Origin of the sequence: Vibrio sp. 10N.222.49.C9 (assembly GCF_041474985.1) — a bacterium.
Classification (GTDB): Bacteria; Pseudomonadota; Gammaproteobacteria; order Enterobacterales; family Vibrionaceae; genus Vibrio; species Vibrio crassostreae_C.
Genome location: NZ_JBFRVD010000011.1, coordinates 117,298 through 174,968, shown reverse-complemented (window position 1 = coordinate 174,968; position 57,671 = coordinate 117,298). Strand labels below are relative to the sequence as shown.

Sequence of the window (57,671 nt, the reverse complement as noted above, 5' to 3'; positions counted from 1 at the left end):
GGGATGGTAACCAAGTTTGGCTTATCACTGCGGGTGGTGCATTGTTTGCTGCATGGCCACTGGTTTACGCGACGTCTTTCTCTGGTTTTTACTTCGCAATGTACGTAACGCTAGCTGCACTTTGGTTACGTCCACTTGCTCTTGACTACCGTTCAAAGATCGAAGATCCAAAATGGCGCAAAACTTGGGACTACGCACTTTGCTTTAGTGGCGCAGTACCACCAATCATTTTCGGTGTGGCATTTGGTAACCTACTACAAGGTGTTCCATTTGAACTGAACGAATTTATGATGTCTAAGTACCATGGTACGTTCTTCGCTCTGCTTAACCCATTTGCATTGCTTTGTGGTGTGTTGGCTCTGATGTTGTTCGTGATGCAAGGTGCAACATGGCTTCAAATGAAGACAACAGAAGCGCTGCACGCTCGTGCTCGTAACGTTGCTCAGATCACTGGCCTAATTGCTATTGCTCTATTCGTTATTGGTGGTTTCTGGGTTCAATCTATCGAAGGCTATGTAATTACGAGCACTATCGATACGTTTGCTGACTCAAACCCACTAAACAAAGAAGTATCACTTCAAGTGGGTGCTTGGATGACAAACTTCGAAACTTATCCAGCAATGTGGGCTGCGCCGATCCTTGGTGTAGCAATGCCACTGCTTGCTGTGATTGCATCTCGCTTTGAGCGTGGTGGTTTCGCATTCTTGTTCTCAAGCCTATCGAACGCTGGTGTTATTCTAACGGCTGGTTTTGCAATGTTCCCATTCGTAATGCCATCAAGCCTGAACCCTAACCAAAGCTTGACTATGTGGGATTCAACAGCGAGTGAGCTAACGCTTGCTCTTATGACTGTCGTTGCGGCGGTAATGGTTCCTGTGATTCTTGGCTACACAACTTGGACATACTACAAAATGTTCGGTCGTCTAGATAAGAAACACATCGAAGATAACGACGTTTCAGCTTACTAAGCTAGAAGTTAAATAACTTAGGAGAAATTTTATGTGGTATTTCGCATGGATTTTGGGTGTACTTCTAGCATGTGCATTCGGCATCATCAATGCTCTATGGCTAGAGCATTCAGAAATGATGGACAAAGACAGTGAGTAATCTCGCAGAGCAAATCGCTAAGCTGCATCAACCAATGGATAAGACTCTGCTTAGAGCCTTAGCCCTAGTATTGGGTTTCATGCATGTGGGTTTAGTGATGTGGGATCCTGAAGCGTATGCGACAAGCATCGGTGGCTTTAACGCGATCATCGGACCAATGTTTATTTGGGCAGTATGCTCAAGCATGGTTTACGGTATCGGATTTAAGCCAAGAGCTTGGATGTGGCAGCTACTGTTTAGCCCATATGTTTCACTCACAATTTTGCTCTACCTAACGGTGCTGCGCCTTCTATAAAAGGCAAAGGATTTAGGTTCATAACAACGTGAGCCTTTATACTTGTTGGGTTTTTAGCCAAAAAGAGGTCATCTTATACAGATGGCCTTTTTTTTCGTCTCTCAAATCAAAAAATTCACAGCGATATACTATTAATGATAAGGAGTTAGGTTATAGTGAGATCTTTATCGTTTTGGATTGTGGTAGCAAATTGCAGGGATTATCTAAGCTATTTACGTGGCCAGTGACTGTGTATTACGAAGACACCGATGCGGGTGGCGTTGTATACCATTCAAACTATCTTAAGTTTTTCGAACGCGCTCGAACTGAGATGTTGCGCTCAATTGGCGTTTCTCAGCAAGTATTGTTAGAACAAAACATCGGTTTTGTAGTCCGACATATGGACATTGATTTTATTCAAGGCGCGCGTCTTGATGATTCTTTACAAGTCATTACAAATATTTACGAGTTGAAGCGAGCTACCTTGGTCTTCTGTCAAGAGATCGTAAATCCTGATGGCAAGGCATTGTGTAAAGCAATGGTTAAGGTAGCATGTATCGATAATCAAAAAATGAAACCCAAAGCAATGCCAACATTTATTCTCACGGAGCTAACGAATAGTGACTGCTGAAATCTCAATCTTAGGCCTAATTTTAGAAGCTAGTTTACTAGTTAAGATGGTCATGCTGACTCTTATGGGCATGTCTGTTGTTTCTTGGGCGATGATCATAAAAAGAAGTAAAGTGTTATCTCAAGCTTCTAAACAAACAGAAGTGTTTGAAGACAAATTTTGGTCAGGCGTTGATCTTGCAAAACTGTACCAAGAGAGCAACAAACGCAAAGACGAGCTTTCTGGTACTGAAGAAATTTTCTACGCAGGCTTTACTGAGTTCGCTCGCCTTCGTAAATCGAATGCAACATCACCTGACTTCATTATGGAAGGCACTGGCCGTGCGATGCGCGTTGCCGTTGCTCGTGAGGTTGATGAACTAGAAACTAACTTACCTTTCTTGGCGACCGTTGGCTCTATCAGCCCATACATCGGCCTATTTGGTACGGTTTGGGGCATCATGCACTCATTCATCGCATTAGGTGAAGTGAAGCAAGCGACGCTCGCAATGGTTGCTCCTGGTATTGCAGAAGCACTGATCGCAACAGCAATGGGTCTATTCGCTGCGATTCCAGCGGTAATGGCGTACAACCGCTTCAGCAGCCGAGTAGGCAAGCTAGAACACAACTACGCGACTTTCTCTGAAGAGTTTCACAGTATTCTTCACCGTCAAGCGATGGCTGGCAGGGAATAATAGATGGCTGGATACCAACCTAAAAAACGCAAAATGACAGCAGAGATTAACGTTGTACCTTACATCGACGTTATGCTTGTTTTGCTGATCATTTTTATGGTGACTTCGCCGTTTGTTACTCAAGGTGTCGACGTTGAATTGCCTCAGGCTTCAACGGCTAAATCGGCACAAGACCTACTGGGTGACGACAACGCGAGCTTTATCATCGTTGAAGTGAACAAAGACGGTGAACTTGGCTTGAGCGTTAATGACGAAGAAGTACAGCGTGGCTTATCAATGGAAGATATTATCGTCCGTGTGAAAGCCGAGTTGTCTCTGAAGCCAAACTCTCCAGTGGCGGTTGGTGGTGATGCCGCAACGCCATACGCTGAAGTGGTTTTATTACTTGATGAATTAAGCCGTGCAGGTGTGCCAAAGGTTGGCCTTTTAACGGATATAAGGGAATAGCTCCGTAGCATTCATGAAAGCGAATAATAAAAAATCCAATAATTTCAGATCACCGCTTCTTATTTCTCTTGGGCTGCACGTCATTTTATTCGTTGCGCTCATTTGGGGGGCGGATTTCACGATGTCAGAGCCAAAGCCTACAGGGCAGATGGTTCAAGCAGTGGTGATTGATCCTCAGTTGGTTCGCCAGCAAGCTCAACAGATTCGTCAACAAAGAGAAGCGGCAAGCAAGAAAGAGCAAGAGCGTCTTGACAAACTAAGACGTGAAAGCGAACGACTTGAAAAGAATCGTAAAGCTGAAGAAGAAAATATTCGCAAGCTAAAAGAACAACAAGCGAAGGATGCAAAAGCCGCTCGAGAGGCTGAAAAGCGACGTGTCGAGAACGAGAAGAAACGCAAAGCTGAAGAAGCGCGTTTACAGCAAGAGCAAAAGAAAGCCGCTAAAGCCGAAGCTGACCGTAAGCTAAAAGAAGCTGCGTTAGTGAAAGCCGAGAACGAGCGTAAAGCCAAAGAAGCGGCAATCGCAAAAGCTGAACAAGAACGCGTGGCAAAAGAAAAAGCAGCGAAAGAGGCAGCAGACAAAGCTCGTAAAGAGAAAGAAGCCGCTGAACTCGCGGAAAAGCAACGCATAGCGAAAGAGAAAGAAGCGGCAGCCGCAGCAGAGAAAGCCCGTAAGGCAAAAGAAGCTGCAGCAAAAGCAGAAAAAGAGCGTAAACAACAAGAAGCCGCATTGAACGATATCTTTGCTGGGCTTGAAACGGAAGCGACTCAAAACTCTTCAGCAAGACAACAATTTATCACTGATGAAGCGCAACGTTACGGGGCTATCTATACCCAACTTATTCAACAGAACCTGTTGTTAGAAGACAGCTATCGAGGACGCTCATGTCGAGTGAACCTTAAGCTGATTCCAACGGGCTCTAACGCGATATTGGGTAGTTTGAGTATCTTAGATGGCGATAGCCGTTTATGTGCAGCAACCAAGCGTGCGGTGGCACAAGTACAATCTTACCCGTTGCCTAAAGACCCAGACATTGTGAACTCACTGAAAGACATTAACTTAACTGTATCACCAGAGTAAAAGGACGAACTTGTGTTAAAGAAACTATTACTGAGTTTTGTTTTCTTAATAGCTACAAGCAGCCAGTTTGCACATGCAGCGCTGGAGCTGGTTATTACAGACGGTATTAACTCTGCAAGACCTATCGCTATTGTACCTTTCCGTTGGGAAGGCTCAGAGCCATTGCCACACGATGTATCAGCGGTTATCGCTTCTGACTTACAGCGCAGTGGTAAATTCAGCCCAGTTGCGACAAGCAAAATGCCTCAAACGCCTTACAGCGAAACTGAGGTTAACTTTGATGCTTGGACTAACCTAGGTGTTGACTCATTGCTTACCGGTAGTATCACTAAAAATGCCGAAGGGCAGTATGTGGTGAATTACCAATTGATCGACATTGTTCGTGGTCAACTGACCAAAGGACAAAGTCGTGCGCTGAGTGATGAAGGCCAATTAGTGCTTTCTAAAGATCACGTTCTATTCAATAAGAAGGCTACGGTTCCTGGTAATCGCTTGAGAGAGTACGCACACCGTATCTCAGACCTAGTGTATGAAGAGCTAACTGGTGAGAAAGGCGCGTTCTTAACTCGTATCTCTTACGTGGTAGTGAACGATAAAGACAAGTACCCGTATCAACTTCGTGTTGCTGACTACGATGGCTTTAACGAGCGTTTAGTACTTCGTTCTAAGCAGCCTCTCATGTCTCCAGCATGGTCACCAGACGGCAAAAAGCTAGCTTATGTGAGCTTCCAGAATGGCCAAGCTGAAATATTCATCATGAATATTTACACGGGTGAACGTGAGAAAGTGACGTCATACCCTCGTCACAATGGTGCGCCAAGATTCTCGCCAGATGGTAAAACATTGGCATTGGTATTGTCGAAAACGGGCAGCCTTCAGGTGTACACACTTGACCTTGCTAGCCGTAAGCTGACTCAAATTACCCGCGGCCGTTCGAATAATACTGAACCATTCTGGCACCCAGATGGCAAGTCTCTTATTTTCACATCGGATCGTGGTGGTAAACCACAGATTTATAATGTAAATTTGTCCAATAATTCGACTTCTCGTATTACTTGGCAAGGTAGCCAAAACTTAGGTGGCCAGATCACTCCTGATGGTCGATTCATGATCATGGTGAATCGCAGCAACTCAGGTTTTAACTTGGCTAAGCAAGATTTGGAAACCGGTGCGGTTCAGGTACTAACAAAAACATTGTTAGATGAGTCTCCAAGTATTGCACCGAATGGAGGTATGGTTATCTATAGCTCTATTTACAACAAAACAAATGTACTATCGATGGTTTCTATCGATGGACGTTTTAAAGCTAGATTACCGGCAACTAACGGACGCGTAAGAGCGCCTGCATGGTCACCGTTCCTCTAGGGAAAATTACATATTCTTTTAGCTATTGATAGTGTTAACTATTGTGGCATTTAACTATCTATAGCACTCTTAGTCGCTGTAGAAACTAAGTTTGATAACGTAAGGAAAAAAAGATGCAACTTAACAAAGTTCTTAAAGGCTTGATGATTGCACTACCAGTGATGGCAGTAACGGCATGTAGCTCAACTGATGAAGCAACATCTGCAACATCTGGTACTGAAAGCAACCAAACAACTTCAGGTTCAGAAGGCAATGTAGACACAACTGTTGTAACGCCAATTGACGCTAACGGTCAACTGTCTGAGCAAGAGCTTAAAGAGCAAGCGCTACGTGAAACTCAAACAATCTACTTCGCATTCGATAACTCTACTATCGCTGGCGATTACGAAGAAATGCTAGCAGCTCACGCAGCATACCTAGTTAAGAACGTTGACATGAACGTTACTATCGAAGGTCACGCTGATGAGCGCGGTACTCCTGAGTACAACATCGCACTTGGCGAGCGTCGTGCACAAGCTGTAGCGAAATACCTACAAGCTCTAGGTGTTCAAGCTGACCAAATCTCTATCGTAAGCTACGGTGAAGAGAAGCCACTTCTTCTAGGTCAATCTGAAGATGTGTACGCTAAAAACCGTCGCGCAGTACTAGTTTACTAATTTTAGTAGACTATATAATTGAGGAATTGCCTCATGTTCAGTAACACAAAGCGAGTCATTTTGCTTTCGTTACTGGCAAGTGCAGCGAACACCGCGTTCGCTGCACCAGCTCCAGTATCCGATCTCAATAGCACCGCAACCAATTCATCATCTTCCTCTCGATCAGCATCTAACGAATCAGATATTGAGCGTTTAGAGCGCCTGCTTCAAAATCGCAATCTCGTTCAGCTTCAAATGCAACAGCAAATCGACGACATGGCACTGGAGATCAGTGAACTTCGTGGTGAGCTGGAACGAAACAGCTACGATATGAAGCAAATGCTAGAGCGTCAGCGTGAACTGTTCATTGAACTGGATCGCGTAAGAGGCGAGGTGAAAGCAGCAGGAACAGCAACGGTAGCAGTGGCGGCGAGCGAAGGCTCTAAAGACGCTTCTGGTACGTTCAGTACTGATGTGGATGAGCAAACTGCTTATCAAAATGCTGTAGATATGATTCTAAAGCAACGAGACTACACGGGTGCTATCGCTGCATTCCAAAAGTTTCAAAAAGACTTCCCAGATTCTACCTTCACACCTAACTCACATTACTGGTTAGGTCAGCTTTATTTCGCTAAGAAGCAAGATAAAGAAGCCGTGAAGAGCTTCGCTGCTGTTGTGTCGTACAAAGACTCAAACAAGCGAGCAGATGCACTGGTTAAGCTTGGTGACATAGCAGCGCGCAACAACAACGCGACGCAAGCTAAGAAATATTACCAACAAGTCGTAACCGAGCACCCAAACAGTGCTTCGGCTAAAGTGGCCAAAACCCACTTATAACCAAAATAGGGGTGCTTAGGCGCCTCTTTTTTATACCTGTTCACTTCCGTTTAGTGTTTACTTCTCTTGCTAGTGATGACAACACATCGCCTTGTTTATGCGTTTTAAGCATTAGCTAGTCACCGCTTGCAACCAATCCTTTTTGATCCCAATCGCTGTCCTGTGTAGAATACTCGGATTCTCGGAAGAAGTTGCGTAGAGCAAGAGCAATGAGTCATATACTAGATAAAATCGATACAGTTTACCCGTTTCCGCCTAAGCCAGTTCCATTGAGCGACGCTCAGAAACAGGCCCACATCGCAAACATCAAAAAACTACTTCAAGAAAAAGATGCAGTTCTAATTGCACACTACTACACCGATCCTGAAATTCAGGCTCTGGCAGAAGAAACTGGTGGTTTCGTTGGCGATTCATTAGAGATGGCTAAGTTCGGTAACCGTCACTCAGCAAGCACTTTGATCATCGCTGGTGTTCGTTTCATGGGTGAGTCTGCAAAGATTCTTACTCCTGAAAAACGCATTTTAATGCCAACACTTGAAGCTGAATGTTCGCTTGATCTTGGCTGCCCAGCTGACAAATTTACAGAATTTTGTGATGCTCACCCTGACCACACTGTGGTTGTATACGCGAACACCTCTGCAGCTGTTAAAGCTCGTGCAGACTGGGTAGTTACGTCGAGCATCGCTTTAGAAATCGTTGAAAGCCTAGACGCTGAAGGCAAACCCATTATTTGGGGGCCAGACCGTCACCTAGGTTCTTACATCGCAAATCAAACTGGCGCTGACATGTTGCTTTGGCAAGGTGAGTGTATCGTTCATGATGAGTTCTCAGCTGATGCTTTGAAGAAAATGAAATCGGTATACCCAGAAGCGGCTATCTTGGTTCACCCAGAATCACCAGCAAGCGTGGTTGAACTGGCTGATGCTGTAGGCTCAACAAGCCAACTGATCAAGAAAGCAAAAGAGCTGCCTCATCCACAGATGATTGTTGCGACAGACAAAGGCATCTTCTTCAAGATGCAGCAATTGGTTCCTGAAAAAGAGCTGATTGAAGCGCCGACAGCGGGTGCTGGTGCAACGTGTCGTAGCTGCGCACACTGTCCTTGGATGGCAATGAACGGCCTTGAAGCGATTGAAAACGCGCTTGAGAATGGTGGTGAGCAACACGAAATCTTCGTTTCTGACGAATTACGCGTGAAGTCTCTTATTCCATTGAACCGCATGCTAGATTTTGCAGAGCAGTTAAATGTGCAGGTAAAAGGTAACGCGTAAGTCGTTCTTTTATCTAACCAATAAAAAACCAGCCAATAGTGCTGGTTTTTTTGTATCTGCGTATAGGCCGCCAATATCAATCTTGTGGTCATGTATCTTTTTCTGATGATACATCTTGTTGATATTGCGTATTTTTTCTAGCATGTAAGTAAGAGGAAAAGATTAGAGGCTCGAATGATAATCTGGTTACAACTCAAACGCTGGATCAAAGCAAACATCTTTGTTTTGAATGGCAAAAACTTACTGTTCACTTTTCTTGGCTACATCGCTTTATCGTGGTCGATGCTGTATTTGGCGGGTGAAACAGATTTAACCAGTTCGGTTACCGTATTCGCTTACTACTTGGTGGTGACGGCTTCTACGGTTGGTTATGGTGATTTATCACCGACCACGGTAGCGGGGCAGTGGATCGTTATTCTATTTGTGATTCCAGGCGGGTTGAGCCTTTTTGCCGCGTTGCTCGGTAAAGTGGCGACAGAAGGTGTTGAATATTGGCGAGCGGGCTTGCTAGGAAAAAGGAGAGTTAGAGTGGACAACCACATTTTGATGTTGGGGTGGAATGAGCAAAGAACCATTCATCTCATCCGCATGCTACAACACGAAGAAACGGGTAAACGACCAATCGTGCTATGTACGCGTTCAGATATCGAGAACCCGTTACCCGGTGAAATCAATTTCGTCAAAGTAAACAGCTACACCGATGGCAAAGAGATGGAGAAAACGGGCATTGAGTCTGCAAGTTGCATCCTGATTGATAACCCAGAAGACGACATTACGTTATCTGCGGCGCTTTACTGTGCCAACCGAAACCCTAAAGCGCACCTTCTTGTTTACTTTAAAGATGAAGCGCTGAGCGATTTGTTACACAAGCATTGCCCTAACTCAGAATGTATTCCAGCGGTGGGTGCTGAGATGCTAGCAAAGGCTGCGGTAGACCCAGGTTCCAGTGCGCTTCACCAAGAATTATTGAGCTCAACAAGAGGCATGACACAGTATTCAACGTATTTCCCTGAAGACGCTGAGTCTGTCACCGTCGCGCCTATTTTCTCAGTGTTTAAAGAGAAGTATCAAGCAACTCTGATCGCCATTGATACGGGGAGCGGTATTGAACTCAACCCAGAGTTAGATCAAGTGGTCAGCAGTGGCACTAAGCTGTTTTATATTGCTGATGAGCGAATTGATGACTTCGATTGGAAAGGCTTCTAAAGCGACTATTTTATTTCGTCTGAAAACTAAAAAAGGCCTCATAATGAGGCCTTTTGGCTTGTATAAAGCTAACTGTTATTGAGCTTCAGCCAGTGCAATGCCACGCTGCGTTAGTCCGCAAAGCATCACAGGAACAGCGTTAAAGATCTCTTCGAACTGCTCTAGGCCTTCAATGCCTTGCTCTGCAAGCGTAGCAATTGACGTTTCTGGATCGTAAAGCATGCTCAGTGACAGCAGGACACCGCCAACGAGTGCGTTATCTTCGCTCTCTTCAGGCATTAGTGTTTCCCAATCGTCGCGAGCAATCTGCCAGCCTTGAAGCAAGCCTTCACAAAAATCACGAGCGGCAGTGTTCACCACTTCTTCGTCGTCTAATTGACAAGCTTCAGGCCAAACCCAAGTCCCTTCAATCAGTTCTGGGCGGGTTTTATTCCAAAGCTCGATGATAACTTCAATGTAGCTTTCTAGCTGTTCACCATCCGTAAAAGGTGCGACTTCTTCGCCACCCCATAAGAACGGTAGCCACTCATGCGGGGTTAACACATTCGGTGCCGCTGCCATTGCAGTGACAAAGCCCATTGTTTTGTGTTCTGTGATTAGCTTTCCTTCCAACTCTGGAAGCGCAAGAATATCTTGTAAAGTCAAAGTGAGGTACCGTAAAAGGGAACATATTTGCGCTTATAGTACCAATGAACTTGTGCCAATCAAGCTTCAATCTAAAAAGGCTTGATGTCATGGATGATAAACACTAGGTTTAACAGAAAAGAAAACAATAAAAGAATTATGCAGATACGGTCGTCTTTAAAGAAAAAAAGCATGGTAGCGCTTGGATTATACCTTGCGATGTTTATTGCCATTGTCGGTAGTGTGACGTATTACGTCGTAGAATCCCCTGTGCGCGCCAAATTACAACAAAACCTCGACTTGCGTACGCAACTGTTATCCGCATTGATTACAGAGCCACTCAGTAGTTCTCGAGGCTTCGTAGACAGTCTCGTTGGGTTTGCTCAAGCGCATCGTAACGGTGATGATGTTATTCCGCTCTTTAAGTCCATGTTGGCGGCGAGCGACGATACGATTGTCAGTGCCGGTATTTGGCCCGAACCTTATGCGCTTGATTCTAAAAAGCTTCTCAACAGTTACTTTTTTAATAAAGCCGACGATGGAATAATCGACCAGATATATTCTTACAACAACCCCCAAAATGCCCCTTATCAAGAAGAGTATTGGTACACCTCTGTCGTCAACCAAAAACAAGGCACGATCTCTTGGAGCGATGTGTATATCGATCCATACACACACGTTCGAATGATTACGGCGTCTTCCCCTTATTATTACGACGGTACTTTTGCCGGTGTTGCCACGGTGGATCTCTCGCTCGAAGAGCTGCTTGGTTTTATCAAGAACCACGCCGAAGAATACAACCTTGGCATTACGCTCAGAGATAAGCTTAACCAAGTGTTGGTTTCGCATAACTTTAATCTCGTTGAAGGCATTTACATCAGTAGCAATCAATTTGGTGATTTCGGCTGGCAAGTGGATGTGGTGAACTCCAAATCACGAGTAGAAGACGAAGTGTTTCGTCAGGTGATGAGCATTGAAGGCGGTATTGTTCCGCTATTGCTACTTTGTGTCATGGCGGGGTATTACTTATTGAACCGTTATTTGATTAGTCCAATCACAAGGATTGCAGCACAGGTTGATAGTTCGAAAGCCGGCGAAATCATTGATGTGGATTACTCGAGTGATGACGAAATCGGCCATTTGATTAAAACCTTCAACGAAAAGACCATTTATCTCGAAGCGGAAAAGGTTAAAGCTCAGGCATCCACCAATGCAAAAACCGCTTTCCTTGCGACCTTGTCACATGAAATTCGCACTCCGATGAATGGGGTATTGGGTACCGCTCAAATCCTATTAAAAACGCCTCTAAATTCTGAACAAGAGAAGCATCTTAAGAGCTTGTATGAGTCCGGCGATCATATGATGACTCTACTCAACGAGATCTTAGACTTCTCGAAGATCGAGCAGGGCAGGTTGGATCTTGATGAAACGCGTTTCCCGCTTGATTCGATCATCGGCAGTATTAACAGTGTTTACTACACATTGTCTTCCGAGAAAGGGCTTCAATTCAAAGTGTACTCTGAGGTGACTTCGGGTCGTTGGTACTTCTCAGATAAAGCTCGCCTTCGCCAAATTTTGTTTAATCTATTGAACAACGCGGTGAAGTTCACCTCCAGAGGCTTTGTTGAGGTGTACCTGAAAGAAGTTGTAGAGGGGAGTGACACCTATCTGAGCATTCGAGTTCGTGATACCGGAATTGGTATTTCTAAAGAAGCTCAGAAGCGTATTTTTAAACCGTTTGAACAAGCGGAGTCTTCGACCACAAGGCGTTTTGGCGGTACTGGCCTTGGCCTCGCGATTGTGAAGAAAATTGCCCAGTTGATGGATGGCAGTATTACCGTCACCAGTGAAGAAGGGATAGGCACGAGTTTTGATGTTCGCTTGAAGATTCAGCCATGTCAGCCAGGAGAAATCGAGAGTTTGCCACATAAGAAGTTGGACTACTCTGGCTTAAAGGTACTGATCGTCGAGGACAACCGAACTAACACGGTGATCATTGAAGCCTTCATGAGCAGTAAAGGCTTTACCTGTAAGAGCGTCGAAAACGGTGAACTTGCGATACAAGCCGTGGTTGCTGAGCGCTTTGATTTGGTGCTCATGGATAACCATATGCCTGTGATGGATGGCGTTGAATCAACCACTGCTATTCGTGCTTTGATAGGCGATGTGTCATCGGTATTGGTGTTTGGTTGTACGGCTGATGTCTTTAAAGAGACTCGTGAGCGTATGTTGGGGGCAGGTGTGGATTATATTATTGCTAAGCCGATTGACGAGCGTGAACTGGATGATGCCTTGTTCCGCTATTCAAATAAGCTTTATCAATACCATGAAGTAAAAGCGGATGAGCTCGAAAGCCAAGACGTAAAACCACACGATTCGAAAAGTAAAAGCGAGTCACTGCCTAAACCTGATCTTCGCAACAAAGATAACACTGAAGAGCTGTTAGTGACGTTGTATGTGGCGCTAGAAGACAACAACCTAGAACTGATTCAATTTGCACTAGAGAGCCTACGTGTCCACGTTGAAGCTATGAACAACTCGGAACTTACTGAACAAGTCGATAAAGCGTTAGAGCAGGTTGCTTTAGGATCACCACCTACACAAGATGTCATTAATATCATTACTGTAAATCTACCTATGGCTTAAATGTTGTTTAATTACGGTAAGTAAATGACGAACTGTCCAATATTTGACCTTGGTTGGATTTTTTGGTGAAAGTGACTGCTTTTAAAGTGGTTTTTGGTTGTTAATTTACAACTTGATTTTTAATTTGGAGTGTATGACTACTAATCTTGTGATTTAATAGCGACATTATCTGGTGAGGTGCAAATGTGCCTTGTTTATATGTTACTAAATCACTAATTAAGCAGTGATATATTTTAGGTTTGTCGTCAATGAAGTCTCGTGGTCCATTTTGTATTCGAAACGCAGCTGCGGATACATTTGCTATGGTCGTTTTCTGTTTTATTTCTGGCATGATCGTAGAAGTGTTTATTTCTGGTATGACGTTTGAGCAATCTCTTGCTTCTCGAACGTTATCTATTCCTATAAACATTGCTATCGCTTGGCCTTATGGCGTTTTTCGTGATTGGTTCTTACGCAATGGTGCAAAACTTTCAGAAAGCTCATTGATGAAAAACTTGTCTGATTTGATGGCATACGTGTTATTCCAGTCTCCAGTGTATGCGGGTATTTTGTTGGCAGTGGGTGCTTCAGGCGACCAGATCGTTACGGCTGTCACCAGTAATGCAGTTATCTCGTGCGGTATGGGCGTACTTTACGGCTACTTCCTCGATATGTGTCGTAAATGGTTTCGAGTTCCTGGCTACTATCAACAAGCTTAAGAAAAGCAACAAGCGTAAGTGCAGCGAAAGAATGAAATTTGGTTTGTTTTTGATCTAATGAGTTAATTTGTAATCGAACAAACCGAAAAAGGCACTTTTTTTGAGAATGCCCCTTGACCAAAGCAAGCAGAATCAATAAAGTAGCGCCTCGTTGAGTGACATGCTCAACACACAATTTGTGGAAGGATGGCTGAGTGGCTTAAGGCGCTCGCCTGGAAAGCGAGTATACGTTTATAGCGTATCTGGGGTTCAAATCCCCATCCTTCCACCACTATTCAAAACCCTAGCAGAAATGCTGGGGTTTTCTCGTTTTTGAGCCTCTATATCCCACCTCATCTGTATACCTCCCTAATATCCGTTCCTTTAATCATTGCTTTATAGTTATAATCTCTATTAATACCGTCGCAGAATTAACCATATTAGATGTTTTTATCATCGATAATCGCTTGATTTTTTGGCCTGAATCTAGATTATTAATAGTACGCAATATTATGAATAATCTAACTATTAGGAATCCATAACCTCATGACAGAAACCCTAGTTTCTCCAATGCTCTCTTTTACGATCGCGATTTCATTACTGTTTATCGGTAAAGGTTTGATCGAGCGATCTGAAGTATTAAGAAAGTATTCACTGCCAGAGCCTGTGATTGGTGGCTTTGTCTGCGCAGCGACCGTAGCGGCGCTTTACTATATTTTTGAAATCCAAATCACTTTTAGCCTAGATGTCAGAGACTTTTTGCTTCTCTACTTTTTTGCTGGCATCGGGCTCCAAGCGGATATTAAAACACTGATTAAAGGCGGGCGACCGTTGTTCATCCTACTGTGTCTTGCTGCCATTTTTATCGTGTTGCAAAACGTAGTCGGAATGGCAGTCGCTTCTGGCTTTGGAATGGATGCGAAAGCAGGCTTGCTATCTGGGTCTGTTAGCTTGATAGGCGGCGTAGGCACAACGTTAGCTTGGGCGCCAATGTTTGTGGAAGAGTTTGGTATTGCTAACGCGCTCGAACTTGGTGTCGCTTCAAACACGGTTGGTTTAATTGCAGCGTGTGTGATTGGTGGTCCGATTGCGAACTACCTGCTCAATAAACACAAAGTAAGCCCTTCTAATGAAGAAGAGGTTACGGTTGGTGCATTCCAAGAGAGTGAAACAAAAACAGAGCTTAGCCACTACGGCGTTCTGTGGGCGTGGTTGATTCTTAACTTAACACTAATGCTGGGTTACAGCTTGAGTGAAGTTATCGACTCGATGGGCCTAAAACTGCCGTTATTCGTTAGCTGTTTGATCGCAGGTATCCTAATCGGAAACGTTGGTCGCGCACTGTTTAAGAAACGTCGTACACAAGAGAAAATCGCTCAAGGCCGCAAAGGCTTAGCGATGATCTCTGATATTTGTTTAGGCATGTTCTTGACCATGGCATTGATGGGGTTGCGTATCTGGGATCTCGATGGACTGTTTGGCTATATCTCTGTTGTCATGAGTATCCAGATCTTGCTTTCCCTGTTGTTTACTGTGTTTGTCGTTTATTACTTGATGGGAAGAAACTACGATTCTGTGGTGATATGTTCAGGCTTCGGTGGTATCACTCTAGGCTCGACCGCAACAGCAATTGTGAACATGACCGCAGTAACTCATCGATATGGCGCAAGCCCACAAGCATTCATTGTGGTGCCATTAGTATGTGGTTTCTTTGTTGATTTGATCAACGCATTGGTGATCAGTTTCTTTGTTGGTCTGTAGTGAAGTGACCGGTTATTGACTGCTTGAGGTTTACATCGGGATAATGACCACAAAGGCGATGACGAAAGTTGTCGCCTTTGTTTTATCGACAGCAAGCTAAAACACGTATATCAGCCTTTGATGTGATGTCTTGAAGTGACTCGGTGCACAAGTTAGTAAGAGCAATTACGATCTTGATAAATTGGGATATATGTTCGCAGCAAATTTGTGAGACGCTTGATTAAGTGTCAGTTGAATTACAAGGAAGTTGAATGCACCACTTTAATATCCGTGCTCTCGAGTACTTAAACGCGTTATCAAAATACAGGTCGTTACGTAAGGCATCTAAGATGATGAACGTTGACCCTGCCGCGATGAGTCGAATGCTGACACAGTTAGAAGCGCAAGCGGAAATGAAAGTATGGGAGCGCAACAACCGCCAATCTCTGCTGACTGAGGCGGGGAACGAACTGTTGAACTACTATCGCTCCATTGTTCGTGGAGAGGCGGCAGTGCTTGCTCGACTAACCAAGCTTAAAAACCTCAAGGGCGGTAATGTTAGCATCGCGATTGGGGAAGGGTTCATCACAAACTTGGTCTCTAAACCGATGCAGACCTTCATGGCTCGATACCCTGATATCAATTTATCGATTGAAATTGCAGGTGCGTTGGATGCCGTGAAAATGTTGGAAGATCAACAAATCGATTTCGCGATTACCTATGCCTCTGCACCTCACCCTAAACTGTATTCACACGTCGAGCGTAGCCACCCTCTAGAGCTTATCGCTCCAAAAGGACACGTATTAACGACCCAACAAGCACCAGTGACACTGCAAGGTGTTAGAGAGGCTTCTATTGCTTTGATCGACAACTCGACAGGTATGGGGAGGCTCGTAAAGCAGGCCGAACAAAACTCTCATCTCACTTTGCAACCTAAGCTTCAAACTAATTCTGTTACCGCGCTAACTAACTTTGTTTCGGCGGGCCTAGGCGTGACCTTTATGCCTAAGCTCACTGTGCTTGATGAGATCAAATCGGGACAAATTGAAGTGGTTGCAACTGAGTTAGACACCTTCTCTAAAGCGACGGTGAAAGTTCAATCTCTTAAAGGCCGAGCACTGTCATTGCAAGCCGAAACCTTTTTAGACTTTCTCATCGAGAACGCCACATTCTTAAGTCATGATGCTCACAATATCTAAATAGATCAGGGTTGGCGTAACGCAGAATCTACTCTTGGCTCGACTTATTACTGCCAATGAACTTATTTATTGGGTGTCGTTACCCTTTGGGGCCACGCAATGTCTTTTGCTCTGAAGCCCTTCAACATCACACTTCTAAACTCATTCTCCGGATTTACGACCAAATTGACTTTTTATCAACACAATATGCATTGTTGAGTCAACGTTCGATGAATAAGTTACAAATTATTAACGAAGGTAGTTTGAAACAGGCAGTAATGCTCGGCAGATTTGGTCGGGCGTAGGGGAAGAGAATGGAAGTAATTGTAATTGGCAGCGGTGTGATTGGCTTGACCAGTGCTTGGTATCTGGCGAAAGAGGGCCACTCGGTGACGGTTATTGATCGTCAAGATAGTAGTGGTAAGGAAACCAGCTTCGCGAATGCAGGGCAGATTTCTTACGGCTATTCTTCACCATGGGCAGCGCCTGGGGTTCCGTTGAAAGTAATGAAATGGCTTACCCAAGAGCACGCTCCCTTAAAAGTGAAACCGTCACTTTCTCCGGAATTAGTTACTTGGGCGACTAAGATGCTAGCCAACTGTAATGATGCCAAGTACGCCGTGAATAAGTCACGCATGTTAAGAGTGGCAAACTTCAGTCGAGAGTGTCTCACTCATCTAAGAACCAGTGAAGATTTGGCTTATGAGGGCAGGCAGAAAGGCACCTTGCAAGTATTCCGAAGCGAGAAGCAACTCGATGCTATTCAGCAGGATATGAAGCTATTAACAGAGAGTGGAATCAAACACTCACTGTTTGATGTTCAACAGTGTCTGTCAGTGGAGTCGGGTTTAGCGGATGTTAAAGACAAGCTGGTGGGCGGCTTATACTTACCTAATGATGAAACCGGTGATTGTCATCAGTTCTGTTTAGCGCTGACTGAGAAGGCCAAGCAACTTGGTGTTAGGTTCGTGTTTGATACTGAAGTGGTAAGTTTGAATCATCAGAACCAAACCATAAAGAGCATTACGACAACTCAAGGTGAATTCAAAGCGGACGCTTATGTGGTAGCTTCGGGAAGCTACTCTCGTGAGCTGCTCAAGCAAGTGGATTTATCAATCCCGGTTTATCCAGTCAAAGGGTATTCGTTAACACTTCCGATCGTGAGTGCAGATAAGTCGCCGACCTCTACAGTAATGGATGAAACCTACAAGGTAGCGATGACTCGTTTCGATGACCGAATTCGTATTGCAGGGACGGCAGAGCTTGCTGGCTTCAATTATCTTATTCCTGAAAAACGTAAAGCCACGATTGATATGGTGATAAAAGATCTTTTCCCACAGGCGGGGGATTTCTCTAAGGCAGAATACTGGACAGGGTTAAGACCGATGACTCCGGATGGTACGCCTATTATCGGTAAGACGCCTATCAAGAACCTATTTACAAATACTGGACATGGGACATTAGGTTGGACAATGGCATGTGGCTCAGGAAAGATCTTGGCAAGCGTGGTCAGTGGCTCTGATTGCGATATAAAAGCAGACGACTTGAGCATCCATCGTTACATGTAGTTCATCCAAATCCTTGGTCATACGAATTAGCCCATGTTTATTAAGCATGGGCTAATTTGGTTTGAGTGTCGCGGCTTATCGGGTGGTGGTTTCTAACACATGAGTGAATCGTTCCCACGATTTTTGGTCAGCTTCATGTTGATAGTTATTCGATCCGAATACTGTGAAGGCGTGTGGCGCACCACTATAAGTGATCATCTCATGCGGAACTTTGGTTGATTCAAGTTGAGCGGCGAGGCTTCCAAAGTCGTGCATTGAAATCATGGCATCAGCCGTGCCGTGGAACACGACTACGGGAGCTTTAGTCTGCGAGTAGTCTTGACCTTTTGGTGTTGATAAACCGCCATGGAAGGTTACGTAAGCCTTCGAAGGAATTCCCGCACGAGCAGCTTCCAATACAGCAGCTCCACCAAAGCAGTATCCCATTATTACGTTGTTATCTAAGTTGCCGCCAAGTCTTTTCGCTTCCATGGCTCCTGCGTTGAGTAGCGCACGCATTTTCTCTCTGTCTTTGTACAGTTCACCTGTGTGTTGTTTTTTGTCTTTCACTTCGGTTGGGCGAATGCCTTTACCAAATAGGTCGATGGCGAACACGTTGTAACCGAGTTCGTTGAGCATCTCAGAACGTTTCTTTTCGTAATCGGTTAAGCCATCCCAATCGTGTATTAGCAGTACTAAAGGTGCTTGGTCACTGGCCTCACTCCAATAACCTTCGTAATCCATCCCATCGACTTGGTAAGTGACGTTTTCTCCTGATATCGCAGAGAAGGGCAGTAAAACTGAAAACAGGCCGAGTGTAGTGAGTTTTCGCATGCGTAATTCCTTTCGATGACAATTGACGTTCCAATCGAAAGTATAGATAACGCGATGATTCTCGCCAGATTTCTGTCTCTAACTTGAAATGTCTGGCAGGGATAGCAGGTGGCTATTACTGATAAACAGCCATCGAAAGGGAGTGCGATGGCTGTTCATGATGCGCTGAGAAATTCTCAGTTCGCAGAAACGCGGGGCATTAGAGTAGAAAAGAACGGATTACTACCAAGTAGCGTTATCAGCGGTGTGACTACTTCGAAGTTCTGGGTACTTACGTTGATAGCGCGGCAACATCGACTCATTACCTAAGATACCACCTTGATGGATATAGATGACAGTTTTGGTTGGGTTATCTTCTTGCCATTGTTCTAAGCATTGCCACATTAATGGGTCGTAGAGCAGGTCGAATTCAATATCAGTTTGTTCTTGTAGAGCCAACCAAGTTTGATAATCCTGTTGATACAATTTTCCAAAGTGGTGTTTGGCTTTAAGCGGTAATATCTGCGGATGTTCACTTTCGCCAAGCTCATTGAATTGCTGCGTTAAATAGTCACTGCCACCAACACAAGCACAGGTTAACACTGGGATGTTGTGCATTTTTAAATGCTTATGAAGGTACAGCGCAGTACTGCCAGTCCCTGCGGGGAGTGCGATCACAAAATCGTGTTGGTTTTCGAAGCGAGTCCAGCTCAGTATTTCTATTGCCAATTGCTTAACACCATACTCAGCAAGCTGAGAGCGGCCACCCTCGGGTAACACAATGCAGTGTGAGTCAGGTTGTCTTACTTGCTCAATATACTCTTGTGGATGAAGCTCAGAGCCTGTTTCTTTGACTGAAATAACCTCAGCCCCGAGATCGATAGCGCCACGGTAGTTGCCGAGTGGGCGTTCTTGTAGCCATCGAGGTAGGTGATCAACGTAAAACTCAAGCGTCCAACCTTTGATTTTTGCAAGTGCGGCTAGCGAGAACAGAGAGTTAGCCTGCGCAGAGCCATAGCTGATCAAGGTTGTGGTCTCTGGGTGCTCGTCTTCCAGTAGCTTCATGAACTTTCTGGCTTTGTTGCCGCAAAAGTGGGAATGAAGCTGATCGTCACGCTTTAAGAAAAAGGTGTGGTCGTTGTATTGATGTTGAGTTACAGGGCTATTATTTAGTTTCATCGCACTTAGACAAAATGCTGACTCAAGAGCCAGCATTTATAGTTCAAATAGGACTAGCGAGTATCTAGTAGCTAGGGACCGCTGTAAACCAACTAAATCAAGTTTTCGTTCGATATTGAGCCGTGAACTACGAATTCATTTGCTCTGGGATTGATGAGGATAGATCGGTTTGAAAGGTGATTTTAGCGGTACATCCACCACAACTGCGATTGACCAATTCAAAGCCCCATTGGAAGCGTTGACATAAGTCCTCGACAATCAATAAACCTAACCCATGCCCATTCGGATTGTACTGTTCTTGTAGGCCTTCGCCTTGATCTTCAATCACAACACTCTCTTGGGACAGAGTGACCGTTACGGTGCCACTATTGGTCGCTGCAATGGCATTTCTCAACAAGTTTCCGACCAACATATTCATTATCGCGCTGGTGGCCTGAATTGTGGGTTCTGATTGAACGTACATGGAGATGTCGACGTCTTTCTCATCCGCCTGTGCTGAGTTTTTTGAGACGATAGTCTCTAACTCTTGTTGGCTAAACAATCGCAGTGGCGCATCGTCACTGTTTCTTTCGTAACGCACGAGGCCGAGTAGGGCATCGACCATCTCTGACATCTGAACAATGGCTTCATCAATGCGCTCAATCTGGCGAGATTGAAACTCGGTGGTTTCGCTTCTTAGCAGTAATTTATTTGCGCCACGAGCGACCGTTAACGGTGTTCTTAGTTCATGACTTGAGTAGCGAGCAAAGGCTTGTTCACGTTTGAGTAAGGAATTGATTTCTCTTCGGTACTGATTGAGTTGATCTGTGAGCTGACGAAACTCAACTGCGGCGTCGTCATTGACACTAAATTCTTCATTGAGGTTGAGCTTATTGGATTCCAATTGTTCGGAAATAGAATTGAAGGGTTCAATCAGTCGTTTAGATAATCGATAGAGCAGAGCACCAAAGCTAAAAATTAGAATAGAGAGTAATGTTAGTACAAAGGTAGTCGCATAAACCAGTTCGTAAATCTCAAACTCGACGCGGTCGATCTCGGAAAGCAGAACGATTGGGTGGGTTTGACCTTTATCAGAATACTCACCAACATACACCATGCGAGAGTTAGGTTCTTCACCTACCTCGCCAACAAAGCTTTCTTTGCCTTTAATGTATTTGAGGTATTCGGCAGGTATCAATGAAAGATCATTGTAGGCGATTGTCAGGTCATCAATTCTTAACGTACTGCTTTCCCCTGCTTGGAATAAACCAACCGCATAGTTACGGTCGATCAGGATGCGTCTTTCACCGACGCGATCTTCTGACATGTAGAGTGCGGCAACAAAGACTAAATAGACAAAGGCCGATACAATCACGGCCATTAACCCAAAGAAAACCGCTAAGCGGCCGGTTAGGGTTTTGGTGCTCGTGAGAACATTTAAAATCAATTCGATGACTCCAGACGGAATCCAACTTTAGGGACGGTAATCAACATCTGAGTATCAAACGGCTTGTCGAGTTGGTTACGTAATTGATAGATGTGACTGCGCAACACGTCATTGTTGGGTTCGTCTTCTTCCCAGAGTTTGTAGGAAATATCTTCGCGAGTAACCACTTCTGGTGCTTTTTGGCACAACATCTCAAGGATGGTGTAAGTGGTTGGGTTGAGCGCTAGTAGTTTATCTTGGCGGTAAGCTTTACGGGTTTTTTGGTCGATGGTGAGTTCATCGAACTGAAGTTTTGAAGAGGCGACTTTTCCGCGGTAACGACGGACTAACGCGTTCATTCTTGCTTCTAGAATATCCAAATCAAATGGCTTGGTGAGGTAATCATCGGCACCGTGTTCAAAGCCTTTCAGCATATCTTCTCGGCTATCTAAGGCGGTCAGCATCAAAATAGGTGTCGCGTTACCTTGGTCTCGCAGTTTATTACAAACCGTTAGGCCGTCCATTCTCGGTAACATTAGATCCAATATGATGATATCAAATGAGTTTTCCAACGCGAGTTGTAGGCCAAGTTCACCGTTGTCTGCGTAATCGAGTTCCATGCCAATACACTCAAAATAATCAAACAAGACACCTGCAATTTCACGGTTATCTTCGACTAATAGAACTCGTTTCATTTTGATTCTCATACAGAAATAGACAGTAACATTATCCTGAGTGAGCGTGAAAAATATGTCAATAACATAACTTTCACTTATGGGAGGGTAGATTGGCTTCAGATTAAAAAATAGAAGAACGTATTATGTCTGAACTTCATATTAGCCGCCCTAAGATATCTACATCGCAGATCAATCCTGCGGTCTCTTTGTCTATCATTGTGCCTTTTTACGATGAACAAGAGGTGTTAGAAGAGTTTCATTCTCGCCTAACCAAGGTGCTGGATAGCTTACCCATCACTAGTGAAATCGTTTATGTCGATGATGGTAGCAAAGACAACAGCTTGGATTTGGTGAGTTCATTCACTTCAATCAATAGCTCAATTTCTGTGATCGGTTTAAGCCGTAACTTTGGTAAAGAGTCCGCGATGAGTGCTGGCCTCGAGCACTGCCGGGGACAAGCGGTGATCTTGCTCGATGCCGATCTGCAAGATCCACCCGAGCTGATTCCTCAAATGATTGCCAAATGGCGCGAAGGTTATGACGTCGTCAATATGCAGCGTAGACAACGTGATGGTGAAACGTGGTTTAAGAAGTTTTCAGCCGCAAGCTTTTACAAAGTCATGAACGTGGCGGCGAAGATCGATGTTCCAGAAAATGTGGGTGATTTCCGACTGTTAAGCCGAGAGGTTGTCGATCATATCAATCAACTTCCTGAACGTAACCGTTACATGAAAGGCATCTTTTCATGGCCAGGTTTTAGACAAGCAACGATTCAGTTTAAGCGCGATGCTCGCTTCTGTGGCGAGACGAAATGGAACTACCTGAAACTCATCGGATTGGCGATGGATGGCATCACATCATTTTCTATCCGCCCACTGCGTATTGCGACGGCCGTTGGTGGATTAGTGGCGCTTACCGCTTTTGTGTATGGCGTCTTCATCGTGTTCAAAACCATGATGTTTGGTGAGCCCATTACTGGCTACCCATCCATGATGGTGGTTCAACTTGCCCTTGGCGGCATTCAACTTCTGAGTATTGGTTTAATGGGGGAATACATAGGTCGTATTTTCATCGAAACCAAGAATCGTCCTTTGTATCTGATCCAATCGGTGGTCGATACCCCTGCATTAAAAACGCATTTTAAATTAGAGGAGTCAGCATGAGCCTGAACCGAACGCACCTATGGTATTTGTTGGCTTTTGCATTGGTTCTAAGGCTCTTATCTCTGGCGACATACCCTTTAATGGACACTACGGAAGCGCGCTACGGTGAGATGGCTCGCTTGATGGTAGAAACCGGCAATTGGTTAACCCCTCAATTTGATTACGGCATCCCTTTCTGGGGTAAGCCTCCGATGTTTACCTGGATGAGCGCGATTGGCATTGAGCTGTTTGGTTTGAGTGAGTTTGCTGTGCGTGCGCCACACTGGTTAGCAGGTTTTGCGACGATTTTGTTGGTTGCGTACATGGCTAAGCGCACCGGACAAAGTGCCTTGGTGGCGGCCGTGGTATTGGCGACATGTGGGATTTTCTCTATCGCGGCGGGTGCTGTTATGACTGACATGGCATTAACGTTAGCGATGACCATAGCCATGTTAGGTTTCTACCTATGTTGGTTAGGAGGAGAGGGTTCGAAGGGAGAAGGGAGCGCGAAGACTAATCGGTCTTGGGGCTATGTCGTTTTCATTGGCTTAGCACTAGGCTTGCTGGCAAAAGGGCCGGTAGCGATTGTGATTATGGGTATCGCCGTTTTCCCTTGGTTAGTATTGCAACATGGATTTTTTGGCGCTTTTAAAGTGTTATGGCAACGCTTTCCACTGTTGTCAGGCTTAGGCGTGATGCTAGCGATTGCTTTGCCGTGGTACATCATGGCTGAAATGGCAACACCGGGTTTTATTGATTACTTTATTGTTGGCGAGCACTTTAAGCGTTTTGTTGTGAGTGGCTGGGAGGGCGATTTATACGGTTCTGCCCATGACCAAGCAAGAGGCATGATCTGGTTGTTTTGGCTTCAAGCGGCTGCACCGTGGTCGATTGTGTTGCCTATTTTGGCTTTCGCCCGTCGTAAGAAAATCGCAGAAGTTAACGCTGAACATAGTGGATTGTTTTCATTCCTCGTGTGTTGGTTGGTCTCTCCTCTGATTCTTTTTACCATGGCGGGTAACATTCTTCCTGCCTATGTGTTGCCAGGCATTCCTGCCCTTGGCTTGTTGGTGGCAATGCTTGTAGTAGAAAAAGATAAGAAGTGGTTCTCGAGTGTGGCTTTAGTGCTACCTGTGTTGCTAATGATTGCAATGGTCTACCTCAACTTAGGCAAAGCGAATGAGAAAAGTGACCGTATTATCTTCGAACAGATTACGGATGAAGCGCCGAGCTTTTACATCGGTAAACGACCGTTCTCTGGGCAATTTTACAGTCATGGACAAGCGAAAAAGCTACTTGATGTTAAGCAGTTAGATGGTATCGACAAGTTCTATCTGATTGGTAAAAGAGCGGAAGTGGAAACCAAGATTAAAGACAATGCGTTGACCTGTATTTTAGAGCCGACGGTGAAGATCAAGCGCGCTCTATTTAGTTGTCATAGCCAAAACATCAAACCAAATCTATCGTTGAGCCATATTCGAAGTGATGGCGATGTTCAATTTTAACTCGTCATCGAGACTGTTTAGCCACAAGTTCGACGTGCTAAACCAAAAACTACAACCTCATCATAAGATGATTAAATTCGCTATGGTGGGGTCGGGTGGCTTTGTTGTCGATTGTGCCGTGTTTGCGTTGCTGCATTACGTTATTGGGCTGCCGTTAATGAGTGCTCGAATTGGCTCTTTCATCGTTGCAGCAACGACAACCTGGTTTGGAAATCGAGTGTTGACCTTTGAATTCAAAGGGCAGGGGAATTGGTCCGAAAAGCTGATTCAATGGCAAAAGTTCATGTTCTCTGCATCACTATCGGCGATACCTAATTTGCTGTGCTTTAAGTTGATGACTGAATTGCTGCCTGCATTTACTGGGGCAGTGTTTATCGCAATGGCGGTTGGCATCTTGGTGGGCATGGTCAGTAACTATTTGCTTAGTCAGTATTGGGTGTTTGCTCGTTAGGCTATCTTGTAACAGACACAAAAAAGCGCAGCTAAATAGCTGCGCTTTGTGTTTTTACGATAGCGAAGTCAATCGGTTCGCGATATTAGCGTTGTGCTGCGCGCTGGCGGTTCTTGCCGTTACTTGCAGGTTTGCCACCTTGACCATTGCCCGCTTTGTTACGGTTTGGTTTGCCATTTCCGCCGCCATTACCTTGTGATTGCTGACCACCAGGACCTTTCTTAATGAAGCCAGTCGCTGGTTTACGAGCATTGCCATTACCGCCACCTTGGTTAGCATTACCTTGGCTACCGTTGCCGTTACCATTCGGCTTCTTGCCACCCGGTTTCTTACCAGAGTGGTTACGTGGGCTTTCGCCACCAAGACCTGGCTGAGATTTACTGTGCTTAGTCGCAAAGCGTTGTGAACCGTGACGACCAGACTTACGACGTTGTGCCGGTGTTTGTGCATCAAAGTCTTCTGCTGGTACTAGGCAGTTTGCTTTGTCACCAATTAGGTGCTGTTTACCCATGCTGATCAGTGCTTCACGGATGATTTTCCAGTTTTCAGGATCGTGGTAACGAAGCAGTGCTTTATGCAGACGACGTTGACGATCACCTTTCGGCACAGGAACATCTTCACGCTTCTTATATTTCACGCGTTTCAGAGGGTTAGTCTCTGAGTAGTACATCGACGTTGCATTACACATTGGCGATGGGTAGAAGTTCTGTACTTGGTCACACTCGTAGTTGTGCTTTTTCAGCCACATTGCAAGGTTAAGCATGTCTTCATCTTCTGTGCCCGGGTGAGCAGAGATAAAGTAAGGAATTAAGTACTGTTTCTTACCGGCTTCAGCGCTGTACTTCTCGAACATCTCTTTGAAACGATCGTAAGTGCCCATGCCCGGCTTCATCATCAGATCCAGTGGGCCTTTTTCAGTATGCTCTGGAGCAATCTTCAAGTAACCACCAACGTGGTGAGTCACAAGCTCACGAACGTATTCTGGAGATTCAATCGCTAAGTCGTAACGTACACCAGAAGCGATCATGATCTTCTTAACACCCGGTACTTTTCTCGCAGAGCGGTACAGGTCGATAGTGTGTTGATGGTCTGTGTTTAGCTTTTCACAGATTTTCGGGAACACACATGATGGACGACGACAGTTAATTTCAGCTTTTGGATCTGAACAACCTAAACGGTACATGTTCGCCGTTGGGCCGCCCAAGTCAGAAATAGTACCTGTGAAGCCCGGTACTTTATCTTTAATGTCTTCGATCTCATCCAAGATAGATTCTTTCGAACGGTTCTGAATGATGCGACCTTCGTGCTCTGTGATTGAACAGAAAGAACAACCACCAAAACAACCACGCATGATGTTAACCGAGGTTTTGATCATGTCGTATGCTGGGATTTTCGCTTTGCCGTACATCGGGTGCGGAACACGCTTGTACGCAAGGCCAAACACGTAGTCCATCTCTTCTGTGGTCAATGGAATAGGCGCTTGGTTAATCCAAAGCTCGCGATCACCGTGACGTTGAATCAGAGCACGACCTGAGTACGGGTTTGTCTCAAGGTGCAGAATACGACTAGCGTGAGCGTAAAGAATACGGTCATTGTTTAGCTTTTCGTAACCTGGGATACGAACCGCTGTAGTTTTTGCATCGTGACGAGAAGGGCGAATAGTAATAGGTTGCGCTTTTACTTCTTCTTTTTCGTCTTTCTTGGTATCACACTGAGTTTCAACTTCGTACGGGTTAACCGGAACATACGCTTTGTTCGGCTTTTCGATACGAGAAGAGTCAATGATCTTGAAGCCTTCAGGGGCCGCAGGAAGATTGATAGCAGTACCGCGGATATTGGTCAGCGTAGACATGTCTTCACCATCGGCAATGCGGTGTGCTACTTCAACCAGTGCACGCTCAGCGTTACCAAAAAGAAGAATGTCAGCTTTTGCATCAAACAATACAGAGCGGCGAACTTTATCTGACCAGTAGTCGTAGTGAGCTACACGACGTAAGCTCGCTTCAATACCACCAAGCACGATTGGCGTGCCTTTGTAAGCTTCACGACAACGTTGAGAATAAACCAGAGTTGCACGATCAGGACGCTTGCCACCTTCATTGTTCGGAGTATAAGCATCATCGTGACGTAATTTGCGATCAGAGGTGTAGCGGTTGATCATGGAGTCCATGTTACCCGCTGTGATGCCGAAGAATAGGTTAGGTTTACCTAGCTTCATGAAGGCATCTTTATTGTCCCACTTTGGTTGAGCAATAATGCCCACGCGGAAACCTTGAGCTTCAAGCAGACGGCCGATGATAGCCATACCAAAGCTCGGGTGATCGACATAAGCGTCACCAGTTACAATAATAATGTCACAGCTATCCCATCCAAGAGCATCCATCTCCTTTCTACTGGTAGGCAAAAAGGGTGCAGTTCCGTAGCACTCGGCCCAGTATTTTTTGTGTTCGTGAATAGGAGTGATATCGCTGTACATATTTCAACCTCTGATTTTTGAGGCGGGAATTATAGCGGCATGAGCCTAGACTAGCCAGTAGAACATGCCCCTGTTAGTTCTGGTGTCTTTCGTCTTTTTACGGTAAATGGCGACAAAAGAACCATACAACAGCATAGTTGAAGCCTTGAATAACGTCGCTAATTTGTGATTTTGATTAGTGTTCGCAGCAGTTTTTGATATTATTCGCGAAAATAAGTCTGAAGAAGTAGATCCACAATGGTCGAAACGTTACTAGTACAATTTGCTCCGATGCTTTTAGGAGCCCAACTGATCTTAACCCTTATCTTGGTGAAAGGGGATATATGTCCAGGGCAGCGTGGCCGTATCCACAAGATGTTACCTGCGATTGGCGTGCTGTGGCTTGCCGTCGCTTCAGTAAAAATTGAAGCCTTTCTGGTCGTGTTTGCGATCTTTTATTTCTATTCTCAAGTCCAAACCAAGAAGACACGTGATTCCGGCCCTATTTGGGTGATGTACTTAGCTTGTGGTTTAGCGCTGTCTTACGTGGCTATTCAAGCGACGGAACAAGCAACTACTGTTGGCATTATCACTACTGTATTGCTAGTGGCACTGTTAGGCTCAGCGTTTGGCCATTTACTACTGACAATTGCAAGAACACGCTTACAGGCATTTCACCGAGTTCTGCCCGTTGTTGGTGTGTTGACGGGTATGTTAGTGGTTTTGGCGACAGTCGTGAGTGTCTATTCTTTGTCTGAAGCTCAATTAGAGCCTGTGATTTCAACGTTACTGTTCAGCTTTGTTTTGTTAATCTCCGCTATCGTGGTTTGGTGTTGGCATTTACTGTTCGTTAAAACCCCGGAAAAACTGCAACTGACAATTTCGTTACTGATGTTATTGGCTGCGGCTGTGGGTTTAACGCCAGTTTGGGCACTTTAATCGCGCACTTTCATTAATTACGTAAGCTCAATAATCACGTATTCTCTTTAAGAAGTGTGATCAGTTTTTTAGCATGGCGTTGGTAAGCGTTCTAAACTTATTTCTAGTCGGTGTGTTCGTAAGGAGTACGAGATGGATTTAAGCAACGTCAAAGGTTTCGATAGCATTATCTTGCTGGGAATCGTGAATGAAAAACTTCGCCTAGAGTGCGATAGCTTTGAAGAGCTGATCAGTATGTATGAAATGGATATAGAAAGTGTCGTGGGCAAGCTCGATATGCTTGGCTATCAATACGACCCATTGACTAACCAGTTTAAGTCTTATCCAAGATAGTCTATTTTCGCGAATCAACAGATATCGAAAATCATCGGTACTGAAACTAAAAAGTCACAGATTATCTGTGACTTTTTTTGTTTCTGGCGTTTGCCTATCCGATTTAACAAAGGCTTAAGCTAGCCCAATAATGAACCTCTTAAACGACCTCAATACCATCTAAGTGACTCTTACTTTGCTGTCTTGCTGTGCTAAAGAAAGCCTGCAGGTAACGTTTGTCTTTTTCTGAGTTTCTTACCGCTGCAAACAGTCTTCTTGAAAGCCCTTTACCTAACGGCTTGCTTGCTATCAAACCTTGTCTTGAGAACTCACTGATCGCCCAGTTGGGTAATGCCGCCACACCTAAACCCGCCGATACCATTTGCACCAACATCAAGGTGTTGTCTGCTTGTTTCCACTTCTTAGGTTCTACGCCTGCAGGCTGCAAAAAGTGTTTCACGACGTCTAAACGTTGTTTTTGAACAGGATAGGAGAGCATGGTGATCTCGCTAAGATCTTGCGGATCAATGCTCGCTTTATCGGCCAAAGGCGAGTTGATCGCGGTGATCAAACGCATCTCAAAATCGAAAAGCGGCTCGTAATGAACCTCAGAGCGAGGCTGTATATCAGAGGTGATCACCAAATCTAGCTCGCCTGCCATTAGCGCGGGTAGCGGCTCAAACCCAAAGCCTGACGAGAAATCTAGCGTTACGCTTGGCCAAGCCACTTGATATTCCTTCAAAGCAGGCATTAACCATTGGAAGCATGAGTGACATTCAATCGCCATGTGCAAACGACCATTCACATCCTCTTTCAGGCTCGCGAGTTCGTTCTCCGCTTTAGCTATTCTTGGCTGTATCTCATCGGCAAGCCTAAGCAAAATCTCACCTTCAGAGGTGAACTTAACTGGTCTAGTTTTACGTAGGAAAAGCTGACCACCGATACGCGCCTCAAGGTCTTTCAGTTGGTGAGAAAGCGCCGACTGAGTCAAGTGAAGAGAAGTTGCCGTCGCTGTTAGCGAGCCGCTGTCTCTTAAAGTAGTCAATGTTCGAAGGTGTTTAAGCTCTATCATGAGTTTTCCTCATATTCCCTAAGCCTATTCAATATTTCTTAATAATCACCCTACGGGGTTTTCTTTCATTTGTAAACGTCTAGATGTCCAGATGGATTTGATTTTTCAGCTTTAGATTATTCAAGATGAATATTTTTAATAAACAAGATGAATATTTGGACGTTGTTCATCGTTCAGATTAGGGAGATAGTTTAGCCATCTAGACGCCTTGTAAAGAACTTAAACCATAAGCTAGGCAGTTTGATCGAACACTAAAAATTATTGAATAAGGAACAGGTTCATGACTACGACAACGCATATTTTAGGCTACCCACGTATCGGCGAAAAACGCGAACTCAAATTCACTTTAGAAAAATACTGGCGCGGTGAGATTAACCAATCAGATTTAAAGCAACTCGGTAGCGAACTAAGAAATCGTAACTGGAATGTACAAGCTAAGGCGAATCTAAGCTTTGCAACTGCGGGTGACTTCGCATGGTACGACCATGTTCTAACAACGACGTTACTTCTAGGTCATGTACCTGAGCGTCACGCTGGTGGATCAGAAGGTGAAAAAGCCTTCCCAGATTTAGATACCTTGTTCCGCGTTGGTCGCGGTCAATCTCAAATACAATCTCAAAGGCAGCCAACTTGTTGTGGCGCTAAGCACGGCTCTGAAAGCGCTAAAGATGGTGCAGCAGCATCAGATATGACGAAGTGGTTCAACACTAACTATCACTACATTGTTCCTGAGTTCAGTAAAGACGACACCTTTGAAGTGAGTTGGCCACAACTGTTTGACGAAGTGAGTGAAGCGATTAAAGCGGGGCATAAGGTGAAGCCAGTTCTTCTAGGCCCATTATCTTATTTATATCTCGGCAAGGAAGTAGAAGAGGGCTTTGACCGTTTAACTTTGCTTCCACGCTTGCTTACCGCTTACCAAGCGATTCTGGCAAAACTGGCCAAGTTGGGCGTTGAGTGGGTACAAATCGATGAACCTATCCTTTCTCTGGAACTTGAGACTAAGTGGGCAGATTCATTCAAATTGGCTTATCAGGTGATTCAAGGTGATGTGAAGCTACTCCTTACCACGTACTTTGATTCTGTGACTGACACGTTAGATAAAATCATGGAACTGCCCGTCAACGGCTTACACATCGATTTGGCTGCCGCACCCCAGCAACTCGATGAAGTGGTGAACAAGCTACCTGAAGATTGGGTGCTTTCTGCAGGAGCAATCAACGGACGCAATGTTTGGCGAGCAGACTTAGCCGCGCAGCTTGAGTTGCTGCAACCAGTGAAAGAAAAGCTAGGCGATAAACTATGGGTCGCAAGTTCATGTTCATTGCTGCATAGCCCAGTCGACCTTGAGTTAGAAGAGACGCTTAGCGAAGAAGTGAAGAGTTGGTTTGCCTTTGCAAAACAGAAAGTCACTGAGGTGAGCTTATTGGGTGCGGCGTTAGACGGCGACCAAAATGCCATTTTAGCGTGTGAGACGTATAGCCACCCGATTGTTGCACGCAAGAGTGCAACTCATGTGAATAAGCCGCAAGTTCAAGCTCGTATTAACACGATAACTAAAGCCCTAGCAGAGCGCACTGCTCCATACGCAGAACGTGCCGCGCACCAGTCTGAGGTGTTAGGCTTACCGCTGTTACCAACCACAACCATTGGTTCATTCCCACAGACAGGCGAGATCCGTGTTCAACGTAGCGCTTACCGCACTGGCAAACTGAGTGAAGCGGAATATAACACTGCATTGAAAGGCCATATTGCGGATGCCGTTAAACGTCAAGAAGCACTGGATTTGGATGTGCTTGTTCATGGCGAAGCTGAACGTAACGACATGGTGGAGTACTTTGCAGAAAACCTAGCAGGCTTTCAAACCACTAAGTTTGGTTGGGTACAAAGCTATGGCTCACGCTGCGTGAAGCCGGCGATTGTGGTCGCGGATATAGAGCGTGAGAAGCCGATGACCGTAGAATGGTCGACCTATGCCCAATCTCTGACCTCGAAGCAGATGAAAGGGATGCTGACAGGCCCAGTCACTATCTTATGTTGGACATTCCCACGTGAAGACATTTCACGCAAAGAGATCACTAATCAATTGGCATTTGCGCTGCGAGATGAAGTGTCTGATTTGCAAGACGCGGGCATCAACATTATCCAAATCGATGAACCAGCGATTCGTGAAGGTCTGCCATTGAAAAAGCGCGACCACGCAGAATACCTAGAGTGGGCCGTCGATGCCTTTAAGATCTCAGCGGCAAGTGCTAAACCAGAAACTCAGATTCATACCCACATGTGTTACAGCGAGTTCAACGAGATCATTGATTCAGTAGCCGCGCTAGATGCCGATGTGATTACCATTGAGACTTCTCGCTCGAACATGGAACTGCTGAAAGCATTTGAAGAGTTCAACTACCCGAATGCGATTGGACCTGGCGTTTATGACATTCACTCACCAAACATCCCGTCAGAAGAGTGGATTGTTGATTTACTTAAGAAAGCGGCAGAGAAAATTCCAGCGGAACGTTTGTGGGCAAACCCTGATTGTGGGCTGAAGACACGGAACTGGGCAGAGACGGAAGCGGCGCTGACTAACTTAGTTTCGGCAACTAAAGCACTGCGTAAAGAGTGGGAATCAACCGAGGCATAATTCAGCTTAGGATTTTGATTGCTCCGCTAATCTATGATGAACCACAACAAAGGCCTCGCATTTGCGAGGCCTTCTGGTTTTATACTTGTTCGAATCTCGAGCTAGAATCTAGCTGCTGCTCTGACACGTCTCTTTGCTGATCAACTTCTCAACCATCAGTTGTCCGCGAGTGTTGCGAATCTTGATGTTGTAAGCCAAGCCCATATCAAGGTTTGCTCTCACTTCAGAGTTGGTGCAGTAGCTATTCACACTCATGTCTACAACTTGGTTTAAAGGCTTAGCACCTTTTGCATCTTGGTTGTAGATCATCATGATTTCGATAACCGTGTTTTTTGCTAGCACGCGCATGACCGACAGTGGGCCATACTCAATCGGCAGGCCTGCAGATAAAACGCCAGCTCGGTGCTGCGCCATCATCTCTAGCTGTCTTTGTTCGTCTTGCTCACTTGAAGCACAGCCTGCAAGCAGAGCTAAAGCCAGTGAGCCAATAATCCATTTTTTCACGTTAAAATACTTTCTTGAATGGTTTTACAATCACATTTTGGTAAACGCCAGCATCAATGTACGGGTCAGCGTCTGCCCATGCTTGTGCATCTTCCAAAGAGTTAAATTCAGCAATCACAGTTGAACCTGTAAAGCCTGCTTCGCCAGGGTTATCTGAATCAATCGCTGGCATTGGACCTGCTGTTAACAGTCGGCCTTCATCGTGAAGTGTTTGTAGGCGTTCTAGATGTTGTGGGCGAACACTTAGGCGTTTTTCTAATGAATTTTCGACGTCTTGAGAAAAAATCACGTACCACATATTGAGATATCCTTATTTTACTTCACTAAATTTGGGGCGTTTAAATTCGCTATCTTGCTAATTTACGCGAACTAATTGGTATTGGAAGGGCTAATGATAAGAAATTGTGAATTGGTGCGAGAGAGCGCTATGGTCTTTATCTATTTCATTTGCTGAAACTAAAGACCACTTACATGAACGACTGAGTGAAAAGTCCTATTTATTGATAGAGCGAGGCTTACCACTTTCATCAACTGCCACGTAGTTGAAGGTCGCGCCACAGACCTTGTAACGGTCGCCGATGCCATGATCAAGTACCGGCTTAACCCATACTTCTAGGTCGATATTCATAGAGCTACGGCCAATCTTAGTGCAGTCACCATAAACACACACTACATCGCCAACCGATACTGGCTGTTTGAATTCAATACTTGATACTGAAACTGTGACTATTTTGCCGTTAGAGATCTCTTTCGCCAAGATACCGCCAGCAAGGTCAAGCTGTGACATTATCCAACCACCGAAAATCTGGCCTGCTGCATTTGTATCAGAAGGCATCGCTAATGTGCGAAGAAGTAAAGAACCAATCGGGTTCAAAGTTGATTGAATAGTCATTGTCGTACTCTTAATGGTATTGATTGTTTTATATAAAAATAGATGTGTTTACGAGACTCGTGGTGGTCTAATTTTTAACGTCTTCACCGAACACAAATAATCAGCGGCCAATGATCACGAGTATCATTGGCCAATCGCATATTGATAATAATTGTATCAAATAGGGTATGAGGACTCATCCCTAAGGGCTATTTCTCGTCGGTATTTTTATCCGTTAACTCTTTCTGCTGGTCTTTTGGTAGATGCTTATAGATATAAACACCAGTGAGCAAGGTGAAGAGCAAGGTCGCGATGAGTAGACCAAACACTTTGAAGTTGACCCAAACATCCAACGGTAGGCTGAAAGCAACGTAAACGTTGAGAACGGCACATAGGGTAAAGAACAGCGTCCATGCCCAGTTGATCTTGCCCCATACCGAATCAGGCAGTGTGATCTCTTTGCCTAACATACCTTTAATCGCTGATTTGCCCATGATGTGACTGACCGTCAGGCCAATCGCAAACAGTGCGTAAACGATGGTGACTTTCCATTTAATGAAGTTGTCGTCGTGCAAGAAGATGGTCATGCCACCAAATACGGCAACCATTAGAAAGGTGATGACCTGCATTTTTTCGACTTTCTTGTAGATGAAATAAGTCAAAATAATTTGAACTGCAGAGGCAACGATCAAAGCGCCGGTCGCGGTATAGATGTCGTACATCTTATAAAGCGCAAAGAAAATAATGAGAGGAATGAAATCAAGAATTTGTTTCATGAGACACTGACTATCCAGTTAGTTGAGTTGCTGACAGTCTAACGAAAACTGTCTCGATGCTAAATAGCTCGAGACAATTGGGTGCCAATTAATTCAATCTAACCGCTCATCGTGTTTAACGAGTTTTAACAGATTATCTCATTGACGGGGTTTGGTAGCGAGGTATCAGCTTCTTGATGTCTTCAAGGTAGCCTTCGCTCTTCAAGCTATCTAAGGTATTTTCGAGTTCTTGCTCACTCATGGCAAAACACGTCGATTTACCGGTCGTTAAGTCGAGATACTCGTGATATTCACGCTCTGTGAAGTGGCCAATTCTGTCCATTAATAGGGTTTTAATTCCATGGTGAATCAAGCCGTAATACGTATGTCTTTGTAAGGTCATAGCCTATCCTCCGTGACAAGCTGCAGTGAAACTGGTGCAACCTGCTGTATATTGGTTGGGTTATCTATGACAAAGCAACTCGAATGCCATTTTCTCCAACGGAACAGAATAAATTCCCGGCTAAATAGAATTGAACTTCTTTTCAAATAGTTAAAGGAAGGTACGTTCTATTCTCTGACAATCAATACGAAACAGACATCAAATAGTTTCATTTTGAGAACGGAAAAATTCTCATTATGACGCTCTCCTGCCGCTTATAAAGAGGCCTACCAACAATGATTGCCGCTAATCGACGAGCCAATCAACAAGCGTAGATAAGGATGTATTTTGTCGATTCTTGGGTTGCAGCAAGAAGTAACCATTTCCAGAGAAAACACTGCCTTCACTCACTTTTACCAATCTACCTAAATCAATATCTTGCTTGGCCAGTGTGATGTCGCCTATGGCAATGCCAAACCCTTGAATGGCGGCGTTCATAGCTTGATCGAGTGTCGCGAATTGTTGGTTGTTCTTGCTTGAAAGGTCGTGGCTGCCTATGTGCTCTAACCAAAGTCGCCAATCACTTTGCTCATTGTTGGCGTGTAGCCAAGTGTATTGGGCAAGCTTGTGTGGCTTGATGATGGTCGATGCGTCGTCGACAAGATGGCTCTGTGTAATGCTTTGTGCTTGGCAAACGGGCGCTAGCTGCTCGTTAAACAATAATTGGCTGATAATCGATTGTTGGTTTGGCTTCTTACCATAGGTAATTACGGCGTCAAACGGATCAAAGCTTGGTTCGAAGACGTGCTTGATGGTCGACGTCAGTTCGACATCAATTTCAGGATAGGCTTGCTGAAAAGACATCAACTTAGGTAGTAGCCAAGAGGTAATACAGCTCGGTGCGTTGAGTTTGATCTTAGACGGAGAGCTAGCCACTTGATTTAGAGCCGATTGCAGCTGATGAATCGTTCCTTGTATCAGGGGAACCAGTTCTTCTCCTTTCGGCGTTAAAGACAATCCGCGAGCATGGCGATAGAAGAGATCACAGCCAAGGCTTTCTTCAAACGACAATACCTGACGACTCACTGCACCTTGCGTAACATTGAGCTCATGTGCCGCGCGTGTAAAGTTGAGGTGCCTTGCCGTAGACAAAAACGCGAGCAAGGTTTTGGTTGAAGGAAGTGTGCGATTCATATCTTTACCTATGACTTTTTATCATGGCTATTATGTGATTATTTCGATTCATTTATCAATAGTGTTCTGTTTGAATGTAAATACTTAATCATCATTTGTGATTCAATATGTGTATAAGTCACATTTTTTGAATATGAAGGCAATGATGAAGACATTGTGATTTTGTGAAAGGGATAGCTTCTTGACATCTTTTATTGATAGCTTAGTGCCTCAGGCTGTAAAAAAATTAATACCTTATCAATCGGCAAGAAGAATTGGTGGTGATGGACGTGTCTGGCTAAACGCCAATGAATTGGAAAGCTCGCTGTTTCAAGGAGAAGCAAGTCACAACCGATACCCAGACTTCTTACCACAAGATATTGCTAAGGCTTATCAAGATTACTGTAGTACCGATGCCGCGACTGTGGCTGTTCGTGGTGCAGATGAAGCGATTGATTTGCTGATCAGAACATTCTGTAAACCGGCGTGCGACAACATACTTATCTGCTCTCCAACGTATGCGATGTATGAGTTTTGCGCTGATGCATTGGCGATTAATACCTTGGACTCTCCATTGCAGGAAGACTTTAGCCTGAACGTCGCTGATATTGTGAATAAGGCAAAACTGGCGAATATCGTGTTTCTTTGCTCACCAAACAATCCAACGGGCAATGTGATTCCTAAATCGGATTTGATTCAGGTACTGGAAGGCACGACTGGAAAATCTCTAGTGGTCGTCGATGAAGCGTATATCGAATTTGAACCACAAACGTCAGCCGTTAGCCTTATTGAGCGTTATCCGCACTTGGTTGTGATTCGCACTTTGTCTAAGGCATTTGGACTGGCTGCAGTTCGTTGTGGTTTTATCTTAGCGAGTCAAAATGTGATGCAGTATGTCGCGAAGCTGATTCCACCTTATCCGATGCCAGATTGCTCATCTCAAATTGTATTAGACGCGTTGTCTGATGAACGAGTCTCAGTGATGCAAGACGCGACGCAAAAGCTGGTTGAACTACGTAACTGGTTTGCTTGTGAGCTAACGCGGTTTGATTTCATCGAGTCTGTTTACCCTTCATCGACAAACTTCATTTTGCTGCGTCAAAAAGCAGGGCACCAAGTGTTCAGTGTCTTGGCGAAGGACGGCATTGTGACAAGGAACCAAAACCATGAACCGGCTTTGCGTAACTGTGTTCGAATCAGTATTGGTAGCCAAGAGAGCATGCTAGAAGTGATAACGTCACTAACACGTTACCAAACCGAATTAGAACAGAGTCAACAAGGCAAACAAATTCAACAAGCTCAACATAAAGAAATTCAATCTCAACTCGATAAAGATCATATCTAGGATGGCAATGATGAAAAAGATAATACTAGGACTCGCTTGTGCGGCCGCTTTACTTGGTACAACGGTACAGGCGAAAGAAATCCGTTTGGCGTCGGACTTTACGTATCCGCCATTCAACTATAAAAACAGTGACGGTGTACCTGTCGGGTTTGATATTGAGATAGCTGATGCCTTGTGTGAGCAAGCTAAACTCGATTGTACTTGGGTTTCACAAAGCTGGGACTCGCTAATTCCAAGTTTGTTGGCAAGAAAGTCAGATGTGATCATGGCTTCAATGCGTATTACCGAAGAGCGTAAGCGCAAGATTTTATTTACTGATAAGTACTACCAAACACCAGCCGTATTTGTTGCTGCCAAAAGCGCAGAATTCAGCGTTGATGAGGCAGGCTTAGCGGGCAAAACCATCGGTGTTCAGCAAGGTACGATTCACGATCGCTACGTAACCGACAAGTTTGGCAGTGTTGCCAACATTAAGCGTTACACAGGGCAAGACGAAGTGTATCTGGATCTGCAAAACGGTCGCTTAGATCTAACCTTCGGCAACTCGGATCAACTGTCATTAGCTTTCTTAGATAAAAAAGAAGGTGAGGGCTTTGAATTTAAAGGTAAAGCAGTAACCGACAAAGCCTACATTGGCGAGGGTACGGCGTTAGCACTAAGAAAGCAGGATTCAAAACTGGCGAAACAATTCAATGCCGCGATTGAAGAGATCAGAGCGAACGGTACTTACGACAAGATCGCCGCTAAGTACTTTACGTTTGATATCTATGGCGCTGATTTGTAATTCGTCTAACGCCTAAAAAACTAGAACACCAAAAACAAAAATCCGAGGGCTGTAAGGCTCTCGGATTTTCTAGTTTATGCTGGTGGTGTCAATTCAAGTCACCATCAACTTAGCGTTTTAATATTACGCTTGCTGTTTTTGTAGCTCAGCTTCTTTCGCTTCGTCTTCGATTAGAGAATCAACGATGACTGCACATGCTGCATCACCAGTGATGTTTAGAGCAGTACGGATCATGTCGAAGATACGGTCTAGAGCGAACAACAGAGGTAGACCTTCAATAGGGATACCAGCTGCTAGAAGAACCGCAACCACTAGGAAAGAAGGACCTGGAACACCTGCTTGACCAACTGCGCCTAGAGTCGACGTTACGATGATAGCAACGTAAGCACCCATAGAAAGGTCGATGTTGAACAGCTGTGCGAAGAAGATAGCAACTAGGCCGTAGTAAATTGCGTTACCAGACATGTTGATCGTCGCACCAAGAGGCAGAACGAATGAAGCCGTAGAGTTACGAACGCCAAGTTCTTTCTCTACCGTTTCCATTGTTACTGGCAGTGTCGCCATTGAAGATGCTGTTGATAGTGCAACCGCTTGAGGCTTCTTCATCGCCACTAGGAACTTCTTCGCAGAAGTCTTAGTGAAGATTTGAATCATTAGCGGGTAAGCAACAAAGCCGAAGATTAGAATCGCAGCGATGTAAACAACGAACAGTTTGAACACAACCATAAGTGCGCCAAAACCGAATGTACCCACAGCTTCTGCCATTAGGCCGAATACGCCAAGTGGTGCAATGATCATAACCTTGTTGATCATCCAAACCATAGCGTCAACAATCGCGTTTACGCCATTGATGATAGGGTCACGTTTCTCTTTCGCTTGTTTAGAAATCGCAATACCGAAGAATAAGCAGAAGACTAGAATTTGCAGAATGTTTGCTTCATTCAGTGATTGGAAAACGTTGGTCGGGATCATGCCCGTGATGGTTGCCCAGAACGTTGGAAGTTCGCCTTTCGCAGCGTATTCAGAAGAGAACATACCTTCAACGCCAGAAACATCGATACCACGACCCGGTTCGAATACTTCACCCATTACAAGCGCTAGTGCTACAGCAAGTGCAGACGTTAGTGCAAAGTAACCCAGTGTAACCACACCAACTTTACCTGCTGATGAGCTATTACCTAGACCTGCAGCACCTGAAATTAGGGCAACTGCGACTAGAGGAATAACCAGCATCTTGATTAAATTGATGAAGATTGCGCCCAGTGGAGCGAACATTGTTGCGCTGTCACCCATCATTGCACCGACAGCGGTACCGATGATCATTGCAATAACGACTTGAACGCCGATGTTGCTTAGTAAACTCTTTTCTTTTAACACTTCCATAACCTCTGTGCTACTAAATATAAAAATCCCAGAACTACTCACCAATGTACGATGTACCATTGGATTAATATTTCGCGAGAAGTTTTACACGTATCTTTTACATTTATCAATATGAGCAGAGATGAAAGAACACCAAAAAGCAGTAATCAAATGTCATTTGATGATTTTTCACACTAAAGCAAACGTTTGCTTTTTGGTTTGTCATTATTTTTATAAATGGTGGTGATGTTTTGGTGGGGTATTATAGGTGTGCTACAGGTTTGTATGAGGTGTTGTTTTTATCAGAAATTTAACAATTGAGAGGGTTTGGACGTGTTCTCGGAGAAAAACTCCCACAGCGCAAATTATCGCACTAGTGGGAGCCTATTTATTATTTTTGCGTTGCCGCTTTCATTGGCGTAACAAACTCAGCAAGTGCTTTAAGCATTGCTTCTGGTTGTTCAACGTTGTTTTCAATGATTTTCACAACCGCAGAGCCAGAGATAGCACCAGCAGCGCCAGCTTCGATGGCTTCTTTTACTTGCTCAGGAGCAGAGATACCGAAACCAAGCAGTGCTGGTGGCGCATCAAACTTGTTCAAACGGTCAAGTAGGGCTGTCACAGGCATGTTTGCTTTGGTTTCTGCACCCGTTACGCCAGCACGAGAAAGTAGGTAAGTGTAACCACCACCTAGCTCAGAAACCGATTGAAGCGTCTCATCACTTGCTGTTGGTGGAGCAATAAAGATTGGGTGAATACCAAACTTCTTAGCTGCAGCAACAAACTCGCCACTCTCGTTGGTTGGTACATCAGCAATCAATACTGAATCGATACCTGCATTAGCACAACGCTCGTAGAAGTTCTCGATACCACGTGCGTACACCAAGTTTGCGTACATCAGTAGGCCGATTGGTAGCTCTGGGTATTTAGCACGAATTTGACCAATAAGATCAAAACACACATCTGGCGTGACTTTAGAATCTAACGCACGAATGTTTGCACCTTGGATTGTCGGGCCATCTGCAAGCGGATCTGAGAATGGAATACCAAGTTCAAGTGCATCAGCACCCGCTTCAACGAGTGTTTCCATGATCTTAAGAGACTGCTGAGGGTTAGGATCGCCAACCGTTACGAATGGTACAAATGCGCCCTGATTCTTTTCAGCTAAGCGAGTGAAGAGTGATTGATAGCGATCCATTATAATGCTCCTTTCTCTTTAAGAATGTCGTGTACAGAGAAGATGTCTTTATCACCACGACCAGATAGATTAACCACTAATAGCTGTTCTTTCTCTGGGTCATCGTGAGCCATTTTAACAGCATGAGCCAAAGCATGAGATGACTCTAGCGCTGCGATAATACCTTCTTTACGTGCAATCAATTGGAACGCTTCTAGCGCTTCGTCGTCGGTCACGTTGTCGTATTCAGCACGGCCAATAGCATTTAGGTGCGCGTGTTGAGGACCAACTGATGGGAAGTCTAGACCCGCAGATACAGAGTAAGACTCTTCTACTTGGCCGTTCTCATCTTGCATCAGTGGCGCTTTCATGCCGAAGAAGATACCGGTTTTACCGTGCTTAAGCGGCGCGCCGTGTTGGTCGGTATCAATACCTTTACCAGCCGGCTCTACACCGATTAGGCGAACAGTTTCTTCTTCAATGAAATCCGCAAACATACCGATAGCGTTCGAACCACCGCCGACACAAGCGATAACCGCATCAGGAAGGCGACCTTCACGAGCTAGAATTTGGTTCTTCGTTTCTTCACCAATCATGCGTTGGAAATCACGAACAATCGTTGGGAATGGGTGAGGACCCGCTGCAGTACCCAATAGGTAATGCGCGTCTTCATAAGTTGCAGACCAGTCACGTAGTGCTTCGTTACACGCATCTTTTAGCGTTGAAGAGCCAGAATGAACAGGGATAACCTCTGCGCCCATTAGCTTCATACGGAACACGTTCGGGCTTTGACGTTCAACGTCTTTTGCACCCATGTAAACACGACACTTAAGACCTAGTAGAGCACACGCTAGAGCCGTTGCCACACCGTGTTGGCCTGCGCCAGTTTCAGCGATGATTTCCTGCTTACCCATACGTTTTGCTAGCAATGCTTGACCAAGAACTTGGTTTGTCTTGTGAGCACCGCCGTGAAGTAGATCTTCACGCTTTAGGTACAGTTTTGTTTTTGTACCTTTTGTTAGGTTGCGTGCTAGCGTTAGTGCCGTTGGACGACCAGCGTACTCTTGAAGAAGCGTCATGAATTCGCTGCGGAACTCAGGATCGGCTTGTGCATCGATAAATGCTTGTTCAAGTTGGTCTAGTGCTGGCACTAGGATCTGCGGTACGTATTGACCACCGTATTCACCAAAGTAGGCATCGAGTTTAGCCATTGTGTTATTCCTTCAATTCTACTGATGTGTATTCACACCAAGTCATTTAATCTTGTTTGAGCTTCGCAAAAGGCAAAGCTCACAAATATGTTTTTAGTTTCTGCTTTCTAATTTCTAGCGCCGAGCTTGGACTAGTAATTACGAATCGCAGCAAAAGCACGTTGCAGTTTGTCTGCGTCTTTTTTGCCTGGAGCAGATTCAACACCAGAGTTTAGGTCTAATCCTAAGCAACCCAACTTAGCCGCTTGGTTAGCATTTTCTGGGGTTAGACCACCCGCCAACATGATTGCGCTTTGGTTGTTGATTAGGTTCCAATCGAACACTTGGCCTGTGCCACCAGTTTGAGAACCCACTTTAGTATCTAGCAGGTGACGAGTCACGTTGCTTTCCAGTAATTCTGGTAGCGAGCTCTCAGCATCGGGAGAAACACCGTAAGCTTTCCAAATCTCAACGCTTTCAGGTAGTGACTGTTTTAGCTCATCGACAAACGCTTGAGACTCATCACCGTGCAATTGCACAGCGAACAGGCCTAGCTCAGAAACCGTTTTCGCAACGTCAGTAACGCTGTGGTTTTGGAACACACCCACGTAGTTCAAAGGTGCGCCGCTCATAGTCAAACGAGCCGCTTCGATATCCACATGACGCTTAGATGCTTCAACGAATATCAGACCACCGAATACCGCACCAGCTTGATAAGCCTTTGCTGCATCGTCAGAGTGAGTTAAACCACACACCTTGTTTTCACCCAGTGTTACTTTGCGTACCGCAAGCTCGAGGTTCTTCTCTGCCATTAGAGAGCTACCGATTAGGAAGCCATCTGCAAACGTTGAAAGGTCACGAACTTGTTGATGTGTGTAGATGCCAGACTCTGAAATCACAACTGCGTTTGGAGCCAGTTCGCGAATCAGCGGCGCCAACTCTTTAGTACGGTTCAAATCAGTCGAAAGGTCACGAAGATTACGGTTGTTAATGCCGATCACCTTAGCGTTTAGAGCGACTGCACGGTGAAGCTCTTCTTCGTTGCTGACTTCGGTCAATACACCCATGTTGAGTGAGTGAGCGACTTCCGCCAGCGCTTTGTACTCTTCGTCATCTAATACCGATAGCATTAGCAAGATAGCATCAGCTGAGTAATGACGAGCTAGATACACTTGGTAGGTATCAACCATGAAGTCTTTACACAGGATAGGCTGCTTAGCAATGCTGCGAACTTTAGGTAAAAACTCAAAGTCACCTTGGAAGTACTTCTCGTCTGTCAGCACAGAAATCGCGTTTGCGTGGTTGTTGTAAACAGACGCAATGTAGTCGAGGTCAAACTCGTCACGGATTAAACCTTTTGATGGAGAGGCCTTTTTACATTCAGTGATGAAAACCGTTTGTTCTCCGCTCAGAGCGTCATAAAAGCTGCGGTCTGTTGCAGTTAGTGACGCTTTAAACTCGTCTAATGGTTGAGTCTGCTTACGCGCTTCAACCCATTGGTATTTATCACGAACGATTTTTGCTAATACTTCCGCCATTTCAGCTTCTTTGACTGAAACGTGGGTCGACAGTTTATCGGTAGTCTGTGTCATGTTCTTTGTCTCAATTCGTCGTTCGTTAGGCGTGTGCAGCAAGCTTATGTACAAGCTCGTACGCTTTGCCAGAGTTCATCGCGTCAATCGCTTGCTGAGCGTTGGCTTTTAGGTCTTCGTGACCAAATAGACGCATCAGCAGAGCTACGTTGACTGCCACTGCGCCAACTTGAGCATCAGTGCCTTTACCCGTCAGGATATCGGTTGTGATGGCTTTGTTCTCTTCTGGCTCGCCGCCCTTGATTGCTTCAAGAGGGTGAGTGTTCAAACCAAAGTCTGCTGGTGTCACTGTGTATTCGTGAATTGTGCCATCTTTGATTTCAGCAACCATGGTTTCGCCGTGAATCGCTACTTCATCAAGGCCGCTACCGTGAACAACCGCCGCGCGCTTCATGCCCATTTGCAGCATGGTTTCCGCGATAGGGCGTACAAGCTCTTTGCTGTAAACACCCATTAGCTCGATGTTAGGGCGAGCTGGGTTAATCAGTGGGCCAAGGATATTGAAGATAGTGCGCGTTTTCATGGTTTGACGAACAGGCATCGCGTGACGTACACCAACGTGATACTGCGGAGCAAATAGGAACGCTACGCCAAGTTCATCAACAGCCGCCCGCGTGTCTTCTGCTGTCATCGCTAGGTTGATACCGAACGAATCCAATAGGTCAGAAGAACCTGATTTGCTCGATACGCTGCGGTTACCGTGCTTCGCGACTTTTAAGCCACACGCTGCGGCAACAAATGCAGAAGTCGTCGAAATATTAATGGTGTTGTGACCGTCGCCACCTGTACCAACGATGTCTGCGAAATCGTAATCAGGGCGAGGGAACGGGTTTGCATTCGCAAGCAGTGCTTTCGCCGCACCAGCGATCTCATCGGGCGTTTCGCCTTTGATTTTTAGTGCAGTCAGCGCAGAAGCCATCAAGATTGGGTCAAGTTCCCCCTTGATGATCACATCAAACAATTGTTGGCTTTCTTCTTGAGTAAGAGACTGCTGTTCGTAAAGTTTATTAATCTGTTCCATGATCGTTTCCTATTTTTCCAGTCTTTTCAAGGCGAAGAGGTTTCTCAAGAGCCCATTCGATAGCGTTTGCTAGAAGCGTTGCACCGTAGGTCGTCATAATTGATTCAGGGTGGAATTGGAATCCACACACCTTGTCTTGTTCTTGAACCACAGACATCACCAAATCATCGACTTCAGCTGTCACCGTTAGGCTATCAGATACATGCGTTGCCACTAAAGAGTGATAGCGAGCGATAGCCAGTGGCGAAGGTAAGCCTTGGTAAGTCGCATGGTTTTGGTGTTCCATCATCGACACCTTACCATGAATGATTTCGCCAGCGCCTGCAACGGTGCCGCCATAGGCTTCAACAATCGCTTGGTGGCCTAAGCAAATACCAATCATTGGCACTTTACCTTTTAGAAGCTGAATCAGCTCTGGCATACAGCCCGCATCTGCTGGAGCGCCAGGGCCTGGTGAAAGCAGTGCAACAGGGTTGTCTAGTTCGTTGATCGCCGCTTCAACTACTTTTGCAGGAATGTTGTTACGGTAAATTTTTACGCTGTGACCTAATGAACGAAATTGGTCTACAAGGTTGTAAGTGAACGAGTCGAAGTTATCGATGAATACAATATCAGCCATGATTACGACTCCTTCTTATTTGTTAGGTTCTTAGTATGAGCTGCTTGAATCGCTGAGATAACCGCTTGTGCTTTGCCGCGAGTTTCATCGGCTTCTGCTTGTGGGTCTGAATCGAATACCACACCAGCGCCAGCTTGTACTTGTGCTACGCCATCTTCAACGTAAGCAGAGCGAATTACGATACAAGTATCTAGAGTCCCTTCACCGGTTAGATAACCGACTGCACCACCGTAGCTACCACGACGCGTTTTTTCTACGTCACGAATAAGCTGCATTGCGCGGATTTTTGGTGCGCCCGTTAGCGTGCCCATGTTCATACAAGCTTGGTAAGCGTGCAGAGCATCTAAGTCTTCACGGAGCTGACCAACAACACGAGAAACCAAGTGCATTACATGGCTGTAGCGGTCTACTTTCAGTAAGTCTGCTACGTGGCGAGTGCCAGCTTCAGCAATACGTGCCACATCGTTACGTGCTAGGTCGACTAGCATCATGTGTTCCGCGTTTTCTTTTTTGTCGGTACGCAGTTCAAGTTCGATACGGCTGTCTAGGTCGAAATCGATTTGACCGTCTGGGCGCTTACCACGACGACGAGTACCAGCAATCGGGTAGATCTCGATTTGGTTGGTTTCTGTCTCGTATTTCAGAGCGCTTTCTGGAGAAGCACCGAACAGAGTAAACAACTCGTCTTGCATGTAGAACATGTAAGGGCTTGGGTTACTTTGTTTGAGTTCTTTATAAGCCGCCAGTGGAGCAGGGCAAGGAAGCGTGAAGCGGCGTGATGGTACGACTTGGAACACATCGCCTTTTACTACGTACTCTTTTAGGTCACGAACCGTTTGACAGAAATCTTCATCAGAAACGCTTGGTACCGCTTCCACGTTGTCTAGTGGCGTCACTTCCGTGATGGCTTTCAGTGACTGACATTGTGTTTGAATGTCGGCTAGACGGTCAGTTAATTGCGCTTTGATGTTGTCATCTTGAGCAAATAAGCTCGCGTGAAGTAGGCCTTCGTTCTCTTGGTGATCGAAACGCAATAGTGTTTCAGCTACGTAGAATACAAAGTCAGGACAATTGTTGGTTGCTTCAGCATCACCTAGTGGCTCAAAGTTTGCCACGATGTCGTAAGCGAATAAGCCCGCCATGAATAATGCGTGTTTGTTATCCGCGTCTTGCTCAAAGCTGTGCTGAACCAAACGCAGTGCATCGAATGAAGAGGCTTCTCTTAAACGTGAGTCTTCGTCTAATTCGTTGCTTGGTTCGATAAAAGTCAGCGTCAAAACGTTATCAGTAAGGTCAGATTTAATTTCTGCTTTCACGTTTTGAGTGAGATGTTCGATAAGCGCTTGACCGTTTTCAGTCAATGCTTGAAAGGTTACTTCATGTCCGCGACATACGATGCGAACAGCAGAGTCGATAAGGAGTAGGCTTGTCAGGTTCTGTTTAGATTCAATCTCGGCAGATTCCAACAAAAGACTATCAGTTTTGTTTTCACACAAAGTATGAAAAACGCTGGTTGGATCTTGCGAGTAAGGAACTGAGGAATTGATGACCTCAATGGTTCCCAGCTTTTTGATTTCAATGGCCTTGTTCACAAGACCTCCTTTATGATTCTTTAAATTTCCTGCCGTACATAGTCGCATAAAGATACCTTTCACCCAATCTAGAATATGGTCAATTCGATGATTTGTTAGTCAGTTGAATGTGAGATGTTCGACAAATTAAAAAGCCCGCTATTAAAGCGGGCTTAGTGATAACTTTTTTATAAACAAACTGTTTAACTAGAAGTACACGTTAGCCCACCAAGAACTTGTCCAAGTGCGCCACCAATTAAGCTCTGAACTTGCTTCTACTGAAGAAAGTTCTAAAACTTTATCTTTATGGTTTTGGTTAAATTCTTGTAACATGGTGAACCTATCAAATGTGATACTTCGTATTTGTGTACTAGTTAACTAGTTTTCTGCTTGCGGGTCAAGTGTGTTGACACAAATATAACGATAAAAATTGAAAACAATGAAAAAGAATATATGAGAATTGATCTACATAGTCATACAACAGCCTCAGATGGCCGACTTACTCCACCTGAGCTAATTGACCGAGCGCTTGGCTTTAACATCGAAGCGCTAGCGATTACAGATCATGACACGACTGATGGGCTTGCTGAAGCACGCAACTATATTGCTGATAACAATCTTCCTATTCAGCTGATCAACGGCATTGAGATTTCGACTGTTTGGCAAAACAAAGATATCCATATTGTTGGGTTAAACGTTGATCCTGAGTCACCAGAACTCAAAGCGCTCATTGAGCAACAGAAGCAACACCGTATTGGACGCGCAGAGATGATTGCTCAACGTCTTGAGAAAGCGACTCGTGAAGGGGTGCTAGAAGAAGTTAAATTGATTGCAGGTGATGCGCCTATTACTCGCGCTCACTTTGCTAAGTGGTTAGTCGACAACGGCTACGCAAAAACCATGCAGCAGGTGTTTAAAAAGTTTCTTACTCGCAATAACCCAGGTTATGTGCCGCCGACGTGGTGCTCAATGAGTGATGCTGTCACGGCCATTCATGCTGCTGGTGGCCAAGCCGTACTCGCTCACCCTGGGCGATATGGCCTTACAGCCAAGTGGGTTAAGCGCTTGCTAGCTGCATTTGTTGAAGCGAAAGGGGATGCGATGGAAGTCGCTCAACCTCAGCAAGCGCAACAAGAAAGACGCACACTCGCGGATTATGCTATACAATACAAACTATTAGCCTCCCAAGGCAGTGATTTCCATTACCCATCTCCGTGGATGGAACTTGGACGTAATCTCTGGCTACCTTCTGGGGTCGAAGAAGTATGGAAAGATTGGGAGTTTCAAACGGTTTCACCATCTGAATAGTCTTTAGGTGAACCAGCTCCTTCTGATGATAGAGTCGAGAGATTCGATAACGAGGATCAACAATGAGCCAGTTTTTTTATGTACACCCAGATAACCCACAAGCACGCTTAATTACTCAAGCGGTTGCGATTATTCGTAATGGCGGCGTAGTGGTTTATCCAACAGATTCCGGTTATGCGCTGGGCTGTCAGCTTGAAAACAAACAAGCACTTGAACGTATCTGTAAAATTCGTCGCATCGATGACAAGCACAACTTCACGTTGTTATGCCGTGATCTTTCTGAATTATCACTGTATGCACGCGTCGATAACGTGGCTTTCCGTCTACTGAAAGCACACACGCCAGGTGCTTACACGTTTATCTTTAAAGCAACCAAAGAAGTACCAAAGCGTTTGATGAACGCCAAGCGTAAAACGATTGGTATTCGTGTCCCAGACAACAAGATTGCACTCGACTTGTTGGAAGCGATGGGCGAACCACTGATGTCGACGTCATTGATTCTTCCGGGTAACGAGACAACTGAGTCGGATCCAGAAGAAATTCGTGACAGCCTAGAGCATGCGGTTGATGTCATTTTGAATGGTGGTTACTTAGGTGAGCAACCGACGACGGTTATTGACTTTAGTGATGATGATGCCGTGGTTCTACGTCGTGGTGCTGGCGATCCTGCGCCGTTTGAATAATCGCTTTACTGATTAACAGTCTGTAACGATACAGCAAACCTGCCAGAGTAAATAACAAGTGCTTTTTGTCAGGTTATTTGCGATAATACGCGACCGCGATTTGGTCGCGAAAAATTCATTCGACGTCTGTGAAGACGACAATTAGGTAGAAAAGAGTAAATGAGCGAAAAATTACAGAAGGTTTTAGCGCGAGCTGGTCACGGTTCTCGTCGTGAACTAGAAGGTTTAATCAAATCTGGTCGTGTAAGTGTTAACGGTCAAGTTGCGAAACTGGGCGAGCGTCTTGAAGACGAGAACTCAGTGATCCGTATCGATGGCCATACTGTTTCAGGCAAGGCTTCTGAAGAAGTGGTTTGTCGTGTACTTGCTTACTACAAACCTGAAGGTGAGCTTTGTACTCGTCACGATCCTGAAGGCCGCCGTACTGTTTTCGATCGTCTACCTAAGATCCGTGGTTCGCGTTGGATTTCAGTTGGTCGTCTTGATGCAAACACATCGGGTCTTTTGCTTTTCACTACTGATGGTGAACTTGCAAACCGTCTAATGCACCCAAGCCGTCAGGTTGAACGTGAGTACTTAGTACGTGTGTTTGGTGAAGTGACTGAGCAAAAAGTAAAAAACGTTACTCGTGGCGTACAACTTGAAGACGGCATGGCTCGTTTTGAAGATGTGGTTTACGCTGGCGGTGAAGGTATGAATCATACTTTCTACGTAGCGATTAACGAAGGTCGTAACCGTGAGGTTCGTCGTCTTTGGGAATCTCAAGAAACAACAGTAAGCCGCCTGAAACGTGTACGTTACGGTGATATCTACCTTGATAAGAAACTGCCTCGTGGCGGTTGGAAAGAGCTAAATCTTCAAGAAGTTAACTACCTGCGTGAGCTTGTTGAGCTTAAGCCAGAGAAAGAGACTTTGTTGGATCTTGATCCTTCAAATACTTCTCGTAAGCGTGAGCGTTCTCGTAGCCAAAAAATTCGTCGTGCTGTTAAGCGTCACGAAGAGCGTGCAAACGCACCAAAAGGCCGTAGCAACCAAACTAAACGCAAGAAGCCTGCAACTCGCGGTACTACAACACCTGATTCAGGTCGTAGTGCTCCAGCTGCAAACAAAGGCAAACCTCAGGCTAACAAAAGTAAGCCTAAGCTGAACAACGGTCGTCCGGCTAAACCAGCTAAGCCAAGAACACGTCAGTAATTACGTAAGTTCTTACGCGTAAGCTTCATTAGCTGAAAGCACTGAATACTAAAAACCTGCTCATTGAGCAGGTTTTTTTACGTCTGAAGCAATAGAAGATGAGGGATGCGAATAACCGAGTATCGAAAACATGCTGCTATAAACGACAGTAAGCGTGCCTTTCGTGTACGCGCATCTATAATCTGCTCGTATTTCGTATTTCGTATTTCGTATTTCGTATTTCGTATTTCGTATCTTTGACTATTTATGATTAGAGAAGTTATCGCCTTTCGCCAGTCGGTCGTAAAGCACAACATTCACTGATGCCGCTAGATTCATGCAGCCGTTGGTTGGAACGTAAATCGTCTCACGACAGAAGTCGGTGATCTCTTTCTTTAGCGTGCCATCTTCTGGGCCAAAAATGTAAAACGCACGTGGTGGGTGCTTGTAATCAGGTAGTGGCTTAGCACCTTCAATCAGATCAACAGCAACCGGCACGCAGCCTACTGGAATAATATCTTTCAGCTCTTCAACACCAATTAAAGGCAGGGCTAGGTGCTTTTCTTTGGTGTCGGTATGGAATTTTCGCGCATGGTCGTAGCGTGTACCAGTGTAAAACACAGAGTTGGCGCCGTAGCAGCCAGCTGCTCGCATTACAGAGCCTACGTTTTCAGGCGTCTTTGGGTTAACTAGGCCAATGCAGGCATAGCCTTTTGATTGTGTGTCTGTTTTTGCTTTGGTCATAATCAGTGAATCTAAAGTTGATGATGAAAGTGAGTAATCACGATGAGAAATGGCGTGATAAAAATAGCCGAGCAATCGGCTCGGCTAACTTTTAACTCGCTTACATGAATACTTGTTTACTCATGCAGATGAGCGTCAACAGCGGTATTAGTCGCGTTTCCACAGCATGTGACAGAACTTATGTTCTGGGTCACGGCTGATCAGCATGCGAGCAAATACGTCGTCTAGAACGTCATCAGCTTCATTCACAAGACCAATGCGCACTTCAGCGTAGATTTCTTTGTCGACTTCAAAGCCAACATGTTCAACCCAATCATCGCCAGTTTCAACAAGCTCTGCTGCGCCACGATCTTCAAACTGAGCCGTGAAAAGAATCACGTCTGCAGGTTCTAGGTTGTCAGGTGCCATCTCTAGAAAGATGTCGTATGCAGTGTCAATTGCGTCGTCATAAGACATTAGGTCGTTAGCTTCGGTCATAATAAGTATCTTAGCTTGCGCGGTTCATGTATTTACGTTCAGCAGTGTTTACTACTACTTTGTCGCCAGTCGCGATGTATTCAGGTACTTGAATAGTAAGACCTGTAGAAAGACGAGCAGGCTTAGTACGAGCAGACGCTGATGCACCTTTGATTGAAGGGTCAGTCTCTTCGATAACTAGCTCAACAGATGTTGGAAGCTCAAGCGTTGCAGCGTTGCCATCGATAAGGATCGCGTACATGCCTTGAGTTTCTTCGTTGATGAACAGTAGTTCGTCTTCGATTGTTTCACCGTTGAAGATGAATTGTGTGTAATCTTCGTTGTCCATGAAGATGTACTCGTTGCCATCAACGTAAGAGAACATTACTGCACGCTTGGTTACGTCGATAGTTTCAACGATTTCGTCAGCCTTGTGGCGAACTTCAGTTTTAACGCCAGTTGCTACATCGTTACCACGGAAGCGGTAAATTTTTTGGCCGCCGCGGCCGCCTGGTGTTGTTACTTCGATATCTTTAACGATCACTGTTTTGCTTTCTACTGTGATAGCAAAACCTTTTTTAATTTCACTTGCTCTAGGCATTTTGTGTTTGTCCTTATTGGGTCTATCCGCTGATTATATCTCGGAGATGCTATAAATAGGAATAGCTTGAATCATAAAGTCACCTAAGCGATCATAGAGTCACAGTTAAATCATGATTTTATTTGCCGAAACGACCTATGCAGCTACCTGTTATTGACCCAACACAGCCTTTTCAACCTGAATTCCAACCTGTGGTTAACGATCTGATTACCTTCTTAAAAGGTGGGTTAGGTTCTAATCTACACAGTGTCTATATTTATGGCAGTGTCGCTCGCAAGCAAGCCGTTGTCGGTCGCTCAAATCTTGATGTGGTTGTGGTGACACACCGCCCGTTTCCTGATCAGCGAACCACGCTGTTGAATACCATTAAATGGCGCTTCCAAAAAAGCTTCCCGCAGGTTACTCAAGTCGCAATTAAAACCACCTTAGTGAGCGAGATAGTCGATTTCGACAATATCTTCACTTGGGGCTTTATGCTGAAGCATTTGGCCGTGTGTGTGCACGGTGAAGATCTATCGGATTGCTATGGCGATTTTGAAACGAGTTGGGAAATTGCCAAGCATTGGAACATGGATGCTGAAAACTGGTTAGCGGTGTATCGCAACAAAATTGCCCGAGCAACAACGCCAGAACAACAAGTGGCCGCGCAAGTGATCATTGCCAAGAAGCTGCTAAGAGCAAGTTATTCTTTGGTGATGTATCGCGATAAGTATTGGTTTGATGATCCTGTCGAATGTGGCCAACAGTTCTTGAAGTATCACCCAGATAGAGAAGTTGAAATTCAACGATTGGGCATCTTACTTTCTGGAAGAGCGATTCCGAAACGTTCGGTTATCGGCATTCTGGATGGTTTTGGAGAGTGGCTAGTTAAGCAGTACCAGAAAACAGAGTTTCGAATCGGATAGAGCTTCGTAATCTATCGATATAAAAAAGCAGAGCGAATTGAACACTCCTCTGCTTTTTTGTTTCTATTACAGCTCAAAGTAGTTTTAGAATAGACCTAACTGCTGTCCGCTGACTCTTTCAAAATCTAAGCCAATAAAGGGCAAGATTGCCTCTGCGACGGGTTTAATCTGCTTATCGATATAGTGCTGATAATCGATACCACTCTTTAAATACTCTTTGGGCTCAGGGCCACTCAGAGTAATCAAATACTCAATACGTCCTTTGTTTTGGTATTGAAGAGGGCGTCCTAACTGAGCATTTATTTCATCGGCCATTCTTGCAGCCCTGACTTGTGGCGGAATGTTCTTTTGGTACTCATGTAGCTTACGACGCAGACGCTTCTGGTAAACCAATAAATCGTCATGTTTACCCGCTGAAGTCTCATCAACAAATTGTCTGACATAGTCGGTAGGGTCTTGGTCGTGAAATACCATCTCATACAGGGTTTGTTGGAATTGCTGTGCGAGAGGTGTCCAATCGGTGCGCGCACTCTCTAGTCCTTTAAAGATGATCTTCTCTTTATCACCTTGAGTGATTAAGCCCGCATAACGTTTCTTCGAGCCTGTTTCTGAGCCTCTAATGGTTGGCATTAGAAACTTGCGATAGTGAGTCTCGTATTCCAATTCGAGTATAGAAGTCAGGTTGTAGGTTTCTTTTAAGTGGTTCGTCCACCAATCGTTGATGTAAGCGACCAGTGCGTTTCCGATCTCGTCTGCTTTTTCCTGATCATAGCTGTCATTCAGAGACACGAAGGTTGAATCTGTGTCCCCATAAATCACTTGATAGCCTTTATCTTCGATCAGAACTTTAGTTTGCTTCATGATCTCATGCCCACGCATGGTGATAGAGGAGGCCAAGCGCGTATCAAAGAAACGGCAGCCAGACGAACCTAACACCCCATAGAATGAGTTCATGATGATCTTAATCGCCTGAGAGAATGCTTTTTCGTTGTTCTTCTTCGCAACATCACGTGCTGCCCAGAGGTTTTCAATCATCTCAGGCAGAAAGTGTTTAGAGCGGTGGAATTGCCCACCGCGAAAACCATCAACCGCTTGGTTTTCGTCTGGACCTAGTTCCAGTTTCAATCCTTCAATAAGCCCCATAGGGTCAATCAAAAACGAACGAATGATGGACGGGTATAGGCTTTTAAAATCGAGTACCAGAACTGAGTCATACAGGTTAGGAATAGAATCCATTACGTAGCCACCGGGGCTGGCAATCCAGTTCTCCGGCTCTAAGTTAGGTGCGACATAACCCGCTCTGTGGATTTGAGGAAGATATAAATTAGTAAAGGCAGCAACAGAGCCACCAACGCGATCCAGCTCTACACCGGTTAATCGAGAGCGCTCAATGGCGAAGTCGAGTAGGTGAGTGTGCTCGAAGATGCGGTTTACTAGCACACAGTCTTGAAGGTTGTACTTGGCGAGTGAAGGCTTATCGAACTTAAACATCCGGTTGATCTCATCCATGCGGTCATGAACGTTGTGGATGTCTTTGCCTTCACCAAGTAGCTCTTGCGATACCGACTCCAGCGACCATGAGCGGAAGTGATAGGTCGCCGTTTTAAGCATATCGATACCATCCAAGACAACGCGCCCGGGAATAGTGATAAAACCTTGTTGATTTTGTGCCGAACTACGGAAAAAGCTCGGTTGATTGTCTCTGCCGATGTTGAGCTTCACTTCGTTCCATTCTGAACGTTTGTGCAGCAGCCTAAAATCGAAGTCAATAACGTTCCAACCAATGATGATGTCAGGATCAAATTCAGAGAACCAAGCTATCATTGCTTCGAGTAGCGCTTTTTCGTTGGCTACCCATTGGATATTGGTTTCAGCTCGTTGTGGTTCGCCGACCATGATCACTCGACTGTCCATCGGGCTGTCTAGGCCAATTGAATAAAGCACGCCTTTTTCTGAACACTCAATATCAAGTGAGACCACTGATAGGTTGGGTAAGTAATCACCTGCTCGGCATTTTGCGCTTGAGACTCGACGATACTTATTTTTTTGCGTACCAGATCCGGTGAACTCAATACTTCCCTTGATAAATCGTTCCATCAGATATCGATCGGCGAGTCGAATATCGCTTTCAAAGGTTTGGATTTCTTCGTTGTGAAAGGCTTGCGCTAAGCCAAAACTACTTCTCGACAGAGATGTATAACACGCGGCTAGAGGCGTTTGCTCGAATGTGGCTAGCCCTAGAGGCTTGAATTTGCAATTGATTGACTCTTTCGCTGCGATAGCCTGACATGCTTCTACATCAGCTTGCGCGACGAAAAATACAGGCTTTTCATTTTGAATTGTCAGTAGAGTAGGGCCTTGAGGGGTGCTTAACCACAAGTCGATTTGCGTGCGCCCTGAAAAGTCTCTTGCTTGTCTTGTGAGCACAAAGCCTTGCTGAATATCCAATGTAGTAACCTATTGAAATTGGGAATCGAATATTACCACCTAGCGACCCTCAGCGCACAACAGGCAGCAAAAATACTAACTAAATTCTAGTTAACAGAGCGAAATAACGGGACTCTATAAGCAAATAAGTGAAATTGTCGAGAATGGTTATTCAATGGTATTGAAAATATCTTTATCTTGTGTAATTTTATTGGGTGTTGTTTTAACTGATTGATTTTTAGAAAAAGCTTGTTGTTTTAGTTGGTTTATTTGTTAATAAGTACTTGCTAAAGTTCGTGTTTCAGCACATATTCAACAGAGCTTTTTTTTAGTAATTAAGTTAAGATGTACTCAATGCTGCGATCCACTGTTCCTTTGTTTAATTGTTTCAAACAGATGAAACGACACAGTGGTTGCAGAGCCAATTAATAGTGTGGAGATACAAGTTTGATAAATGTTTTCCTTGTAGATGATCACGAGCTGGTTCGCACAGGGATACGACGTATTATTGAAGACGTCCGTGGAATGAACGTAGCAGGGGAAGCTGAAAGCGGTGAAGATGCTGCAAAATGGTGTCGTACTAACAATACTGACGTTATTTTGATGGATATGAATATGCCTGGTATTGGTGGCTTAGAAGCAACCAAGAAAATCTTGCGTTTCAACCCTGATGTTAAAATCATCGTTTTAACTGTTCATACGGAAAATCCGTTTCCAACTAAAGTGATGCAAGCTGGGGCTGCTGGTTACCTTACTAAAGGAGCAGGTCCGGATGAAATGGTAAATGCAATTCGAGTGGTTAATAGTGGCCAACGATACATTTCACCAGAAATTGCGCAGCAGATGGCTTTGAGCCAATTCTCGCCTGCGTCTGAAAATCCATTCGCAGACTTATCTGAACGTGAACTTCAAATCATGATGATGATTACCAAAGGTCAGAAAGTGACGGATATTTCAGAACAACTCAATCTAAGTCCTAAAACAGTCAACAGTTACCGCTACCGTTTGTTCAGCAAGCTGGATATCAGTGGCGATGTAGAGCTGACGCACTTAGCGATTAGACATGGAATGTTAGACACTGAGACCCTTTAACACTGAGATCGTATAGTGACCAACTTGTTTGACTCAGTCTCATTCCTCAAGACAGTAACAGAACAGCCCGGCGTTTATCGAATGTATAACGCCGAGGCTGTTGTTATTTACGTCGGTAAAGCTAAGAACCTCAAAAAACGCCTTTCCAGTTATTTCCGTAAAAAAGTCGACAGTGAAAAAACACGCGCTCTAGTCAGCAACATCGACAAGATTGATGTGACTGTAACGCACACGGAAACCGAAGCTCTTATTCTTGAGCACAACTACATCAAGCAGTATCTGCCGAAATACAACGTACTTCTGCGTGATGATAAGTCGTACCCTTATATTTTCATTAGCGGTCACAAGCATCCTCGTTTGTCGATGCACCGCGGTGCTAAAAAGAAAAAGGGTGAATACTTTGGTCCTTATCCTGACTCCGGCGCTGTGCGTGAGACGCTACACTTAATACAAAAAATCTTTCCTGCTCGTCAGTGTGAAGACACGGTTTATGCAAACCGAACCCGCCCATGCTTGATGTATCAAATTGGTCGTTGTGCTGCGCCATGTGTTAGCTCGATTATCTCTGATGAAGAGTACAGTGAGCTTATCGACTATGTTCGTCTATTCCTGCAAGGGAAAGATAAGTTGGTGCTAGAGACGCTCATCGAGAAGATGGACACGGCCAGCCGAGAGCTTCGCTTTGAACAAGCCGCCGCTTTCCGCGATCAAATCCAAGCGATTCGACGTGTGCAAGAACAACAGTATGTATCTGACGACTCTATGGAAGATATGGATGTGTTGGGCTTTGCTCAAGAGAATGGTGTGGCGTGTATTCATATCTTGATGATTCGCCAAGGTAAAGTCTTAGGTAGCCGAAGCCACTTTCCTAAGATTCCAAACAATACGGTGCGAGAAGAGGTCTTTTCGAGCTTTTTAAGTCAGTATTACTTAGCGCATAATGAAGCGAGAACCATTCCAACCCGTTTGATTCTGAACGCGGACCTGATGGAAGACGTCACACCAATCCAAGAAGCTTTGTGTGAAGTTGCAGGTCGTAAGATCCATTTCAACACAAACCCTTCTGGTACTCGTGGTCGTTACCTTAAATTGTCGAACACCAATGCGTTAACGGCGATTACGACCAAGATTAATCACAAGATGACCATCAATCAGCGCTTCAAAGAGCTACAAGAAGTGCTGTCGATGGATGCGATTAAGCGCATGGAATGTTTCGATATCAGTCATACCATGGGTGAAAGCACGATTGCGTCTTGTGTGGTGTTCAATCAGGAAGGCCCGGTGAAACCGGAGTACCGTCGTTACAACATCACGGGTATTACCGGTGGTGATGACTACGCGGCGATGGCTCAGGCGCTTGAGAGACGTTACTCGAAGCAACTCGATGTCGACAAGATCCCAGACATCAT

General features: G+C 44.9%; 56 protein-coding genes, 1 tRNA gene and 1 other annotated feature (2 of these 58 only partly in view). Of the genes, 32 read left to right on the top strand and 25 right to left on the bottom strand.

The window, feature by feature from the left end:
• The 12 genes from cydB to AB4585_RS05010 all read left to right on the top strand — a co-directional run.
• On the top strand, window positions 1-968 hold the 3' portion of the coding sequence (gene cydB, locus AB4585_RS05065) for a cytochrome d ubiquinol oxidase subunit II (protein WP_372169399.1). Its footprint begins 169 nt before the window's first position; 968 of the gene's 1,137 nt are visible here — the last part of the coding sequence; its start codon lies beyond the left edge, outside the window; the stop codon is at window positions 966-968.
• Window positions 969-999: 31 nt separating this feature from the next.
• On the top strand, window positions 1,000-1,107 hold the full coding sequence (gene cydX, locus AB4585_RS05060) for a cytochrome bd-I oxidase subunit CydX (RefSeq protein WP_000270284.1): 108 nt from the start codon (window positions 1,000-1,002) through the stop codon (window positions 1,105-1,107).
• A complete protein-coding gene (ybgE, locus tag AB4585_RS05055) occupies window positions 1,100-1,402 on the top strand; it encodes a cyd operon protein YbgE (protein ID WP_017062075.1) in 303 nt (100 codons plus the stop codon). Before cydX ends, ybgE begins: the two co-directional genes overlap by 8 nt.
• A gap of 172 nt (window positions 1,403-1,574) precedes the next feature.
• Window positions 1,575-2,012: a tol-pal system-associated acyl-CoA thioesterase gene (gene ybgC / locus AB4585_RS05050; protein WP_017062074.1), complete on the top strand. Its 438-nt coding sequence runs from the start codon at window positions 1,575-1,577 to the stop codon at window positions 2,010-2,012.
• Window positions 2,002-2,685, top strand: coding sequence for a protein TolQ (gene tolQ / locus AB4585_RS05045; protein WP_017062073.1), 684 nt, complete (start codon window positions 2,002-2,004; stop codon window positions 2,683-2,685). The genes ybgC and tolQ overlap by 11 nt, the downstream gene beginning before the upstream one ends.
• A 3-nt stretch (window positions 2,686-2,688) precedes the next feature.
• Entirely contained in the window at window positions 2,689-3,132 is a 444-nt protein-coding gene (tolR, locus tag AB4585_RS05040) for a protein TolR (protein WP_017062072.1), read from the top strand.
• 13 nt (window positions 3,133-3,145) lie between these two features.
• On the top strand, window positions 3,146-4,213 hold the full coding sequence (gene tolA / locus AB4585_RS05035) for a cell envelope integrity protein TolA (RefSeq protein WP_372169398.1): 1,068 nt from the start codon (window positions 3,146-3,148) through the stop codon (window positions 4,211-4,213).
• A 12-nt stretch (window positions 4,214-4,225) separates the two neighbouring features.
• A complete protein-coding gene (gene tolB, locus AB4585_RS05030) occupies window positions 4,226-5,578 on the top strand; it encodes a Tol-Pal system beta propeller repeat protein TolB (RefSeq protein WP_017062070.1) in 1,353 nt (450 codons plus the stop codon).
• Window positions 5,579-5,691: 113 nt separating this feature from the next.
• Window positions 5,692-6,234 carry a peptidoglycan-associated lipoprotein Pal gene (pal, locus tag AB4585_RS05025; RefSeq protein ID WP_017062069.1) on the top strand — a complete coding sequence of 181 codons (543 nt, stop codon included), beginning with the start codon at window positions 5,692-5,694 and terminating at the stop codon, window positions 6,232-6,234.
• 33 nt (window positions 6,235-6,267) lie between these two features.
• The gene (ybgF, locus tag AB4585_RS05020; protein WP_017072257.1) at window positions 6,268-7,050 is read left to right on the top strand and encodes a tol-pal system protein YbgF; all 783 of its coding nucleotides are present in this window, start codon (window positions 6,268-6,270) and stop codon (window positions 7,048-7,050) included.
• A gap of 209 nt (window positions 7,051-7,259) precedes the next feature.
• Window positions 7,260-8,321, top strand: a complete 1,062-nt coding sequence (gene nadA, locus AB4585_RS05015; protein ID WP_017062067.1) for a quinolinate synthase NadA — start codon at window positions 7,260-7,262, stop codon at window positions 8,319-8,321.
• A 174-nt stretch (window positions 8,322-8,495) separates the two neighbouring features.
• Complete coding sequence (locus tag AB4585_RS05010) at window positions 8,496-9,527, top strand: potassium channel family protein (RefSeq protein ID WP_017063519.1); 1,032 nt, start codon at window positions 8,496-8,498, stop codon at window positions 9,525-9,527.
• Window positions 9,528-9,602: 75 nt separating this feature from the next.
• On the opposite strand, the gene AB4585_RS05005 is transcribed toward AB4585_RS05010, so the two are convergent.
• On the bottom strand, window positions 9,603-10,172 hold the full coding sequence (locus AB4585_RS05005; protein WP_017062064.1) for a UPF0149 family protein: 570 nt from the start codon (window positions 10,170-10,172) through the stop codon (window positions 9,603-9,605).
• A 171-nt stretch (window positions 10,173-10,343) separates the two neighbouring features.
• Here AB4585_RS05005 and AB4585_RS05000 point away from each other — a divergent pair, with 171 nt between their 5' ends.
• From AB4585_RS05000 to AB4585_RS04975, 6 genes are all read left to right on the top strand, one after another.
• Window positions 10,344-12,797, top strand: coding sequence for an ATP-binding protein (locus AB4585_RS05000; RefSeq protein WP_372169397.1), 2,454 nt, complete (start codon window positions 10,344-10,346; stop codon window positions 12,795-12,797).
• Window positions 12,798-13,045: 248 nt separating this feature from the next.
• The gene (locus tag AB4585_RS04995) at window positions 13,046-13,495 is read left to right on the top strand and encodes an L-alanine exporter AlaE (protein ID WP_017072260.1); all 450 of its coding nucleotides are present in this window, start codon (window positions 13,046-13,048) and stop codon (window positions 13,493-13,495) included.
• A 180-nt stretch (window positions 13,496-13,675) separates the two neighbouring features.
• Window positions 13,676-13,766, top strand: a tRNA-Ser gene (locus tag AB4585_RS04990).
• 254 nt (window positions 13,767-14,020) lie between these two features.
• Window positions 14,021-15,235, top strand: a complete 1,215-nt coding sequence (gene gltS / locus AB4585_RS04985) for a sodium/glutamate symporter (protein WP_017062061.1) — start codon at window positions 14,021-14,023, stop codon at window positions 15,233-15,235.
• Between the two features lie 251 nt (window positions 15,236-15,486).
• Window positions 15,487-16,413, top strand: coding sequence for a LysR family transcriptional regulator (locus tag AB4585_RS04980; protein WP_372169396.1), 927 nt, complete (start codon window positions 15,487-15,489; stop codon window positions 16,411-16,413).
• Window positions 16,414-16,706: 293 nt separating this feature from the next.
• Entirely contained in the window at window positions 16,707-17,960 is a 1,254-nt protein-coding gene (locus AB4585_RS04975) for a D-amino acid dehydrogenase (RefSeq protein WP_372169395.1), read from the top strand.
• A 75-nt stretch (window positions 17,961-18,035) separates the two neighbouring features.
• On the opposite strand, the gene AB4585_RS04970 is transcribed toward AB4585_RS04975, so the two are convergent.
• From AB4585_RS04970 to AB4585_RS04955, 4 genes are all read right to left on the bottom strand, one after another.
• The gene (locus AB4585_RS04970; RefSeq protein WP_372154670.1) at window positions 18,036-18,773 is read right to left on the bottom strand and encodes a dienelactone hydrolase family protein; all 738 of its coding nucleotides are present in this window, start codon (window positions 18,771-18,773) and stop codon (window positions 18,036-18,038) included.
• A 222-nt stretch (window positions 18,774-18,995) separates the two neighbouring features.
• The gene (locus AB4585_RS04965) at window positions 18,996-19,931 is read right to left on the bottom strand and encodes a pyridoxal-phosphate dependent enzyme (RefSeq protein WP_372154671.1); all 936 of its coding nucleotides are present in this window, start codon (window positions 19,929-19,931) and stop codon (window positions 18,996-18,998) included.
• A gap of 127 nt (window positions 19,932-20,058) precedes the next feature.
• Entirely contained in the window at window positions 20,059-21,357 is a 1,299-nt protein-coding gene (locus tag AB4585_RS04960) for a sensor histidine kinase (protein WP_372169394.1), read from the bottom strand.
• The gene (locus AB4585_RS04955; protein ID WP_372169393.1) at window positions 21,354-22,031 is read right to left on the bottom strand and encodes a response regulator transcription factor; all 678 of its coding nucleotides are present in this window, start codon (window positions 22,029-22,031) and stop codon (window positions 21,354-21,356) included. The genes AB4585_RS04960 and AB4585_RS04955 overlap by 4 nt, the downstream gene beginning before the upstream one ends.
• A 125-nt stretch (window positions 22,032-22,156) precedes the next feature.
• Here AB4585_RS04955 and AB4585_RS04950 point away from each other — a divergent pair, with 125 nt between their 5' ends.
• Genes AB4585_RS04950 through AB4585_RS04940 form a run of 3 tightly spaced genes read left to right on the top strand, consistent with a single transcriptional unit; the run spans window position 22,157 to window position 25,111 of the window.
• Window positions 22,157-23,176, top strand: coding sequence for a glycosyltransferase (locus AB4585_RS04950; RefSeq protein WP_372169392.1), 1,020 nt, complete (start codon window positions 22,157-22,159; stop codon window positions 23,174-23,176).
• Window positions 23,173-24,660 carry an ArnT family glycosyltransferase gene (locus AB4585_RS04945; RefSeq protein ID WP_372169391.1) on the top strand — a complete coding sequence of 496 codons (1,488 nt, stop codon included), beginning with the start codon at window positions 23,173-23,175 and terminating at the stop codon, window positions 24,658-24,660. Before AB4585_RS04950 ends, AB4585_RS04945 begins: the two co-directional genes overlap by 4 nt.
• On the top strand, window positions 24,647-25,111 hold the full coding sequence (locus AB4585_RS04940; protein ID WP_372169390.1) for a GtrA family protein: 465 nt from the start codon (window positions 24,647-24,649) through the stop codon (window positions 25,109-25,111). Before AB4585_RS04945 ends, AB4585_RS04940 begins: the two co-directional genes overlap by 14 nt.
• Before the next feature lie 85 nt (window positions 25,112-25,196).
• Here AB4585_RS04940 and AB4585_RS04935 read toward each other — a convergent pair whose 3' ends face one another.
• Entirely contained in the window at window positions 25,197-27,494 is a 2,298-nt protein-coding gene (locus AB4585_RS04935) for a YgiQ family radical SAM protein (RefSeq protein WP_017067347.1), read from the bottom strand.
• Window positions 27,495-27,824: 330 nt separating this feature from the next.
• Here AB4585_RS04935 and AB4585_RS04930 point away from each other — a divergent pair, with 330 nt between their 5' ends.
• A complete protein-coding gene (locus tag AB4585_RS04930) occupies window positions 27,825-28,505 on the top strand; it encodes a hypothetical protein (RefSeq protein ID WP_102398187.1) in 681 nt (226 codons plus the stop codon).
• Window positions 28,506-28,637: 132 nt separating this feature from the next.
• Window positions 28,638-28,838, top strand: coding sequence for a DUF4250 domain-containing protein (locus AB4585_RS04925; RefSeq protein ID WP_004736508.1), 201 nt, complete (start codon window positions 28,638-28,640; stop codon window positions 28,836-28,838).
• A gap of 139 nt (window positions 28,839-28,977) precedes the next feature.
• Here AB4585_RS04925 and AB4585_RS04920 read toward each other — a convergent pair whose 3' ends face one another.
• Window positions 28,978-29,889 (bottom strand): LysR substrate-binding domain-containing protein, encoded by a 912-nt coding sequence (locus AB4585_RS04920; RefSeq protein WP_017062028.1) that lies wholly within the window; start codon window positions 29,887-29,889, stop codon window positions 28,978-28,980.
• Window positions 29,890-30,169: 280 nt separating this feature from the next.
• Here AB4585_RS04920 and metE point away from each other — a divergent pair, with 280 nt between their 5' ends.
• Window positions 30,170-32,527: a 5-methyltetrahydropteroyltriglutamate--homocysteine S-methyltransferase gene (gene metE, locus AB4585_RS04915; protein WP_017062027.1), complete on the top strand. Its 2,358-nt coding sequence runs from the start codon at window positions 30,170-30,172 to the stop codon at window positions 32,525-32,527.
• 108 nt (window positions 32,528-32,635) lie between these two features.
• Here the strand turns inward: metE and AB4585_RS04910 are convergent, their stop codons facing one another.
• From AB4585_RS04910 to AB4585_RS04885, 6 genes are all read right to left on the bottom strand, one after another.
• Window positions 32,636-33,031, bottom strand: coding sequence for a GspS/AspS pilotin family protein (locus AB4585_RS04910; protein ID WP_017062026.1), 396 nt, complete (start codon window positions 33,029-33,031; stop codon window positions 32,636-32,638).
• Between the two features lies 1 nt (window position 33,032).
• Window positions 33,033-33,329: a YciI family protein gene (locus AB4585_RS04905; RefSeq protein WP_004741234.1), complete on the bottom strand. Its 297-nt coding sequence runs from the start codon at window positions 33,327-33,329 to the stop codon at window positions 33,033-33,035.
• A 195-nt stretch (window positions 33,330-33,524) separates the two neighbouring features.
• Window positions 33,525-33,923 carry an acyl-CoA thioester hydrolase YciA gene (gene yciA / locus AB4585_RS04900; RefSeq protein WP_009846426.1) on the bottom strand — a complete coding sequence of 133 codons (399 nt, stop codon included), beginning with the start codon at window positions 33,921-33,923 and terminating at the stop codon, window positions 33,525-33,527.
• Between the two features lie 188 nt (window positions 33,924-34,111).
• A complete protein-coding gene (locus tag AB4585_RS04895) occupies window positions 34,112-34,678 on the bottom strand; it encodes a septation protein A (RefSeq protein WP_017061509.1) in 567 nt (188 codons plus the stop codon).
• A 133-nt stretch (window positions 34,679-34,811) separates the two neighbouring features.
• Window positions 34,812-35,060 carry a hypothetical protein gene (locus AB4585_RS04890; protein ID WP_372169389.1) on the bottom strand — a complete coding sequence of 83 codons (249 nt, stop codon included), beginning with the start codon at window positions 35,058-35,060 and terminating at the stop codon, window positions 34,812-34,814.
• A 285-nt stretch (window positions 35,061-35,345) separates the two neighbouring features.
• Window positions 35,346-36,233 carry a LysR substrate-binding domain-containing protein gene (locus tag AB4585_RS04885; protein WP_017063534.1) on the bottom strand — a complete coding sequence of 296 codons (888 nt, stop codon included), beginning with the start codon at window positions 36,231-36,233 and terminating at the stop codon, window positions 35,346-35,348.
• A 181-nt stretch (window positions 36,234-36,414) separates the two neighbouring features.
• Here AB4585_RS04885 and hisC point away from each other — a divergent pair, with 181 nt between their 5' ends.
• Window positions 36,415-37,557, top strand: a complete 1,143-nt coding sequence (hisC, locus tag AB4585_RS04880; protein ID WP_372057374.1) for a histidinol-phosphate transaminase — start codon at window positions 36,415-36,417, stop codon at window positions 37,555-37,557.
• Window positions 37,558-37,567: 10 nt separating this feature from the next.
• A complete protein-coding gene (locus tag AB4585_RS04875; RefSeq protein WP_029235360.1) occupies window positions 37,568-38,341 on the top strand; it encodes an ABC transporter substrate-binding protein in 774 nt (257 codons plus the stop codon).
• Between the two features lie 123 nt (window positions 38,342-38,464).
• Here the strand turns inward: AB4585_RS04875 and AB4585_RS04870 are convergent, their stop codons facing one another.
• From AB4585_RS04870 to AB4585_RS04835, 8 genes are all read right to left on the bottom strand, one after another.
• Window positions 38,465-39,784: a dicarboxylate/amino acid:cation symporter gene (locus AB4585_RS04870; RefSeq protein ID WP_372169388.1), complete on the bottom strand. Its 1,320-nt coding sequence runs from the start codon at window positions 39,782-39,784 to the stop codon at window positions 38,465-38,467.
• A gap of 310 nt (window positions 39,785-40,094) precedes the next feature.
• Window positions 40,095-40,901, bottom strand: a complete 807-nt coding sequence (trpA, locus tag AB4585_RS04865; protein ID WP_017061501.1) for a tryptophan synthase subunit alpha — start codon at window positions 40,899-40,901, stop codon at window positions 40,095-40,097.
• Window positions 40,901-42,091, bottom strand: a complete 1,191-nt coding sequence (gene trpB / locus AB4585_RS04860; RefSeq protein ID WP_017063541.1) for a tryptophan synthase subunit beta — start codon at window positions 42,089-42,091, stop codon at window positions 40,901-40,903. Before trpB ends, trpA begins: the two co-directional genes overlap by 1 nt.
• Window positions 42,092-42,222: 131 nt before the next feature.
• Window positions 42,223-43,662 (bottom strand): bifunctional indole-3-glycerol-phosphate synthase TrpC/phosphoribosylanthranilate isomerase TrpF, encoded by a 1,440-nt coding sequence (gene trpCF / locus AB4585_RS04855; protein ID WP_017063542.1) that lies wholly within the window; start codon window positions 43,660-43,662, stop codon window positions 42,223-42,225.
• Between the two features lie 25 nt (window positions 43,663-43,687).
• Window positions 43,688-44,683, bottom strand: a complete 996-nt coding sequence (gene trpD / locus AB4585_RS04850) for an anthranilate phosphoribosyltransferase (RefSeq protein ID WP_136973599.1) — start codon at window positions 44,681-44,683, stop codon at window positions 43,688-43,690.
• The gene (locus AB4585_RS04845; RefSeq protein WP_372169387.1) at window positions 44,670-45,302 is read right to left on the bottom strand and encodes an aminodeoxychorismate/anthranilate synthase component II; all 633 of its coding nucleotides are present in this window, start codon (window positions 45,300-45,302) and stop codon (window positions 44,670-44,672) included. The genes trpD and AB4585_RS04845 overlap by 14 nt, the downstream gene beginning before the upstream one ends.
• 2 nt (window positions 45,303-45,304) lie before the next feature.
• Window positions 45,305-46,894 (bottom strand): anthranilate synthase component 1, encoded by a 1,590-nt coding sequence (locus AB4585_RS04840; protein ID WP_017063545.1) that lies wholly within the window; start codon window positions 46,892-46,894, stop codon window positions 45,305-45,307.
• A 125-nt stretch (window positions 46,895-47,019) separates the two neighbouring features.
• Window positions 47,020-47,134 (bottom strand) — a sequence feature (Trp leader region).
• On the bottom strand, window positions 47,081-47,206 hold the full coding sequence (locus tag AB4585_RS04835; protein WP_009848753.1) for a trp operon leader peptide: 126 nt from the start codon (window positions 47,204-47,206) through the stop codon (window positions 47,081-47,083). It overlaps the preceding feature by 54 nt.
• Before the next feature lie 120 nt (window positions 47,207-47,326).
• Between AB4585_RS04835 and rnm the strand changes: the two genes are divergently transcribed.
• The 3 genes from rnm to rluB all read left to right on the top strand — a co-directional run bounded on the left by rnm (window position 47,327) and on the right by rluB (window position 50,058).
• Window positions 47,327-48,181: an RNase RNM gene (rnm, locus tag AB4585_RS04830; protein ID WP_017069983.1), complete on the top strand. Its 855-nt coding sequence runs from the start codon at window positions 47,327-47,329 to the stop codon at window positions 48,179-48,181.
• A 62-nt stretch (window positions 48,182-48,243) separates the two neighbouring features.
• Complete coding sequence (locus tag AB4585_RS04825; RefSeq protein WP_009848751.1) at window positions 48,244-48,864, top strand: L-threonylcarbamoyladenylate synthase; 621 nt, start codon at window positions 48,244-48,246, stop codon at window positions 48,862-48,864.
• Between the two features lie 159 nt (window positions 48,865-49,023).
• A complete protein-coding gene (rluB, locus tag AB4585_RS04820; RefSeq protein WP_372169386.1) occupies window positions 49,024-50,058 on the top strand; it encodes a 23S rRNA pseudouridine(2605) synthase RluB in 1,035 nt (344 codons plus the stop codon).
• A 240-nt stretch (window positions 50,059-50,298) separates the two neighbouring features.
• Here rluB and AB4585_RS04815 read toward each other — a convergent pair whose 3' ends face one another.
• The 3 genes from AB4585_RS04815 to yeiP form a co-directional block, all read right to left on the bottom strand.
• The gene (locus tag AB4585_RS04815) at window positions 50,299-50,781 is read right to left on the bottom strand and encodes an RNA methyltransferase (protein WP_017061495.1); all 483 of its coding nucleotides are present in this window, start codon (window positions 50,779-50,781) and stop codon (window positions 50,299-50,301) included.
• Between the two features lie 147 nt (window positions 50,782-50,928).
• The gene (locus AB4585_RS04810) at window positions 50,929-51,258 is read right to left on the bottom strand and encodes an HI1450 family dsDNA-mimic protein (protein ID WP_004741258.1); all 330 of its coding nucleotides are present in this window, start codon (window positions 51,256-51,258) and stop codon (window positions 50,929-50,931) included.
• A 10-nt stretch (window positions 51,259-51,268) separates the two neighbouring features.
• Window positions 51,269-51,838 (bottom strand): elongation factor P-like protein YeiP, encoded by a 570-nt coding sequence (yeiP, locus tag AB4585_RS04805; RefSeq protein ID WP_017055115.1) that lies wholly within the window; start codon window positions 51,836-51,838, stop codon window positions 51,269-51,271.
• A 137-nt stretch (window positions 51,839-51,975) separates the two neighbouring features.
• Between yeiP and AB4585_RS04800 the strand changes: the two genes are divergently transcribed.
• The gene (locus AB4585_RS04800; protein ID WP_017629621.1) at window positions 51,976-52,743 is read left to right on the top strand and encodes a hypothetical protein; all 768 of its coding nucleotides are present in this window, start codon (window positions 51,976-51,978) and stop codon (window positions 52,741-52,743) included.
• An 84-nt stretch (window positions 52,744-52,827) separates the two neighbouring features.
• Here AB4585_RS04800 and AB4585_RS04795 read toward each other — a convergent pair whose 3' ends face one another.
• On the bottom strand, window positions 52,828-55,191 hold the full coding sequence (locus tag AB4585_RS04795; protein ID WP_372169385.1) for a DNA polymerase II: 2,364 nt from the start codon (window positions 55,189-55,191) through the stop codon (window positions 52,828-52,830).
• Window positions 55,192-55,617: 426 nt separating this feature from the next.
• Here AB4585_RS04795 and uvrY point away from each other — a divergent pair, with 426 nt between their 5' ends.
• Together uvrY and uvrC are read left to right on the top strand one after the other, a co-directional pair.
• On the top strand, window positions 55,618-56,262 hold the full coding sequence (uvrY, locus tag AB4585_RS04790; RefSeq protein WP_004729778.1) for a UvrY/SirA/GacA family response regulator transcription factor: 645 nt from the start codon (window positions 55,618-55,620) through the stop codon (window positions 56,260-56,262).
• Window positions 56,263-56,277: 15 nt separating this feature from the next.
• Window positions 56,278-57,671, top strand: partial view of an excinuclease ABC subunit UvrC gene (gene uvrC / locus AB4585_RS04785; protein ID WP_102432892.1) — the 5' portion only. 439 nt of this gene lie beyond the right edge of the window; only the first 1,394 of its 1,833 coding nucleotides appear in the window; its start codon is at window positions 56,278-56,280; its stop codon lies beyond the right edge, outside the window.

Excerpts from the sequence above, each read along its gene's own strand:
- cydX (WP_000270284.1), top strand. The coding sequence starts at position 1,000 with ATGTGGTATTTCGCATGGATTTTGGGTGTACTTCTAGCATGTGCATTC.
- tolR (WP_017062072.1), top strand. The coding sequence starts at position 2,689 with ATGGCTGGATACCAACCTAAAAAACGCAAAATGACAGCAGAGATTAAC.
- tolA (WP_372169398.1), top strand. The coding sequence starts at position 3,146 with ATGAAAGCGAATAATAAAAAATCCAATAATTTCAGATCACCGCTTCTT.
- pal (WP_017062069.1), top strand. The coding sequence starts at position 5,692 with ATGCAACTTAACAAAGTTCTTAAAGGCTTGATGATTGCACTACCAGTG.
- ybgF (WP_017072257.1), top strand. The coding sequence starts at position 6,268 with ATGTTCAGTAACACAAAGCGAGTCATTTTGCTTTCGTTACTGGCAAGT.
- nadA (WP_017062067.1), top strand. The coding sequence starts at position 7,260 with ATGAGTCATATACTAGATAAAATCGATACAGTTTACCCGTTTCCGCCT.
- AB4585_RS05010 (WP_017063519.1), top strand. The coding sequence starts at position 8,496 with ATGATAATCTGGTTACAACTCAAACGCTGGATCAAAGCAAACATCTTT.
- AB4585_RS05000 (WP_372169397.1), top strand. The coding sequence starts at position 10,344 with ATGGTAGCGCTTGGATTATACCTTGCGATGTTTATTGCCATTGTCGGT.
- AB4585_RS04995 (WP_017072260.1), top strand. The coding sequence starts at position 13,046 with ATGAAGTCTCGTGGTCCATTTTGTATTCGAAACGCAGCTGCGGATACA.
- gltS (WP_017062061.1), top strand. The coding sequence starts at position 14,021 with ATGACAGAAACCCTAGTTTCTCCAATGCTCTCTTTTACGATCGCGATT.
- AB4585_RS04980 (WP_372169396.1), top strand. The coding sequence starts at position 15,487 with ATGCACCACTTTAATATCCGTGCTCTCGAGTACTTAAACGCGTTATCA.
- AB4585_RS04975 (WP_372169395.1), top strand. The coding sequence starts at position 16,707 with ATGGAAGTAATTGTAATTGGCAGCGGTGTGATTGGCTTGACCAGTGCT.
- AB4585_RS04970 (WP_372154670.1), bottom strand. The coding sequence starts at position 18,773 with ATGCGAAAACTCACTACACTCGGCCTGTTTTCAGTTTTACTGCCCTTC.
- AB4585_RS04965 (WP_372154671.1), bottom strand. The coding sequence starts at position 19,931 with ATGAAACTAAATAATAGCCCTGTAACTCAACATCAATACAACGACCAC.
- AB4585_RS04955 (WP_372169393.1), bottom strand. The coding sequence starts at position 22,031 with ATGAAACGAGTTCTATTAGTCGAAGATAACCGTGAAATTGCAGGTGTC.
- AB4585_RS04950 (WP_372169392.1), top strand. The coding sequence starts at position 22,157 with ATGTCTGAACTTCATATTAGCCGCCCTAAGATATCTACATCGCAGATC.
- AB4585_RS04945 (WP_372169391.1), top strand. The coding sequence starts at position 23,173 with ATGAGCCTGAACCGAACGCACCTATGGTATTTGTTGGCTTTTGCATTG.
- AB4585_RS04940 (WP_372169390.1), top strand. The coding sequence starts at position 24,647 with ATGTTCAATTTTAACTCGTCATCGAGACTGTTTAGCCACAAGTTCGAC.
- AB4585_RS04935 (WP_017067347.1), bottom strand. The coding sequence starts at position 27,494 with ATGGATGCTCTTGGATGGGATAGCTGTGACATTATTATTGTAACTGGT.
- AB4585_RS04930 (WP_102398187.1), top strand. The coding sequence starts at position 27,825 with ATGGTCGAAACGTTACTAGTACAATTTGCTCCGATGCTTTTAGGAGCC.
- AB4585_RS04925 (WP_004736508.1), top strand. The coding sequence starts at position 28,638 with ATGGATTTAAGCAACGTCAAAGGTTTCGATAGCATTATCTTGCTGGGA.
- AB4585_RS04920 (WP_017062028.1), bottom strand. The coding sequence starts at position 29,889 with ATGATAGAGCTTAAACACCTTCGAACATTGACTACTTTAAGAGACAGC.
- metE (WP_017062027.1), top strand. The coding sequence starts at position 30,170 with ATGACTACGACAACGCATATTTTAGGCTACCCACGTATCGGCGAAAAA.
- AB4585_RS04905 (WP_004741234.1), bottom strand. The coding sequence starts at position 33,329 with ATGTGGTACGTGATTTTTTCTCAAGACGTCGAAAATTCATTAGAAAAA.
- yciA (WP_009846426.1), bottom strand. The coding sequence starts at position 33,923 with ATGACTATTCAATCAACTTTGAACCCGATTGGTTCTTTACTTCTTCGC.
- AB4585_RS04895 (WP_017061509.1), bottom strand. The coding sequence starts at position 34,678 with ATGAAACAAATTCTTGATTTCATTCCTCTCATTATTTTCTTTGCGCTT.
- AB4585_RS04890 (WP_372169389.1), bottom strand. The coding sequence starts at position 35,060 with ATGACCTTACAAAGACATACGTATTACGGCTTGATTCACCATGGAATT.
- AB4585_RS04885 (WP_017063534.1), bottom strand. The coding sequence starts at position 36,233 with ATGAATCGCACACTTCCTTCAACCAAAACCTTGCTCGCGTTTTTGTCT.
- AB4585_RS04875 (WP_029235360.1), top strand. The coding sequence starts at position 37,568 with ATGAAAAAGATAATACTAGGACTCGCTTGTGCGGCCGCTTTACTTGGT.
- AB4585_RS04870 (WP_372169388.1), bottom strand. The coding sequence starts at position 39,784 with ATGGTACATCGTACATTGGTGAGTAGTTCTGGGATTTTTATATTTAGT.
- trpA (WP_017061501.1), bottom strand. The coding sequence starts at position 40,901 with ATGGATCGCTATCAATCACTCTTCACTCGCTTAGCTGAAAAGAATCAG.
- trpB (WP_017063541.1), bottom strand. The coding sequence starts at position 42,091 with ATGGCTAAACTCGATGCCTACTTTGGTGAATACGGTGGTCAATACGTA.
- trpCF (WP_017063542.1), bottom strand. The coding sequence starts at position 43,662 with ATGACACAGACTACCGATAAACTGTCGACCCACGTTTCAGTCAAAGAA.
- trpD (WP_136973599.1), bottom strand. The coding sequence starts at position 44,683 with ATGGAACAGATTAATAAACTTTACGAACAGCAGTCTCTTACTCAAGAA.
- AB4585_RS04845 (WP_372169387.1), bottom strand. The coding sequence starts at position 45,302 with ATGGCTGATATTGTATTCATCGATAACTTCGACTCGTTCACTTACAAC.
- AB4585_RS04835 (WP_009848753.1), bottom strand. The coding sequence starts at position 47,206 with ATGTTACAAGAATTTAACCAAAACCATAAAGATAAAGTTTTAGAACTT.
- rnm (WP_017069983.1), top strand. The coding sequence starts at position 47,327 with ATGAGAATTGATCTACATAGTCATACAACAGCCTCAGATGGCCGACTT.
- AB4585_RS04825 (WP_009848751.1), top strand. The coding sequence starts at position 48,244 with ATGAGCCAGTTTTTTTATGTACACCCAGATAACCCACAAGCACGCTTA.
- rluB (WP_372169386.1), top strand. The coding sequence starts at position 49,024 with ATGAGCGAAAAATTACAGAAGGTTTTAGCGCGAGCTGGTCACGGTTCT.
- AB4585_RS04815 (WP_017061495.1), bottom strand. The coding sequence starts at position 50,781 with ATGACCAAAGCAAAAACAGACACACAATCAAAAGGCTATGCCTGCATT.
- AB4585_RS04810 (WP_004741258.1), bottom strand. The coding sequence starts at position 51,258 with ATGACCGAAGCTAACGACCTAATGTCTTATGACGACGCAATTGACACT.
- yeiP (WP_017055115.1), bottom strand. The coding sequence starts at position 51,838 with ATGCCTAGAGCAAGTGAAATTAAAAAAGGTTTTGCTATCACAGTAGAA.
- AB4585_RS04800 (WP_017629621.1), top strand. The coding sequence starts at position 51,976 with ATGCAGCTACCTGTTATTGACCCAACACAGCCTTTTCAACCTGAATTC.